At 47.3% G+C, this 57,671-nt stretch carries 51 protein-coding genes and 1 riboswitch (1 of these 52 running past the window's edge); of the genes, 38 read left to right on the top strand and 13 right to left on the bottom strand.

The window, feature by feature from the left end; all coding sequences use genetic code 11:
- Positions 1-114: 114 nt before the first annotated feature.
- Both ACWGXJ_RS23905 and ACWGXJ_RS23900 read right to left on the bottom strand, forming a co-directional pair.
- Complete coding sequence (locus ACWGXJ_RS23905; protein WP_250260144.1) at positions 115-1,314, bottom strand: glycoside hydrolase family 130 protein; 1,200 nt, start codon at positions 1,312-1,314, stop codon at positions 115-117.
- Positions 1,311-2,486, bottom strand: coding sequence for an AGE family epimerase/isomerase (locus tag ACWGXJ_RS23900; protein WP_452567721.1), 1,176 nt, complete (start codon positions 2,484-2,486; stop codon positions 1,311-1,313). The genes ACWGXJ_RS23905 and ACWGXJ_RS23900 overlap by 4 nt, the downstream gene beginning before the upstream one ends.
- Before the next feature lie 235 nt (positions 2,487-2,721).
- On the opposite strand from ACWGXJ_RS23900, the gene ACWGXJ_RS23895 reads away from it, so the two are divergent.
- The 18 genes from ACWGXJ_RS23895 (at position 2,722) to ACWGXJ_RS23810 (ending at position 24,559) form a co-directional block, all read left to right on the top strand.
- Positions 2,722-4,041 carry an ABC transporter substrate-binding protein gene (locus tag ACWGXJ_RS23895; RefSeq protein WP_452567720.1) on the top strand — a complete coding sequence of 440 codons (1,320 nt, stop codon included), beginning with the start codon at positions 2,722-2,724 and terminating at the stop codon, positions 4,039-4,041.
- A 67-nt stretch (positions 4,042-4,108) separates the two neighbouring features.
- On the top strand, positions 4,109-4,993 hold the full coding sequence (locus tag ACWGXJ_RS23890) for a carbohydrate ABC transporter permease (protein WP_061829466.1): 885 nt from the start codon (positions 4,109-4,111) through the stop codon (positions 4,991-4,993).
- A 2-nt stretch (positions 4,994-4,995) separates the two neighbouring features.
- Positions 4,996-5,829, top strand: coding sequence for a carbohydrate ABC transporter permease (locus ACWGXJ_RS23885; protein ID WP_025721962.1), 834 nt, complete (start codon positions 4,996-4,998; stop codon positions 5,827-5,829).
- A 60-nt stretch (positions 5,830-5,889) separates the two neighbouring features.
- A complete protein-coding gene (locus tag ACWGXJ_RS23880) occupies positions 5,890-6,939 on the top strand; it encodes a glycoside hydrolase family 130 protein (protein ID WP_452567719.1) in 1,050 nt (349 codons plus the stop codon).
- A gap of 11 nt (positions 6,940-6,950) precedes the next feature.
- The gene (locus ACWGXJ_RS23875; protein ID WP_452567718.1) at positions 6,951-7,910 is read left to right on the top strand and encodes an acetylxylan esterase; all 960 of its coding nucleotides are present in this window, start codon (positions 6,951-6,953) and stop codon (positions 7,908-7,910) included.
- 57 nt (positions 7,911-7,967) lie between these two features.
- A riboswitch (purine riboswitch) is annotated at positions 7,968-8,067 on the top strand.
- A gap of 69 nt (positions 8,068-8,136) precedes the next feature.
- On the top strand, positions 8,137-9,315 hold the full coding sequence (locus ACWGXJ_RS23870; protein WP_235306641.1) for an MFS transporter: 1,179 nt from the start codon (positions 8,137-8,139) through the stop codon (positions 9,313-9,315).
- An 80-nt stretch (positions 9,316-9,395) separates the two neighbouring features.
- Complete coding sequence (locus ACWGXJ_RS23865; protein ID WP_016822706.1) at positions 9,396-9,539, top strand: RAxF-45 family protein; 144 nt, start codon at positions 9,396-9,398, stop codon at positions 9,537-9,539.
- 103 nt (positions 9,540-9,642) lie between these two features.
- Complete coding sequence (gene abc-f / locus ACWGXJ_RS23860) at positions 9,643-11,718, top strand: ribosomal protection-like ABC-F family protein (protein ID WP_452567717.1); 2,076 nt, start codon at positions 9,643-9,645, stop codon at positions 11,716-11,718.
- Between the two features lie 449 nt (positions 11,719-12,167).
- Positions 12,168-12,344, top strand: coding sequence for a gallidermin/nisin family lantibiotic (locus ACWGXJ_RS23855; RefSeq protein WP_155729784.1), 177 nt, complete (start codon positions 12,168-12,170; stop codon positions 12,342-12,344).
- A gap of 166 nt (positions 12,345-12,510) precedes the next feature.
- On the top strand, positions 12,511-13,239 hold the full coding sequence (locus tag ACWGXJ_RS23850; protein WP_061831969.1) for an ABC transporter ATP-binding protein: 729 nt from the start codon (positions 12,511-12,513) through the stop codon (positions 13,237-13,239).
- Positions 13,236-14,036, top strand: coding sequence for an ABC transporter permease (locus tag ACWGXJ_RS23845; RefSeq protein WP_061831968.1), 801 nt, complete (start codon positions 13,236-13,238; stop codon positions 14,034-14,036). Before ACWGXJ_RS23850 ends, ACWGXJ_RS23845 begins: the two co-directional genes overlap by 4 nt.
- A gap of 10 nt (positions 14,037-14,046) precedes the next feature.
- On the top strand, positions 14,047-14,814 hold the full coding sequence (locus ACWGXJ_RS23840; protein ID WP_061831967.1) for an ABC transporter permease: 768 nt from the start codon (positions 14,047-14,049) through the stop codon (positions 14,812-14,814).
- 27 nt (positions 14,815-14,841) lie between these two features.
- Positions 14,842-18,030 carry a lantibiotic dehydratase gene (locus ACWGXJ_RS23835; RefSeq protein WP_452567716.1) on the top strand — a complete coding sequence of 1,063 codons (3,189 nt, stop codon included), beginning with the start codon at positions 14,842-14,844 and terminating at the stop codon, positions 18,028-18,030.
- The gene (locus ACWGXJ_RS23830) at positions 18,027-19,910 is read left to right on the top strand and encodes an ABC transporter ATP-binding protein (protein ID WP_452567715.1); all 1,884 of its coding nucleotides are present in this window, start codon (positions 18,027-18,029) and stop codon (positions 19,908-19,910) included. Before ACWGXJ_RS23835 ends, ACWGXJ_RS23830 begins: the two co-directional genes overlap by 4 nt.
- The gene (locus ACWGXJ_RS23825; RefSeq protein WP_061831964.1) at positions 19,907-21,289 is read left to right on the top strand and encodes a lanthionine synthetase C family protein; all 1,383 of its coding nucleotides are present in this window, start codon (positions 19,907-19,909) and stop codon (positions 21,287-21,289) included. The genes ACWGXJ_RS23830 and ACWGXJ_RS23825 overlap by 4 nt, the downstream gene beginning before the upstream one ends.
- Positions 21,290-21,619: 330 nt before the next feature.
- Positions 21,620-22,852, top strand: coding sequence for an ABC transporter substrate-binding protein (locus ACWGXJ_RS23820; RefSeq protein WP_452567947.1), 1,233 nt, complete (start codon positions 21,620-21,622; stop codon positions 22,850-22,852).
- 16 nt (positions 22,853-22,868) lie between these two features.
- A complete protein-coding gene (locus ACWGXJ_RS23815; RefSeq protein ID WP_069290633.1) occupies positions 22,869-23,735 on the top strand; it encodes a carbohydrate ABC transporter permease in 867 nt (288 codons plus the stop codon).
- A complete protein-coding gene (locus ACWGXJ_RS23810) occupies positions 23,735-24,559 on the top strand; it encodes a carbohydrate ABC transporter permease (RefSeq protein ID WP_023990874.1) in 825 nt (274 codons plus the stop codon). The genes ACWGXJ_RS23815 and ACWGXJ_RS23810 overlap by 1 nt, the downstream gene beginning before the upstream one ends.
- A 108-nt stretch (positions 24,560-24,667) precedes the next feature.
- Here the strand turns inward: ACWGXJ_RS23810 and ACWGXJ_RS23805 are convergent, their stop codons facing one another.
- The 3 genes from ACWGXJ_RS23805 to ACWGXJ_RS23795 form a co-directional block, all read right to left on the bottom strand.
- Entirely contained in the window at positions 24,668-26,353 is a 1,686-nt protein-coding gene (locus tag ACWGXJ_RS23805; RefSeq protein ID WP_452567714.1) for a DUF4179 domain-containing protein, read from the bottom strand.
- Positions 26,313-26,873 carry an RNA polymerase sigma factor gene (locus ACWGXJ_RS23800; RefSeq protein WP_322158930.1) on the bottom strand — a complete coding sequence of 187 codons (561 nt, stop codon included), beginning with the start codon at positions 26,871-26,873 and terminating at the stop codon, positions 26,313-26,315. Before ACWGXJ_RS23800 ends, ACWGXJ_RS23805 begins: the two co-directional genes overlap by 41 nt.
- 234 nt (positions 26,874-27,107) lie before the next feature.
- On the bottom strand, positions 27,108-28,115 hold the full coding sequence (locus tag ACWGXJ_RS23795) for an acrylyl-CoA reductase family protein (RefSeq protein WP_254349923.1): 1,008 nt from the start codon (positions 28,113-28,115) through the stop codon (positions 27,108-27,110).
- 358 nt (positions 28,116-28,473) lie between these two features.
- On the opposite strand from ACWGXJ_RS23795, the gene ACWGXJ_RS23790 reads away from it, so the two are divergent.
- The 3 genes from ACWGXJ_RS23790 to ACWGXJ_RS23780 all read left to right on the top strand — a co-directional run bounded on the left by ACWGXJ_RS23790 (position 28,474) and on the right by ACWGXJ_RS23780 (position 31,340).
- Positions 28,474-29,883: an MATE family efflux transporter gene (locus ACWGXJ_RS23790; protein WP_023990870.1), complete on the top strand. Its 1,410-nt coding sequence runs from the start codon at positions 28,474-28,476 to the stop codon at positions 29,881-29,883.
- A gap of 257 nt (positions 29,884-30,140) precedes the next feature.
- Positions 30,141-31,154 carry a LacI family DNA-binding transcriptional regulator gene (locus tag ACWGXJ_RS23785; RefSeq protein WP_452567713.1) on the top strand — a complete coding sequence of 338 codons (1,014 nt, stop codon included), beginning with the start codon at positions 30,141-30,143 and terminating at the stop codon, positions 31,152-31,154.
- A gap of 9 nt (positions 31,155-31,163) precedes the next feature.
- Positions 31,164-31,340 carry a hypothetical protein gene (locus ACWGXJ_RS23780; protein ID WP_155765236.1) on the top strand — a complete coding sequence of 59 codons (177 nt, stop codon included), beginning with the start codon at positions 31,164-31,166 and terminating at the stop codon, positions 31,338-31,340.
- Here ACWGXJ_RS23780 and ACWGXJ_RS23775 read toward each other — a convergent pair.
- On the bottom strand, positions 31,337-32,293 hold the full coding sequence (locus ACWGXJ_RS23775) for a sugar kinase (protein WP_134904688.1): 957 nt from the start codon (positions 32,291-32,293) through the stop codon (positions 31,337-31,339). The two genes, ACWGXJ_RS23780 and ACWGXJ_RS23775, sit on opposite strands and share 4 nt — an antisense overlap.
- A gap of 340 nt (positions 32,294-32,633) precedes the next feature.
- Between ACWGXJ_RS23775 and kduI the strand changes: the two genes are divergently transcribed.
- The 8 genes from kduI (at position 32,634) to ACWGXJ_RS23735 (ending at position 41,242) form a co-directional block, all read left to right on the top strand.
- Complete coding sequence (gene kduI, locus ACWGXJ_RS23770) at positions 32,634-33,464, top strand: 5-dehydro-4-deoxy-D-glucuronate isomerase (RefSeq protein ID WP_061831956.1); 831 nt, start codon at positions 32,634-32,636, stop codon at positions 33,462-33,464.
- A 79-nt stretch (positions 33,465-33,543) separates the two neighbouring features.
- The gene (locus ACWGXJ_RS23765) at positions 33,544-34,188 is read left to right on the top strand and encodes a bifunctional 2-keto-4-hydroxyglutarate aldolase/2-keto-3-deoxy-6-phosphogluconate aldolase (RefSeq protein ID WP_452567712.1); all 645 of its coding nucleotides are present in this window, start codon (positions 33,544-33,546) and stop codon (positions 34,186-34,188) included.
- A gap of 49 nt (positions 34,189-34,237) precedes the next feature.
- The gene (gene kduD / locus ACWGXJ_RS23760; RefSeq protein ID WP_061831955.1) at positions 34,238-35,014 is read left to right on the top strand and encodes a 2-dehydro-3-deoxy-D-gluconate 5-dehydrogenase KduD; all 777 of its coding nucleotides are present in this window, start codon (positions 34,238-34,240) and stop codon (positions 35,012-35,014) included.
- Positions 35,015-35,260: 246 nt separating this feature from the next.
- The gene (locus ACWGXJ_RS23755) at positions 35,261-36,499 is read left to right on the top strand and encodes a CynX/NimT family MFS transporter (RefSeq protein WP_336076640.1); all 1,239 of its coding nucleotides are present in this window, start codon (positions 35,261-35,263) and stop codon (positions 36,497-36,499) included.
- Positions 36,480-37,631 (top strand): winged helix-turn-helix domain-containing protein, encoded by a 1,152-nt coding sequence (locus tag ACWGXJ_RS23750; RefSeq protein WP_452567711.1) that lies wholly within the window; start codon positions 36,480-36,482, stop codon positions 37,629-37,631. Before ACWGXJ_RS23755 ends, ACWGXJ_RS23750 begins: the two co-directional genes overlap by 20 nt.
- Positions 37,632-37,724: 93 nt before the next feature.
- Positions 37,725-39,086, top strand: coding sequence for an MFS transporter (locus ACWGXJ_RS23745; RefSeq protein ID WP_452567710.1), 1,362 nt, complete (start codon positions 37,725-37,727; stop codon positions 39,084-39,086).
- Between the two features lie 65 nt (positions 39,087-39,151).
- Positions 39,152-39,739, top strand: coding sequence for a GNAT family N-acetyltransferase (locus tag ACWGXJ_RS23740; protein ID WP_452567709.1), 588 nt, complete (start codon positions 39,152-39,154; stop codon positions 39,737-39,739).
- Positions 39,740-40,054: 315 nt separating this feature from the next.
- Positions 40,055-41,242 (top strand): cation:proton antiporter, encoded by a 1,188-nt coding sequence (locus ACWGXJ_RS23735; RefSeq protein ID WP_039271763.1) that lies wholly within the window; start codon positions 40,055-40,057, stop codon positions 41,240-41,242.
- A 119-nt stretch (positions 41,243-41,361) separates the two neighbouring features.
- Here ACWGXJ_RS23735 and ACWGXJ_RS23730 read toward each other — a convergent pair whose 3' ends face one another.
- Complete coding sequence (locus ACWGXJ_RS23730; RefSeq protein WP_039271761.1) at positions 41,362-41,997, bottom strand: NAD(P)-dependent oxidoreductase; 636 nt, start codon at positions 41,995-41,997, stop codon at positions 41,362-41,364.
- 267 nt (positions 41,998-42,264) lie between these two features.
- Between ACWGXJ_RS23730 and ACWGXJ_RS23725 the strand changes: the two genes are divergently transcribed.
- The 4 genes from ACWGXJ_RS23725 (at position 42,265) to ACWGXJ_RS23710 (ending at position 47,461) form a co-directional block, all read left to right on the top strand.
- Positions 42,265-43,218 (top strand): alpha/beta hydrolase, encoded by a 954-nt coding sequence (locus ACWGXJ_RS23725; RefSeq protein ID WP_452567708.1) that lies wholly within the window; start codon positions 42,265-42,267, stop codon positions 43,216-43,218.
- Positions 43,219-43,424: 206 nt separating this feature from the next.
- Complete coding sequence (locus tag ACWGXJ_RS23720; protein ID WP_023990856.1) at positions 43,425-43,982, top strand: glycerol-3-phosphate responsive antiterminator; 558 nt, start codon at positions 43,425-43,427, stop codon at positions 43,980-43,982.
- A gap of 57 nt (positions 43,983-44,039) precedes the next feature.
- Positions 44,040-45,530, top strand: a complete 1,491-nt coding sequence (glpK, locus tag ACWGXJ_RS23715) for a glycerol kinase GlpK (protein WP_165177952.1) — start codon at positions 44,040-44,042, stop codon at positions 45,528-45,530.
- Positions 45,531-45,757: 227 nt separating this feature from the next.
- Positions 45,758-47,461 (top strand): glycerol-3-phosphate dehydrogenase/oxidase, encoded by a 1,704-nt coding sequence (locus ACWGXJ_RS23710; RefSeq protein WP_452567946.1) that lies wholly within the window; start codon positions 45,758-45,760, stop codon positions 47,459-47,461.
- A 117-nt stretch (positions 47,462-47,578) separates the two neighbouring features.
- Here the strand turns inward: ACWGXJ_RS23710 and ACWGXJ_RS23705 are convergent, their stop codons facing one another.
- A complete protein-coding gene (locus ACWGXJ_RS23705) occupies positions 47,579-48,256 on the bottom strand; it encodes a CidB/LrgB family autolysis modulator (RefSeq protein ID WP_013312486.1) in 678 nt (225 codons plus the stop codon).
- The gene (locus ACWGXJ_RS23700) at positions 48,253-48,624 is read right to left on the bottom strand and encodes a CidA/LrgA family protein (RefSeq protein WP_013312485.1); all 372 of its coding nucleotides are present in this window, start codon (positions 48,622-48,624) and stop codon (positions 48,253-48,255) included. Before ACWGXJ_RS23700 ends, ACWGXJ_RS23705 begins: the two co-directional genes overlap by 4 nt.
- A 131-nt stretch (positions 48,625-48,755) precedes the next feature.
- Between ACWGXJ_RS23700 and cidR the strand changes: the two genes are divergently transcribed.
- Positions 48,756-49,655, top strand: coding sequence for a cidABC operon transcriptional activator CidR (gene cidR / locus ACWGXJ_RS23695; RefSeq protein ID WP_023990853.1), 900 nt, complete (start codon positions 48,756-48,758; stop codon positions 49,653-49,655).
- 105 nt (positions 49,656-49,760) lie between these two features.
- Here the strand turns inward: cidR and ACWGXJ_RS23690 are convergent, their stop codons facing one another.
- Both ACWGXJ_RS23690 and ACWGXJ_RS23685 read right to left on the bottom strand, forming a co-directional pair.
- Complete coding sequence (locus tag ACWGXJ_RS23690) at positions 49,761-49,934, bottom strand: aspartyl-phosphate phosphatase Spo0E family protein (protein ID WP_013312483.1); 174 nt, start codon at positions 49,932-49,934, stop codon at positions 49,761-49,763.
- Positions 49,935-50,069: 135 nt separating this feature from the next.
- Positions 50,070-51,146 (bottom strand): GGDEF domain-containing protein, encoded by a 1,077-nt coding sequence (locus ACWGXJ_RS23685; RefSeq protein WP_039271752.1) that lies wholly within the window; start codon positions 51,144-51,146, stop codon positions 50,070-50,072.
- Positions 51,147-51,314: 168 nt separating this feature from the next.
- On the opposite strand from ACWGXJ_RS23685, the gene ACWGXJ_RS23680 reads away from it, so the two are divergent.
- Genes ACWGXJ_RS23680 through ACWGXJ_RS23670 form a run of 3 tightly spaced genes read left to right on the top strand, consistent with a single transcriptional unit; the run spans position 51,315 to position 54,832 of the window.
- Positions 51,315-53,687, top strand: coding sequence for an ATP-dependent DNA helicase (locus ACWGXJ_RS23680; RefSeq protein WP_452567707.1), 2,373 nt, complete (start codon positions 51,315-51,317; stop codon positions 53,685-53,687).
- Positions 53,677-54,186, top strand: a complete 510-nt coding sequence (locus ACWGXJ_RS23675) for a MarR family winged helix-turn-helix transcriptional regulator (RefSeq protein ID WP_013312480.1) — start codon at positions 53,677-53,679, stop codon at positions 54,184-54,186. The genes ACWGXJ_RS23680 and ACWGXJ_RS23675 overlap by 11 nt, the downstream gene beginning before the upstream one ends.
- A gap of 37 nt (positions 54,187-54,223) precedes the next feature.
- A complete protein-coding gene (locus ACWGXJ_RS23670) occupies positions 54,224-54,832 on the top strand; it encodes a pentapeptide repeat-containing protein (RefSeq protein WP_028540785.1) in 609 nt (202 codons plus the stop codon).
- Positions 54,833-54,912: 80 nt separating this feature from the next.
- Here ACWGXJ_RS23670 and ACWGXJ_RS23665 read toward each other — a convergent pair whose 3' ends face one another.
- Positions 54,913-55,506 (bottom strand): hypothetical protein, encoded by a 594-nt coding sequence (locus ACWGXJ_RS23665; protein WP_250260169.1) that lies wholly within the window; start codon positions 55,504-55,506, stop codon positions 54,913-54,915.
- Positions 55,507-55,717: 211 nt separating this feature from the next.
- Between ACWGXJ_RS23665 and ACWGXJ_RS23660 the strand changes: the two genes are divergently transcribed.
- Entirely contained in the window at positions 55,718-56,674 is a 957-nt protein-coding gene (locus ACWGXJ_RS23660; RefSeq protein ID WP_039271744.1) for a nucleoside hydrolase, read from the top strand.
- Positions 56,675-56,815: 141 nt separating this feature from the next.
- Here the strand turns inward: ACWGXJ_RS23660 and ACWGXJ_RS23655 are convergent, their stop codons facing one another.
- A protein-coding gene (locus ACWGXJ_RS23655; protein WP_452567706.1) for an ATP-binding protein crosses the window boundary here: on the bottom strand, positions 56,816-57,671 show its 3' portion. Its footprint extends 329 nt past the window's final position; the window shows 856 of its 1,185 coding nt (coding positions 330-1,185); its start codon lies off the right edge, out of view — the gene reads right to left on this strand; the stop codon is at positions 56,816-56,818.

Below are 57,671 nucleotides of genomic sequence, written 5' to 3'. Positions count from 1 at the left end.
TAAAATCCAAAAAACTTAGCAGCATGGCTGCCCATAGAACAACTGTTAGCCTGCGGGTAACAGTTGTTCTATGGATAGTATACATGGTTCCGCAAGTAGGATAAAGCCTGCGGCTTATGTCCGCTGGGAAGGACGGGAGTGTGCTTGCAATAGCGCTTCATTGTGATGAATTAACTCGCGGCGAACAGCGGCGCTGCCGAGAGAGCGCAAGGGATCGGATGGTGTATTGAAGGTGTAGTCCTCCAGTCGAGCGATGGTGGTCGTCGCTACGTGAATACGGGTATCGCTGGACGCGTAGTAAATAAAGACTTCATCTTGCTCGTTAACAACAGCCCCGTTGCAAAAAATAACATTCGAAACGTCGCCCACGCGTTCCTCATCATAAGGAGCCAGAAAGTGCCCGCCGGGCTTAGCAATGACGCGCGTAGGGTCTTCCAGACTGGTGGCAAAGGTATACAGCACATACCGCAGCCCGGCGGCTGTATTGCGTACCCCGTGAGCGATATGAATCCAGCCGCGACTGGTCTTGATCGGGGCAGGCCCCTGTCCGTTCTTGGCTTCGTACACCGTATGATAACAACGCTCATCAATGACGGTTTCGTGTTCAATCACGGGTTGTGTAATATCTTTGCACAGGCCGAAGGCGATGCCTCCGCCTGAACCGGTGGAAATAAACCCGTCCTGGGGACGAGTATAGAAGGCATATTGACCGTCCACAAATTCAGGGTGCAGGACAACGTTGCGCTGCTGTGGGGACTGGGTAGTGATGTTGGGAAGCCGGGTCCATGTACGAAGGTCACGAGTGCGGACCAGTCCGGCCTGAGCGACAGCACTGGAGGTATCGTGGGGTGGTGCGTCAGGGTCCTTTTTTTCCGAGCAATAAATACCGTAAATCCAGCCGTCCTCATGCTTTACCAATCGCATATCGTACATATTTGTTTCTTCCGGGTCGATATCCTCCCATACGAGGGGAGCGTCAATGAATCGAAATTGATCAATGCCGTTATCGCTCTCTGCCAAAGCAAAAAATGACTTTCGATCCAGTCCCTCTGTGCGCGAAACAAGAATGTATTTTCCTTCATGATAGATCGCCCCTGGATTCAATGCCGCATTTACACCCAGCCGCTCCATGAAAAAGGGATTGGTTTGCGCATCCAGATCAAACCGCCAGTGAAGTGGAACATGATGGCGTGTGAGCACTGGGTAGATGTAGCGTTCGTAGATACCATTATAAAAGGTAGTTTTAACCTCATTGGGGCGTGTAATCAGTTCCTCTTGCTGCAACCGCAGCTCATTATATTTGCTATGGATCATTGGTTTTCCATCCTTTCTAGCATTTCTATGCAAAATCGGCTGTTGTGATAAGGGCACTTCCAGGGTCCTGCAATCTCTCTCGCATCAGGCTTACCATCCGCTTGAACTGACCAGAACCATTCGCCTCCGGGGCGCGGATCGATGATATGTTGCCGGGTATAGGACCATAGATTTTTCACAATTTGCAAAAAACGTTCGTCTTTTGTACGTTGAAACGCATTATAAAAACCAACCATTCCCTCGGCCTGTACCCACCAGATACGTGAGGTGTCTACCCGCTCTCCTTCCCGCTCATTGATGAGCGATCCGTCTGGCTGAACAGCTCGCTCTGCTACCGCATTGGCAATATCCATTACCATATCCACGTATTCTGACGGGTAATAACCCAGCACATTCATAGCGTCCTCAATCAACCAGCTGGCTTCGATGTCGTGACCATATGAGGTCAGGTCAAGCAGAGAGCGCCATTCACGGTCGAAAAATACCCCCAGTCGTCGGGCAGAGGCATCGTAAACACGATGATATAAAATATCCAGTACGTTCGTCAGTGCATCTCGAACCTCTTCATTTGGCCAGACGCGCAGCAATTGGGTGTACGCCTCCAAAACATGAATATGCGTATTCATGGTGATATGCGCGGTAACCCCATTTTCGCTGAGTAGCTCATTAGGCTGCATGTTCCACGAGCGGTCATATTGTTCGCCGTATGCCTGCCGGGTGGGATCATATCCTTTTTGCTCCAGTAGGTGGAACAGCTCCATAGCTAGTGGTAATGCATTCGGGTCGTCTGTGGCACGTGCATACTCTGCTATCGCATAGATCGCGAATGCCTGCGCGTATACATGCTTGCACGTGTCCACGGGTTGCCCGGTGTAGTCCACCATCCAGTACATTCCTCCATGTAATGGATCAAGCAGGTGATCCCGCAGGAATGTGAATGCATGTCGTGCGGCTTCTGCATAGGTATCTTCCCCTGTTACACGGGCAGCCGCCGAGAATGACCAGAGTAGCCGTGCAGTGGCAATCCCGCCTTTATTGGCTTGGTTATGAATGTGCAGATCCATGTCCACCTCGCCGTAAAACCCACCGTGTGTCTCATCCTTCAGTCCGAGCCAGAATGGGAGTATGTGTTCCTTCCATTCCTGTCTAATTTCGTCCAGTAATGTTTCCAAGAGACAAAGCCTCCTTCGGAAAATGAATTATTAGGTTATCGTTAACTTTACAGGATTATCATATCTAGCTGTTTGTAAACTGTCAACCATGCTAAATTGGTGTTTTTTCATAAGATGTGACCCATTCTGCTTTACAAAAAGAATATTGCAATTGACATAGTAAGCGCTAACATAATAAAATGATTTTGTTACTTTAACGATAACCTTATTCGAAAACAACAGGAGGAGTCGTCTCATGAAGTTGTCCAAGGTTTTGATGTCATTACTATCCGTGGTTTTGTTAGCGGGGCTGTTTACTGGCTGTACCTCAAAGAAGGATGAGCCAGCTGCCAGCTCTGATCCGAAGGGTGTGGAAGGTGAAATTACGGTTATCACACAGCGGACTGATATTGTGGATACCGTATTTCAGGATTACGCCAAGGAATTTAACAAACTTTATCCGAACGTGAAGGTCAATTTTCAGGCATTGGCCGATTATGAGGGCCAAATTAAAATCCGGATGGGGACCAGGGATTATGGAGATGTTTTGCTGATTCCTGGCAGTATTCCAGTTGAAGAGCTGCCCAACTTTTTCGAGCCGCTGGGTACTTATGAGGAGATGAAAAACAAGTATACCGGCCTTGAAGAACGTACGGTGGATCATAACAGCTACGGTATTCCGATTGCGATGGTTTACTCTGGTGTGATTTATAACAAAAAGGTGTTCAAGGACGCAGGAATCACGCAGCTTCCCAAAACACCGGACCAATTCCTGACAGCGTTACAGCAGATTAAGGACAAAACCAAGGCAGTGCCGCTGTTTACGAACTATGCCTCTGGTTGGGCACTGACCCAGTGGGAGTCTAGTCTGGCAACATTGGCGGGTACGAAGGAATATGTGAATGTCACACAACCGAATACAGATGACAATTTCACGAAGGGCCAGCCCCACTATGAACTGTATAAGGTCCTGTACGATGCGGCTAAAAAAGGCCTGATTGAAAAAGATCCAACGACTACAGATTGGGAGACCTCCAAGGCGGATCTCGCTCAAGGCAAAATCGGTACGATGGTACTTGGCTCTTGGGCGATTGACCAGATCAAAAGCACAGCTTCTAACAAGGATGATATCGGTTTTATGCCTTTCCCGACGAATGCCTCCAAGGTACTTGTGCCTCTGGCTGGTGATTTTAACCTCGGTATTAACGTAAACAGTGAAAATAAATCAGCGGCCCGTGCCTGGGTGGATTGGTTTACCGAAAAGTCCAACTATGCCGTAGAGCAGGCAGGTAGCATTAGTCCGCTGAAGGGTGCCCCAATGCCTAGCATTTTGAAGCAATACGAAGATCAGGGAGTCGTTTTTGAAACGCTTACTCCATCTCCAAAAGGACAGGAAGGGATTGTCGATAAAATCGACAAAAAGGGAGAAATCGGCTTGTGGCAGCCTGACTTCAAAAAACGCATTATTGAGGCAGCAGTCGGTAACCGCCCGGAATCGTATGACACCATTATGAAGGATCTGAACGACGCATGGGTGAAGGCGCGTGCTGAAGTGGCTGCAAAGGAAGCAAAATAGCCATCTGAACTGACGAAAAGAAAGGATCGACGTAGCAGTCGATGGACGGATAGCCAGGAGGTGCAGCATGTTAAAATTTTCGAATCTCAGCTACTCCAAACAAAGATTGGCGATTATTGTTGCCTTTTCAATTATTCCGCTAGCGCTGCTGATCACTTTTGCGTACTTGCCAGTGATCAATATGTTTAAGTACAGCTTTTCGGACTGGAACGGCTATAGTAAGCGTCTGGAATATGTGGGCTTTGAAAACTATATCAAAATCTTTACCGACCCCGAGTATTTCTCGGTGTTTAAAGTCAGTCTGTATTACTTTGTAGCCACCTTTGTACAGATGGGGCTGGCCCTTTATTTTGCAACCATTCTCAGCTTTCAAACCTGGTTTAAAAATTTCTTTAAAGGCGTTTTGTTTTTTCCTTCCCTGATGAACGGGGTAGCTATTGGTTTTATTTTTCTATTCTTTTTTAAGCCAGACGGTACCCTTGATACACTGCTTCAGGCGATGGGGCTGGGTTCGTATGTCAAGCTGTGGCTGGGCAACCCAGAGATTATCAATATTTCGCTGGCCGGCACGTCGATCTGGAGATACATGGGCTTTAACTTTATCGTGTTTCTCGGTGCGATTTCCTCCATATCCAGTGATCTGTATGAAGCGTCTGATATAGACGGGGCTAACCGCTGGCATCAGTTCCGCTCTATTATTTTGCCGAGTATCAAGCGGATTTTGCAGTTGAATCTCATCTTGGCGATTAGCGGGGCGATCAGTGCGTTCGACATCCCGTATATTATGACCGGTGGCTCTAACGGCAGTGAAACATTCGTCATTCAGACGCTTGATGTGGCATTCAAATACAGCAAGGTCGGTTTGGCCTCAGCGATGGCGGTCGTTCTGCTGCTGATCGTGATTGCTGTTACGCTGCTTCAACGGTTGCTAATTCGGGGAGAGGAGGACTAAACATGTATAAGCTGAAAAGAATACTGGGTAGCAGCATCAAGTATGCCGCGCTACTACTAGGTGCGTTCATTGCACTGCTGCCGATTGTCGTAATTTTGTTTGCATCTTTGAAGACGAAGGCTGAATATGCGGCAACCAGTCCTCTGACTCCCCCCGTAAACTGGCTGAATTGGGCTAACTATACCAAAGCCTTTATCAACGGAAATATGCTGACCGGATTTGTGAACACAGCTTTTATCCTGTTGATTTCGATCATCGGAGCTACGTTGACCGGTTCCATGATCGCGTATATTTTGAACCGTTTTAAATTTAAGGGCAAAAGTCTCATGCTGGGTGCGTTCTTGCTCGCCACGCTCATTCCGGGGGTGACGACACAGGTGTCGACATTCCAAATAATCAACAAGCTGGAGCTGTTTAACACGCCTTGGGCGGCGATCTTGCTGTATTTGGGAACGGATATTATTGCGGTGTATATTTTTCTGCAATTTCTGGATTCCATCGCGGTGGCGCTGGATGAATCGGCCATGCTGGATGGGGCCTCCTATCTGACGATCTACTGGCGCATTATCTTGCCCCTGCTGAAGCCTGCCATTGTGACGGTGATCATTATCAAGGGCGTTAATATTTACAACGACTTTTACACCCCGTTCCTGTATATGCCCAAAACAAGCCTTCAGGTCATATCGACGGCGCTGTTCAAGTTTAAAGGGCCATATGGCTCGCAATGGGAAGTCATTAGCGCGGGCATAATCATTGCCATTATTCCGACGCTGATTGCGTTTTTATCATTACAAAAATATATCTATAACGGTTTCGCGCAGGGTTCGGTGAAATAGAATAATGGCGAAATAGAAAATTTGGTGAATCAAATATCTCGGTGAGAGGGGAATACACGTATGAATAAATTGAATGTGGATTTGGGAGTAGATAGCGTACGAATTGTGGGAGGTAGTCTGCCGGAAATGCCGTGGCAGGATAAGCCTGAAGGCAGTGAGGCTCCGGTATGGAGATATAGTGAGAATCCGGTCATTGGACGGAATCCGGTACCGGGCATTGCCCGTATTTTCAACAGTGCAGTAGCTCCATATGAGGGACGGTTTGTAGGAGTATTTCGGGCTGAAACGATTAATGGACGTCCGCATTTGCACCTAGGCTGGAGTGACGACGGGTTGGCTTGGGACATTGAGACAGAACGTTTGCATTTGGTTGATGAGGAAGGGAACGATTATCAGCCAAATTATGCTTACGATCCGCGTCTGGTTCGCGTGGAGGACACGTATTATATCATCTGGTGTACAGATTTTTACGGTGCAGCATTGGGGATAGCACAAACGAAGGATTTTAAAAGCTTTGTACGATTGGAAAATCCGTTCCTGCCGTTTAATCGTAATGGTGTGCTGTTGCCCCGCAAGCTAAACGGAAACTTTATGTTGCTATCCCGTCCGAGCGACAGCGGACATACACCATTTGGCGACATTTTTCTGAGTGAAAGTCCTGACTTGGTCTATTGGGGCAAGCACCGTCATGTCATGAGCAAGGGCGGACAGGGCTGGTGGCAATCGGTAAAGATTGGCGGCGGACCGGCTCCGATTGAGACGACAGAGGGCTGGCTGATGTTCTACCACGGGGTGACAGGCACGTGCAATGGGCTGGTATACAGTATGGGCGTAGCCGTTCTTGACCTGGATGATCCGTCTAAAGTTAAATATCGTTCCTCGAATTTCGTGCTGACCCCGGAGGAATGGTACGAAGAACGGGGTTTTGTGCCGAATGTGGTGTTCCCGTGTGCTACGCTGCATGATGCGGACACGGGCCGGATTGCGATTTATTATGGAGCCGCTGACACGTATGTAGGTATTGCATACACGACAGTGTCTGACATTATGAAGTATGTCATCGCAACGGATGAAGTGGTCGCAGACGACCGTGAGTCAGGTCGGATGTAGGAGGAACTTGAATGCCGGAGGATATGTCTTTACAGCAATTGCAGTCATATATGGGGAGTAACCCGAAGCCGCCGGATTTTGACGCATACTGGGAACGGGCATTACAGGAGCTGGAGCGGCAGCCGCTTGATTATACACTGGAGCCTGCTGATTTTGTCTCTCCGATGGTGGAGTGTTACCATCTATATTTTACTGGAGTGGGCGGAGCAAAGGTTCATGGGAAGCTGGCTCGTCCCAAGCACCTTACGGAACAAGGGCCAGCTTTGGCCATGTTTCATGGATATTCCTGCGACAGTGGCGACTGGTTCGACAAGGTAAGCTATGCGGCACATGGATTCACTGTGCTGGCCATGGATTGCCGGGGGCAAGGTGGGCTGTCCGAGGACAATTTGCAGGTTCAGGGAACGACGGTACGCGGCCATATCATCCGAGGGATTGACGACCCGGACCCGGATCGGTTGTATTACCGCAATGTATTTTTGGATACCGTGCAGACGGTGCGCATTCTGATGTCTATGGAGCAGGTCGACCCTGAACGGATCGGCGCATTTGGCTGCTCCCAGGGAGGGGCCCTGACGGTTGCCTGCGCTGCATTGGAGCCGCGTGTCCGTATGGCAGTTCCGGTATATCCGTTTCTGTCGGACTATAAAAGAGCCTGGATGCTGGATGCCACTACATCTGCATATGAAGAACTGGTTTATTATTTTCGTTGGTTTGATCCGAACCATCTGCGCGAGGAGGAGCTCTTTCACCGACTAGGCTACATTGATATTCAACATTTGGCAGATCGTATTCGTGGTCGTGTGTTGTTTGTGACAGGGCTGTCGGACACCATCTGTCCACCCTCCACGCAGTTTGCGGTGTACAATAAAATTGTATCAGACAAGGAAATACTCCTGTATCACGAATACGGTCATGAGTACCTACCTTATCTGTCGGATCGTGCTATGAGCGAATTTTTGCGGCTGTAGGGGGTTGAACTTAGCCGCAGGCTCCTTTATAGTAATAGCTATAACCTTCGTGAATGCGTAATAAATGAATGCCCCATTTGTATAACCTCAATAATATGGTTTGAGGGTCTCTACCAGGAACCGATAAATCCTGATTACAAAAAGTGTACGTCTTGTACATTTCTTGTGGTCAGGATTTTTTTGCGTAATACGAGGGAATTTACATGACAGCAAAGGAGCTAATGTAATGAACTTCAAAGTAGTTATTTTAACGATTGCGACCTTTACGGTGGGGCTGGTGGAGCTGATTATCGGTGGCGTGCTACCCCAAATTGCACAGGATTTGAATGTCTCCGTAAGCACGGCAGGACAGCTTATCATGATCTATGCGCTCGTGTATGCTATTGCTGGGCCAACTCTGTTGGCGTTAACCGCCAAAATTGAACGAAAACGACTGTACCTGTGGTCGATGTTTATTTTTATTCTGGGAAGTCTGCTGGCCTTCTGGAGTCCGAATTATGCAGTCTTGTTTGTATCCCGTATCATTACCGCTGCAAGCGGGTCGCTGATCGTGACATTGTCACTGACCATTGCAGTCAAAGTGGTGTCCAAGGCTTATCAGGCCCGTGTCCTCGGTGTCATCTCCATGGGGGTTAGCTCCTCCATCGTTCTAGGTATTCCAGCCGGGGTGCTGATTGGAAATGCATTTGGCTGGCGGGTGCTTTTCCTGATCATTGCTTTGTTGACGGTCGTTGCTATGATCGTTATCAACTTGTTTATGGAGCGGATTCCGACAGAACATGTTGTACCTATGCGTGATCAGTTGAAATCCTTAAAAAATGTTAAAGTCATCAGTGCTCATTTGGTGACCACGCTGACACTGGCGGGCCATTACACGTTATATGCGTATTTCACTCCGTTTTTAGAAAATATGATGGGCTTGAACGCTTCATGGGTTAGTGTGGCCTATTTTGTCTTTGGGCTGGCGGCAGTGAGCGGTGGTTTTATTGGCGGCTCTTTGGCAGATCGGTTCGGCACGGCGAAAAGTATTCTAGTCGTCGTAGGCGTGTTTATCGCCGTGATGTTCTTGCTGCCATTCTCAATTCACTCGATTTATGTATTTGCGCCACTACTGATTATCTGGGGCATACTGAGTTGGGCCTTGTCGCCCCCGATGCAAAGTTATCTTATTGAAAATGCACCCGAATCGGGTAGTATTCAGCAAAGCTTTAATTTCTCCGCGCTCCAGGTCGGGATCGCTCTCGGTTCTGCCTTGGGAGGAGTAGTGATTGAGAATAGTGAATCTGTTGCCACGAACGCTTGGGTAGGTGGGGCATTTGTGATTGTTGCTTTTGTCTGCGGCGTATTTTCGATTACCAGAGCCGGGACTTCGCAGGCTGTCAGAGGACACCACTCTGTTTCATAGTTCGATGGACTATCGTCCTCTTTCATAATACGAGCAAACATGTTATACTACACACAATTATGAAGAAGGAGGTGAGGTAGGTGAATCACGAGATGCTGAACAACCGTATTAGCCAGCTGCCGATTGCTATGGCTGGCATTGTTCATGCTTTTCCATACAACGGGAGAAGTCTGTCCAATTTTAATCATACGGTTGTAAACATCGCGAGAAGACGCCTACCTTAACTCGAACGGATTGCTGTATCTTCCGAAGAGTCGCGGGGTTGCTCCTGCGGCTCTTTTTGTGTTACCCGGGTAAGGGTCTTCCTAAATAAAGGAGAGCCTGAACATGTATATAGTAAACGGTCAACAATTGAAAAAATACCACGCTGCCAATCTGATTTTGGATGGTGCATCGTTTGATATCCATACGGGAGAAAAGGTGGGACTCATCGGCCGCAACGGAAGCGGTAAAACCACCCTATTACGCCTAATCGCACGTTTGTCCCGCCCAGATGAAGGGCAGCTCGTCATCGCCAAGGATACGAAAATTGGCTATTTGCCGCAAATTCCGGCGGAGTTTGAGAGCTTCACCGTGTACGAAACGCTGGCTTACGCCTATCGTGAGCTGAAGGATTGCCGCAATCAGATGAGCACACTGGAACGGGAAATGTCAGATCCGGTTGTGGCAGCGGATGCGAGCCTTCTGGAGAAGCTACTGCAATCGTATGCTGCCTTGCAGGAACGGTTTGAACGCAATGGCGGCTATGAAATGGATGCAAACATTGACCAGGTAGCGGATGGGCTGCGTATTCCCAAAGGTATGTATACGCGCAGCTTCGGCTCGCTGTCGGGTGGAGAGAAAACAAAAATAGCGCTGGCATCACAGCTCATCGGACGACCGGATTTGCTGCTGCTGGATGAGCCGACCAACCATCTGGATTTGAAAGGGCTGGAATGGCTGGAGCAATTTTTGCAGGGCTATACAGGTGCGTGTGTGGTTGTATCTCATGATCGTTATTTTCTGGATCGGGTCGCCGTTAAAATGATTGAGCTCGAGGATGGCGAGGCGTTTACGTATTATACGAACTACAGCGGCTATGTTAAGGAAAAGGAAGAACGATTGCTACTACAATTTGAAGATTATAAGGAACAGCAAAAGCGGATCAAAAAGATGAAAGAGGCCATTCGGCGTTTTGAAGAGTGGGGTCGCAATGGCGATAACGAAAAGTTTTTCAAAAAAGCAGCATCCATTCGTAAGGCGTTGGAGCGCATGGAACTGGTGAAGCGGCCTGTATTGGACCCGCAGGGGGCGGAATTTCACCTAAAGCTGGAGGATCGTTCCGGTCGCCGGGTACTGCAGTTTGAAGAAATTGTTAAAGCCTATGGAGAGCGACAGATATTAAACGGGGCAACGGGCAGTCTGGAATTCGGCGAAAAGGTGGCCTTGCTGGGTGATAATGGGTCAGGCAAAACGACGTTGCTCAAGCTTCTGCTAGGTCAGGAAAGCGCAGATGCAGGCACGGTCCAGTGGGGTGCGCGCGTGGAGTACGGATATTTGGCGCAGCAAGAAAGAGAACGGAATAGCCGGGCAACTGTGCTTGCTTACTTCAAGGAGGAAGCAGGGGTTGAAGAAGGCGAGGCACGCGGGTTGCTAGCGAAGTATTTATTTTACGGTGCCGATGTGTTTAAGCCCGTGAGCATGCTGTCCGGTGGCGAATGGTCCCGCTTACGGCTGGCGTTGCTGGTCATGAAAAAGCCAAATTTGTTGGTGCTGGATGAGCCGACGAACCACCTGGATATTGACTCACGCGAGGCACTGGAGGAAGCGCTGGATACCTACACGGGAACGGTGCTGGCGATTTCACATGACCGCTACTTTGTGAACAAGCTGGCAGGGCGCGTGTGGGAGCTGGAGGCTGGAAAGCTGACCTTTTATCTAGGCAGCTTTGATGAGTACCGAGCGAAGAAGCGGGAGCTGGAGAACGCTCGTCTACAGAGCGAGGGGGATACCGGGACACGCCCGACATCTGCAAGCAGAGCCGCATCGGGTGGCGGCTCAGGCTCGGGCACAGCTGTACATTCCAGTGTAGCGAGCAATGGCATGGGGGCGGCTGCGCATACGGGAGCGACTACGGAAGACGATGCGAGCCGTACACGCTCAGGTCGCTTGGGCTCGCCCGCTGCCGGGTCTGGGGCACGCGAAACGAAGGCCGCGAAGCCATCACGCACGCCCGCTGCATCCAGCGAGCGGTTGGAGCGGGCCATCGCCGCCAAAGAAGAAGAATTGGTGGCGGCGGATGCCGAGCTGGAGCTGCTCGGCACAAGCGACGACACGATACACATGGCGGAGCTGTGGGACGCGCGTGAGCGACTGCAAGCGGAGCTGGATGTATTGCTTGGCGAGTGGGTTGAACTGGAGTAGGTACAGGCTAGTAGTTACTGGATAGAAAACAGCTTATTCTATATAGAGGGTAGCCCTGAGGTAGAACGTTTACTGAAGGGCTATTTTATTTTGTTAATGAGAATGGAAGTGGGAATATAATAACCATATATTAAAACTAATACATTATAATGATTTCTTATCATTTAGTTTTACATATAAAGTAATAGATTTACATTTTGCAACACGTGATATTATTTCATTTGTAAGGGCGACACTAATCACTGTTAGATGAAGTTTGTATTGTCAACGAAGATTATACATAAGATTTCCCACATGGTCATATATGACAATATTTCGAATGGATGACGATCTGGTCGGGATTTTGTTCATATAAATCCTTCTATCCTACTGGAGAAGGGGAGTATTTCGACGGGACATGAATCTCGTTGAAGGCTGATGGTGTATCTAAACGAAAGGGGGGGGATGCAATGGCTGAAAACTTATTTGATCTGGACGTTCAAGTAAACAAATCTCAAGGTTCTGTAGAGCCTCAGGTTCTGAGCATTGTGGCATGTTCTAGTGGATGTGGTAGCGGCAAAACTGCTGCCAGTTGTGTTGAAACCTGTGGCAACAGATGTTTTACAAACGTTGGTTCACTCTGCTAATCCCGATTGTTGCTTTTTTAAATAATGATTTTTATTGTACTCCATAAAAGAAAAACAAGAAGGAGGGACCTTAAAGTCCCTTCTTCTTGTTTGATAAGTATTTATTTTTTAACTATAAAATATTTAAAGATATTTGGATATTGTGTTTGGTAATGGAGGGAAAAGTATGACCGATTTCTTATTAGAAGTAAAGCAGGTAAACAAAAATGTGGGCAAAAGAAGCTTGTTAAATAATATTTCCTTTGAGCTTGAAAAAGGGAAGATTTATGGATTCATTGGCCCGAACGGAGCTGGGAAAACGACGATGATGCGAATCATGACGGGGCTGATGCAGCCCACTAGTGGTTCTGTAAGGATAGCTTCATATGATGTACAGACGGATCGGGAAAAGGCGCTGTCCAAAGTGGGCGCTATCATTGAATCTCCGGTCTTTTTTGATTATATGACAGGCAGACAGGTGCTGCGTAATTTGTCCCGATTGCACTCGGGAGTTGTATCCTCTGATCGAGAAAGCCATATTAAAGAATTGTTGGAACGGGTGGGTCTGGAAAATCGTGGGGATGATAAGGTCAAAACCTATTCGCTGGGAATGAAACAACGGCTTGGTATAGCCCAATCTATGTTGGGTAACCCTGAGCTATTGTTGCTTGATGAGCCTTCCAATGGTCTCGATCCTATGGGGATGCGTGAGCTAAGAGATATAATTCTTCGTTTGCGTGATTCAGACAATTATGCCTTTTTTGTCTCCAGCCATCTGTTAGATGAATTGCAGCAAATGTGTGACGAACTGATTGTCATCAAAGAAGGGACGCTTATTTGGAAGGGAGGCGCCGATCAACTTGTCAAGGAGGGTCAACGGTTAGAGGATGCTTTTATGGGGCTGATGGGACTATGAAGACACTCATTTATAGCGAGTTTGAGAGATTGTGGAAAAGAAAATGGTTCTGGTTACTAATTATATGTACCCCTGTATTGGTCTATTCGACAGGGATATATATATTGCATACGTTAAGGGTTCCTGTGGAGGTTTTATCCAGAAATTTCATTGTTGCAGGCTTGCGTGAAAATCTATATTTAATATGCAATTTTGCTGTGGCTACCTTGGTGGCTGCTGTATTTACGGAGGAGTTTAGGAGCGGACAGCTGAGATTGTTATTTATGCGTCGTTTTACCCGTGGTCAGATTTTCTGGAGTAAGCTATTAGTTGTGAACACTTCTATTTTACTTCTTCTGATCGTATATGCTATATCCTCGCAAGTAATCGTTGTTGTCTGGAGGTTCTCACATAATATAAACGGTATGGGTATTTTCGGGCAAATATGGCTCCAAGCGTTTGAATACTATGGGTGGGCATTTGCCTCTTTATTAGCTATCAGTTCCCTCTATTCTTTTATTGCTATGTGCAGTAAAAGTGTAACGTATGCAATTGGTATTTGTATGACGTACAATCTGGGTGTTTTGTTATTTGATCCGTTGTACTTGAAGTTGGCTGCTGTATTCTCTTCTATTCCACTCTTAAAGAATCTGGTTACTTTTTTATTAATTCCATATTTACAATACAAGGGGCTGGATCAATCGCTGATATGGAATTGGTCCGTTAATGGTGCGATTGTGATTGCCGTCTTGTTCCACCTGATTTTTTTTACAGGGTGGGCTTACCGTCGTTTTACAGCTGATGATTATTTGTATTAGGAGGATCTGTATGTCTGGAATCTGGTTGAGTGAATTAGAGCGAATTTGGAATCGTAAATCTACTTTTTTATTATATATAGCAATGCTTCTTATTGTTTTTGTGAATATATGGAGTCTCAAGACGAATGGTACAATGCGATTTCGGTTTGGTGAAGGGACGGTAATTGTTAATAATTTGAATCTGCCTTGGCTTATGATGAGCGAGATTTCTCTATTTTTAATCTTAGCCATGTTGCCTATTCTGTATGTCGATCAGTTAAGTGGCGATCTTCATACCGGAGCATATCGGCTTTATGTATTGAGACCGTATCGTCGTTTTCAATTCTGGCTTGGCAAGCTACTCGCTTTATCGGTTACAACAGTCGTCTTTACAGGGACGGCCCTAGTGATAGGTATAGTAGCTGGCTGGTTGCTTTTTCCTCATACTTCCACCTTTTTTAAATATGGTTCAGGAACAGCGTCTCCCTCATCGGATGCAATCCCATATACACTTGCATTCTATTTAGTTTTAACACTGGCCTGTGTGGCAAAGTTGTTGTTGAGTAGTGCTGTATGCTTGTTTATTTCAAGACCCTTGTTTGCTTTTATTGCTATTTTTGTTTTATCCGCCGCTCTTTATCAGGTGGTTAGACCGCTTGTCTTGCTAATGGATCCCTTTCAACAAATTGTGCTTGCTTTAAGGGTGGAAGGTTCCTTTAATTTTTGGATGTGCTTAATCGCTATTACATTGATCGGCTCAGTTATCAGCTTTGTACGTTGGCAAAAAAAAATAATTTAAAAGTTTGTTTTAGAACGGAGGTTCCTCATGAAGACAACAGAAAATCTGTACAAAACGTTAGATTTTTTCATGCTTCGTACTCCTGTATTACCCGTCCAAGAGTTTTCTAAATGCTTTCCGGTCAGTATTAAAGAGGGGGAAGATGCCAGGGAGATTGCATTAGAGCGTCTATTGGAATTGTCCCGCGATCCGTTCATTCGTGAAGCGCTAGCGGCTTCCAGTCCCACTTTGCTTGAATCTTTAGTACATATCAGTAATCAAGACAATCAGCGCAAACAAGGACAAGTAATCAAAGCATTTATGCGTTATATCATTAGAATGATTACACGGCCAACACCGTTTGGTTTACTATCTGGTATCACATATGGGCGATTCGGGGAACAATCGCATCTTTTTTTACAAGAAACGAACACGTTTAAAAAACGTGCAAGACCCGACATGGAATGGCTAATGAAAGCAGTTGAGATGGTCGAAAGCCGTAGAGAGATTGTGCGTCAGCTGCAGATTCGGAGTAATACATTAATTTATCGTCAGGGTAACCGAGCTAAAATTCCTTATACGACAAGGCATGGCAGTATGGTTGATGGCGAAGATCAGAGTGTGTCTGTTCGTATAACTCAGGTATTTGATTGTGTGATGGATGCAAGCTCAACCTTCATACCATATCTAGATTTAGTCGATCATCTTAACAAAACATTTGAGGGTGCTAATGTTGAGGTGATTGAACGTTATGTGTGGCAACTTTTCGAGCAAGAATTTCTGATTTCCGAACTTATTCCACCTACGACGACTACTGAACCGCTAAATCATATACGATCTGTTCTGAGCCCAGTAACAGGTATTGAAGAGTTAAAAGAGGATCTTGATAACATCGCAGATACTTCTGCTAAATATAATCTTCTTCCTATAGGTCAAGGGGAACAGTTGCTAGAGAGCTTAAGACAAAAAATGAACAAAATGTTCAGTGCGAAATCAAGCTTGCAAATCGACCTCTCTCTGGAAGATCAAGGTATCATTCTTCCGCACTCCATACGTAAGGATATTGAGTGTGTTGCTGAATTATTGACCAAACTTTCAACGCGTGAGAACAGACCTTTGAATGAGTTTTGTGTGGAATTTTTGGAGAAATACGGACCATATCGGGAAGTGCCTTTGCTGGATTTGCTGGATGAGGACACAGGGCTAGGGACTCCGGCAGGCTATAAACACCCCACGAGCCGTCGAGTACGGTTACAGAACATGTCTCCATCCAAGTCGAGATCGCATCAGGAGAAGCTTTTGTTTCAATGGTTTGTATCTGCTATTCATGAAGGAAAGTATGAAATTGTATTGACAGATGGCATGGTAGACGAATTGATAAAGGGTCAGGAAGAGGAGAAATGGCTAGCAGCACCTTCCATGGAATTATTTTTTCAGCTAATCGCTTCCGACCAGCAGGCTTTGGATCAAGGCCAATATACACTGCTCCTAGCACCTAATCAGGGGTCTGATGCAGCAGGAAAGACGTTTGGTAGATTTTTGGACCTGTTCGGGGAGTCTTTTAACGATATCTTCTCTAGTATCCAGTTGGAAGAGCAGCGTTTGCAACCCGAAAAGCTGCTGGCTGGAATATCTTACTTGCCGAGCTCGGGAAGATCGGCAAATGTAGTGTTAACGAAACAAACCCGACCTTATGAGATCGCAATAGGGACTAATCATACAATGCCGGAAGATCGACAAATTCATATTTCCGATCTAGTCGTTGGTGTGCGGAACGATCACTTTTATTTGAAATCAAAGAGCCGCAATAGAGAGGTCATTGCTAGTCCGGGACACATGCTTAATGCGGAGTTGACTCCCAATATATACCGTTTTCTCGTGGAGGTTAGCGATAATGGCTATCGCCATTGGTCACCTATGGAGTGGGGGTTTGTGGCTCAGGCCCCTTTTACTCCACGCCTCAGGTACAAGCATATTATTCTCTATCCGGGAACGTGGAGAATTGCAAGTAAGACAGCAAGTAGCCCGTCGAAGAACATGGTGGACTTCGTCAAGGAGATAGGTTCATTTCAGGAGAAATGGAACATACCACGTTATGTTTATATGATTGAATCAGATAATCGTATTTTACTGGATATGGATCATCCGCTGCATATCGAACAATTATGCAGGGATCTCCAGTCTAAAGGAAAGGTTACCTTGATAGAGCACATTGGTGGTCTTGACAATTCACCTGTCTCCTGTGGAAAAGGACATTTAACGGCTGAGTTTGTTTGTCCGCTCGTTCGAAATCAGACTGTGGATACGCAACGTTTTATGGAAGAGACTGCAGCTTCTCTTGAATTGGTTGCAAGAGAGAGTGAGCAACAACTGAGAAACACAGTCCATGCTTATCTGCCTGGAGAATCTTGGTTCTACGCGAAGCTATACGGTATGAACAGCCGGCAAAATGAGTTTATAGGTGGGTATTGGGAAGAATTTGTGCGGGAGCATCAGGACTGTGGTACCATCCTTCAGGCATATTTTATCCGATATGCCGATCCGGACAAGCACCTGCGTGTCCGATTTGAGCTTTCGAAGAATAGGACAGTAGATGAGTTTCTCTCTACGTTTCATAAATGGACAGAGATGCTCCTGCATGAAGGGATGATAGCCAGAGTGGTCATCGACACGTATGAGCCCGAAATAGAGCGATACGGTGGGAGTAAACTCATGATCTGGGCGGAAAGAATGTTTTCTTGTGACAGTGAGGTAACAGCTAAGCTTGTACACCTCATTCGATTTAACCAAGTTTCCTTAGAAGCGGATATTATAGCCACTTTAAGTGTTATCAATCTCCTTTATCAGTTTGGTTACCATGAGAAGGCTGCGTTTAAATTACTAAATCGATATTTCGATGTCAAAGAGTATTTGGAGGATTTTCGCAAAGAAAGGAAGTTTTTTTTACAATGGATGGCATCTGATCTGGAAACTTCAGACTCCATACAATCCAACCTCCAGGCTATAGAGAGTATTTTCAACATAAGAAAAGGAGCAGTAGAGCAGTATATCCATGTACTCTATGAGCATGAAGTGGAAGGGGTATCCACTAACACGAGAGAAGATATTGTATTAAGTGTGATTCATATGCATTTGAACCGACTGCTCGGGATAGACAGGGATCGAGAACGGAAGATCATGATTATGGCCAGACATGCTTTGAACAGTTTAGTTCAATATCGGGGGAATCGACAATGACCGATATTCAAGCGAATACCAATCTTGAGTCTTCTACTATCTGGAGGTCTGTACGACAGGGATTAAAGCTGTTTTCGTTGGTATTTGGTATGAATAAGACGTATATGGTATCCAGCATTTTTTTGCATATTGTTCAGGGCTTGATGCCTGTTTTGACACTGATAATTATGCAAAACCTGCTTAACAGCATTGTTTCCTCTGGCACTCAAGGCATCTCCCTGATTATGTTACAGTTTGGTCTGTTCATAGCGATTCACGTACTGAAAAGTGTAGTTACCATGAGCCAAACGTTTGTTGAAGGCACACTGGAAGCGGTGCTGTCCAAGTCCTTAAATATGATGATCGGGGAAAAATCGAGCTCTCTAGGATTAGCCGATTATGAAAATTCGGAAATTAACGATCAATTAAAGCGCGCCTCCCAGGAGGCCTCTTATCGGCCGTATCAACTGTATACGCAAATGGCGGGCATTTTATCCAGCTTGGTCACCATGGTGTCTTCCGCAACCTTGATTTTTCTGTGGAAATGGTGGGTGGTCATCATTCTATTTGTGATCTCTCTGGTGTCTGTATACTCTATTTTTAAGCTAAACAAAGAACAATTTGAAATCTACATGAATCGAACTCCGTTATATCGAGAATCTTGGTATATGACCTACCTGTTGACCAATGATCGTGCAGTCAAGGAGGTCAAAATTTTTAATATGAGTTCTTATTTGCTCAAGAGATATGGGGATTTGCTGCAGAGATTTTTTGTAGAGGACCGACGAATTCTAGGTAAACGGGTCACAATTACTTTTATGTACAGTCTGTTGGAGCTTGCTGTGTTGTTGGGAGTAGTGTGGGTGGCTATTAGGGAGACCTTTGAGAAGAAAATTTTAATAGGTAGCTTATATGGCTATATTCAAGCAATTATGCTGACGCAAAGCCAGATGCAGGCATTGATTCAGGGAATTGTACAATTTTCTCAAAATAATTTGTATATGGAGCAGCTATTTTTATTTTTACAGCTCCCCACATCAGACCCGGTCCGGCAGCAAAAGGAACAAGCGCTACCGACTGCTCGAGATAGAAACGGAAATTTGTGTATTGAGCAAATATCTATAGAAGGTGTTTCTTTTACTTACTCGGGTAAAACGGTTCCCTCTATACGTGATATTCATTTAACCATGAGTAAAGGACAAACCATAGCCATTGTAGGAAAGAACGGTTCAGGTAAATCAACGCTTATGAAAGTACTGATGCAGCTTTACTCTAATTATGAAGGTGTGTTTAAGATTAATGGCCTTCCGGTTCAGGGTTATGATCTGCAGCAAGTTCAGGATAAAATAGGAGTCGTGTTCCAGGACTTTATGCATTATGAAATGTCAGCACGTCATAATATCGGGTTTGGATCGCTAGAGCGTTTGGAGGAGGACAAGGAGCTCATCCGTGCGGCTCAATATGCGGCTATAGACCAAATTATAACCGAGCTTCCGGAAGGATTAGACACGCAACTCGGAAAATGGTTCGAGGGTGGCTTCCAGCTTTCGGGAGGACAATGGCAGAGAATCGCAATTGCTCGGGCTTTCTTGCGCCAGGCAGATGTATATATTTTGGATGAGCCGAGTTCCTTCTTGGACCCAGTAGCAGAAAGGGATTTGCTGGAGTTATTTCTAGAGTTAATGAAGGGTAGCATCGGAATTTTTATAACACATCGAACTTCTTCGGCACGTTTGGCGCATAAAATCGTGGTCATGGATAATGGGACAATTGTTGAGCAGGGAACCCATAGGGAGCTGATGCTACTAGATGGATTATATGCAGAGATGTACAACATTCAAGCTAGTTCATTCAATGAAGAAGAAGCTTTGGTCCAAACCGGAGGGAGAGTATCAGGATGACGACGACTTCATATACATGCGACAACTGGATACCCGTCAAGGGAGAAATGAAGGATAAGATATCCGCAGTATTGCAGGAAATTACTGAACGCTATAGAGACCCGGATCAGGTGCGTTTATGGATGAAAAAGATACCTCCAATAGAAACCGACGGAATGAAGATAGAACGTTGGTCAGATGAAAGTTTGGGCAGTGGATTTACGGGAATATGTTTACTTATGGGTCAGCTGGATTATCTGTATCCCGAGGATGATTGGGATCTTGTAGGACATCAATATTTAGAGCGAATTCGTATGATGGTGGAGCAAAGAGGTGTTCACGACTTATCCCTGTATAGTGGATTAGCAGGTATTTTGTTGGCCATTTACTCCTTATCTAGGAATGGCACACGTTATCAAGGCATGCTGGATACGCTTGCTTCATGGTTTGAAGAAGCTGCTTTACATAGTCTATCCCTACATCAAGTGGAATGGGAAAAGGGGCAGTTACAGATGAGTCAATATGACACCATCTCTGGCTTTACGGGGGTGGGGCGTATTGCTATGCTGTTCCAAAACCGTCCAGCTATGCGAATGGTATGGGAAAAGACAATGGATTTGTTCCATGTCATGTGCGGTGAGAAAAATATAAATGGTCACACTGTACCCTCTTGGCACATTTCCTCGGAATATCAGTTTCAGGAGAATGAAAAGCTACAATATCCTCAGGGGAATTTTAATTTAGGGCTTTCGCATGGTATTTCAGGTCCCTTATGTTTCCTGAGTTTGTCTGCCCTTCATGGTGTGGACTCTCCTCTTTTAATAAACGATATACATAGACTGGCAAAGTTTATACATCATTGGCGTGTTCAGGATGTGGAGGGTATGATTTGGCCTGGTCGAGTTTCTTTTGAGGAGTGGCTGGAAGACCAACCATCTCCAGGCAGTACTCAAAATCATCGTGATTCCTGGTGTTACGGTGTACCAGGTATTGCACGTTCTATCTGGCTGGCAGGACAAGCTGCTCGCAATGAAGAATGGATCGAAACGGGGCTACGCGCATATTTGGATATTGAAAAAAGGCTTTACCGCAAAGGTGGATTATCTTCTTCTACATTGTGTCATGGTATTGGGGGATTATTGCATCTGGTTCAACGCATGTACTCAGATACTGCCCACGAGCAGTTAGGGATGATGCGGGACAGATTACTGGAAGATGTATTAGATATGTTCGATACTAATTCGTTGTTTGGCTTCTATGATCATAGCCTATTGGATGGAAAGCTGGCAGAAGTGGATGAGGCTGGTCTTCTGAATGGAAGTGCGGGAGTAGCTCTCGCGTTAGCTTCCTTAATTGGAAATAAAAATCCAGATTGGGATGCTGCTTTTCTAATTCACTGAGATATACCACGTTTTTTATCTAGCCTGAACATTATAAAAGCGAAAAAGATCCAATCGACTCTTGTGGTCATTAGGATCTTTTTTAACATTAATTCCTCCTGATATTATTTCTCAGTATACCGGAGCAGTCTTTGAGCCCAGATAGCCGATGCCTTTTTCTTGGGACTGCTTCATGACCTGCCATTGTTGTAGTTGTAAGTTGGCGTACATATGAACGAAAAATAAGAGATTTTGGTTCATGCTGTAACAGTATCGTTTCTTTTCCATAAGGGACGGGTATTAATTGTCTAGTCTCGCATAGATTGACATAGGGGAAGAGGAGGTATGAGTATGTGGTGTTGGGTCAAAAAGCTGTCTACACTGGCGGCGATCCTTTTATTGGCTTTTTTTGTAAGCGCATGCAACAAGGACGATGCTTCGGGTAAGGTGAAAATTGAGTTTTTTCAAAACAAGCCGGAGGCCAAGGGTTCATTCGATAAGCTAATCTCTCAATTCAATCAGGAACATCCCGGTATTGAAGTGACACAGGTCAATCCGCCAGAGGCAGAGACTGTGTTATTGACCCGGGTTGTCAAAAACGATGTACCTGACATTGTAGGGCTTGGGGCCACCGATACCTACTCCATTTTGGCGCAAAGTGGTATTTTTACGGACCTGTCGAATACAGAATTGCCACGTACGATTGATCCGATTTACCTCAAAATGCTTAAGGATGTAACCGGGGTCGATCCCGTGTATGGAATTCCTTATGCTGCGAATGCGAATGGTGTGATGTATAACAAAACGCTTTTTAAGGAAATGGGATTACGGGTGCCCAAAACGTGGGATGAGCTGATTGCAACGGCGCAAAAGATCAAGGCTGCTGGAAAAATCCCGTTCTATTTTACATATAAAGATGATTGGCAAACGAACCTCCCCTTTAATGCGCTGGGCCCGAATCTGGTGGGCATTGATTTTTTCCTGCAACGGCGTGAAAATCAGGTCACTTTTCAGGACAAGTACCGCGAGGTTGCGGAAAAGCAGCTGGAGCTATTGAAATACGGACATGGTGATAATTTTGGCAAAAACTATGCCGACGGTAACCGTGCCTTCGCTAACGGGCAGGGATTGATGTACATTCAGGGCTCGTGGGCCATATCTGAAATTCGCAAAGCCAATCCGAAAGTGGAGCTTGGATTTTTCCCATTACCGACAGGGAATGACGAAAAGGCAGTCAAGCTGGTGTCCGGTATAGATACGCTATTAGCCGTATCGGAGAGCACTCCGCATAAAAAGGAAGCCGAGGAGTTCATTGCCTTCTTGTTGAAGCCGGAGAACAGCAAGCAATACATTACAGAGCAAACGCTGTTTTCGGCGGTGAAGGGAGTCACGCAGGATGATCCGAGTGTGGCAGAGCTGTTGCCGTATTTTAAATCGGGCCGCGTCGTTGATTTTGCCGATCACTATATTCCCAAGGCGGTCCAATTGAATTCGATTGTGCAGGCCTTCCTGCAAAACAGAGACATCGACGCTTATCTGGCCAAGCTGGACCGAGAATGGGATAAGGTAGCTAACCGCCGATAGGAGAGGAGGAGGAGACATGAATAAGCGACTAACGACTTTTTACTGGATGACGGTGCCAGCGGTGCTATTGTTTTTTGTATTTTTGACCTTGCCTGCCTTGCAGGGCTTTTATTATTCGCTTACGAACTGGAACGGCTTTGGTCATCAGTATCACTTTGTCGGGTTTAAGAACTATATTAATTTGTTTCAGGACGACAATGTGGGGAACGCATACTGGTTTACTTTCAAATTTGCGATTGTGGTTACCATTGCGACTAATATCCTTAGTTTGCTGATTGCGCTAGGGCTGAATGCTAAAATACGGTTTCGTAACTTTTTCCGCGGTATTTATTTTCTGCCTAATATTTTGAGCGTGCTAATCGTGGGTTACATATTCAATTATTTGTTCTCGAACGTATTTACGATTTGGGGGCAAAATTTAGGTATTACCTCATTGTCGACGAACATTTTGGGCAGCGAACAACTGGCTTGGGTGGGGGTTGTCATCGTAGCTGTATGGCAGGGGATTGCCTTTAATACGATTCTCTATCTGGCCGGGCTGCAAACCATTCCGACAAGTCTGTATGAGGCGTCCAACCTGGACGGCGCGGGTAAATGGCGCGAATTCTGGAGCATTACCTTTCCGTTAATTGCACCGTTTTTCACGATTAATATGGTATTGGCGATGAAAAATTCCCTGATGGTGTTCGATCAGATCGTGGCTTTGACGAATGGCGGGCCGGGACGAGCCACCCAGTCGATTTCCCACCTGATATACACAGGGGGATTTAAAGGCGGAGAATTTGCTTATCAGTCGGCTAACTCTGTTATTTACTTTATTGTGATCGCGATCATTTCCATCTTACAGCTGCGATTCCTCCAGAGAAGGGAGATGGATAACTGATGAAAACAAGCAGACGTACCAACTGGCCTGTGCTGCTTCTGGTAGCGTTGGGGACAATATTTATCCTGTTTCCCCTCTATATGACGGTAACGATAGCACTTAAAAATCCCGAACAGATGGCGCATTCCGCCTTTGCCTTTCCGACCGAGCTGCATTGGGAAAATTTTAGTCGTGCCGTAGAAATGACCAACTTCTTCAGCGCTTTTCAGAACAGTGTGATGGTCACGACATCGACGGTCATATTAACTTTGCTAACCAATTCGATGGTCGCTTATGCGATTGCCCGTAATATGCAGCGACGCTTTTTTAAGGGATTATATTTTTACTTTGTGAGCGCCATGTTTATACCGTTCCCGATCATCATGCTGCCGATTGTAAAACTGGCCTCGGGCCTTCATATGACTAATCTGTTGGGTCTCATTATGCTGCATACGGTGTATGGTTTGGCGTTTAATGTTTTCGTGTATGTCGGTTATATTCGCTCCATTCCGGTGGCATTGGAAGAGGCAGCCACGGTAGATGGTGCGACGACATGGGGTACTTTTTGGCGCATTATATTCCCGCTGATGGCTCCGATTAGTGCTACGGTGGGAATTCTCACTTGTCTGTCCACATATAACGACTTCCTGCTGCCGCTCATTATTATCAGCGATGCGGAGCAATATACGCTACCGCTCGTCCAGTATGTATTTCAGGGGCAGTTCAATACCGACTTTAATTTGGCCTTTGCCTCGTATCTAATGGCCTTGCTACCAATGATTATTGTCTATCTGATTGCACAAAAATGGATTATCAATGGCGTTACGCAAGGTTCTGTAAAGTAGGACGGGAGTCAACCGTTCCAGGCAGACTGTGCCTTCATAGGAAAATAAAAAGGGGTCCCCTATACCACGGTTCACACAGGTATAGAGGACCCTCTTTTTATAGCATTACTATTTAGATGCTTCGCTGTTGCTTGTCAGAGGCTGTAAGGGTACGGTTGTCTCTGCTTCCGGGTCGTCCGTTGTATAGTAGAACATATAGATAAAAGCTTCCTTCTTTTTGAAGTTCTTGTAGACATCCACTGCCTTGTTATTGCCGTCTCCAGTGAAATTGGCTGTGATCGGCTTGCCGATAATCCGTTCTTTACCCAGGCCAATATGCGTCTGGTTAATCCCTCCAAAGTGAGCGTCCTCGCTTTCGGTTTCTACGAATAAGTCTGATCCCTGTTTATAGTAGGTCCACTTCACAGGATAGCCACCGACTTGCGTCGTTAGTGTCTGCTTTTGCTCAGAAATATCAGTTAAACGCTGTGGCGTTTTGTCATCCGAATGGGTCGTAACCTTGTATTTACCTGTAAAAGTAATAGGACTGTCCTTGGTAATCACAAGATTGGACGGCCTTTCAAAACGGATTGTGTTCAGATCGTGTTCCTGATCAGGTGATGACCAACGACTACCCTCTAACGTTGTGCCGTTCACAGAGAGAAAGTACTTTTGATAAGGTAACATGGCGAATTTCTCCTTGCTTCTGATCGTGACACGGATTTGCGTAGGTGTGACAATCATTTGTTCTAGCAAAACATTTGGATTGCCTTTCTCCAGTGGGATATTCAGCACACTTTTAATCGTCCCGCTTTCCATCTTCTTCTTGCTTAGCTGCAGGTCAAATTTTATAGGTTCATTTATACTTTTCTCGGTTTGCGCATATTGAAGTTTGAAGGTAGTCTGTCCTTCCGGCATATCCGCTTTGGAAAAATATTGCTGTGCTGTATACTCCCCGTTATCACCGGGTTTGCCAAAAGTTCCTCCCGGCTGCGACATCACAGGGATTCCGCCCTTGTAGGCCATGATCTGCGGATTATCCCATCTCTTGGGTATCGACGAATCGAAGGTAATTGCCGAGGACAGCATCAGCTTATCCTTCCCTTGTTCAAATACCTGCACTTTCATATCTTGTAAGCCATTACGATCCAGCTTGAACGTCTGCATCTGAGACGATGTGATATCGAGCGGCAATCCCAGTTCTTGAACGCTGGTGAGCTCAATATGATCTACGTTCAGCCGCACGTTCTCTGTTTCTTGCTGCGGTGTCCAGTCACTTTCAAAGTACCCGTTGTACCGTTGATTTTTCGGGTCCCATTGCTGAAAGTTATATTCCCCTGCACTGCTTTCCCCCGCGGCACTTTTTAGCGATACGCCTTTGACATTCCAAAACTCGTTTTCTGCTCGTTTTCCGACCTCCAAGCTGTACAGAATCACGGTCCGGTTCTCATCGACAATAGCTGTATGCAGCGTTAGCTTCACTCCGTCTCTGGTCACGGACTGCTCCAACGGTTGCCCGAGGTTTTGCTTTAATGCTGTCTGGATGCCACTTCTTCCGCGTAGCAGATTGTCCCAGTTGTAGTGGATGGCGGCATAGACAGGAACTGCAACCAGAAGTGCGCTTAGAGAGGCGGCAATAGCTATTTTGCGCCAGTTTCTGTGTCGGTGGGGAGTGAATGAATCGGAAGTGTCGGTTAGCGTAGGGGCAGTATGCCCTGTCTGTTCCATCCGGTTCCACATCTCACCGAAGTCAGGATAGGCCATTTCCGAATCATCATTTAACTTGCGCTTCAATGCCTTTTCTATGTTGTTCATAGTTCTCTCCTTCCATCTCGGGAATTTGTACCCCTGCATCCCGCAATATTTGCTCCAATAACTTTAGTCCTTTGTGAGTCCTCGATTTGACGGTTCCCAGCGGAATTTCTAGCAGTTTGGATATTTCCGCCAGCGTGAAATCATGCATATAGCGGAGTGTCAGCACAGCGCGGATTTTGGCCGGAAGGCGATTCATATAAACGGCCCATTCCTCTGCCGATTCGCGTTCTTCCACCAGCCTGTCTACAGGTTTACCTTCCGCCCCGCTAAATAGATAGGGATTAGCCGATACCTTCAAATGCAGGCTTTTCTGGCGTTTAAGGTAATTCAGACAATGATTGACCGTAATCTTCATAATCCAGGCTTTTAGTCGTTCGATCTGTTCACGATTGCTGCGAAACAGGATGATAAACACTTCCTGCGTTAAATCCTCTGCATCCGATGCATTATGTACCATGTAGTAGCAGGTTCGGTATACATCTCGTTGATACAAATCAAACAACTCTCGATTGCTCTCCAATGATGTGCTCTCCTTTCTCGTGCAGTTTATCTATATAACAACTGGGGTCCTCAAAAGGTTCATTTGGTTGCGAAAAGTAAACCGTCTGCTTCAAATGTACCACACGAAAAAAGAAGCCTGTAAATCTCAAAATAGCAGATTTACAGGCTTCTTACATGTTCCTAAGCTAGACCCTAAGGGATGACACTTCTTCACGCGAAAACACGTCAATGGATAGCTTGCGGACTACTCCGCTTAGTCAACCAGCCGTACTAGCGTTCTTCCTTGCGAGCGGGCTGCAAGTATGTCTTCGAGCGCGCTTGGCAGGTCGGCCAATCCGACTTCGCGCTCAACGAGCTGCTCCAGCTGTTCCGGCTTCCATTCGCTGCCGAGCCGCTTCCAGATTGCTACGCGAGTGTCGTATGGGCAGAAGACAGAGTCTATGCCCAGCAGACTTACGCCGCGCAAAATAAACGGCAGCACCGTCGTAGGCAGCTTGGTGCCTGCCGTCAGGCCGCTCACGGCAACGGAGCCGTTGTAGGCGATCTGGCTGAGCAGCGAAGCGAGCGGCTTTCCGCCTACAGGATCAACAGCTGCTTGCCAAAGCTGCTTGCCCAGCGGGCGGATGCTCTCCGCACCGTCGTAGACCTCCTCGCGGGAAATAACCTCGGCTGCTCCGAGCGCCTTGAGGTAATCGAGCGCATCGGCCTTGCCACTGCTGGCTACGACATGGTAGCCTCTCTTGTTCAGCAAGGCAATGGCTGCCCCGCCCACACCGCCCGTCGCTCCGGTGACGAGTACCTTGCCCTGCTCCGGAGTAACGCCGTTTTGCTCCAGTCGATATAACGACAGGGCTGCGGTGAATCCGGCTGTCCCGAAAATCATTGCCTCTCTCGGCGTGAGTCCGTTCGGAAGTGGAACCACCCAGTCCGCAGGCACGCGTGCATATTGGCTGAATCCTCCGAATTGAGACACACCCAGCCCGTATCCGGTAACGAGCACCGCTTGTCCTTCGCTAAAGCGGCTATCCTCCGAAGAGACGACGGTTCCCGAGCAATCTATGCCTGGTACGAACGGATAGGCTTTGACAATATTGCCATCCTTGCGGGCAGCAAGCCCATCTTTATAATTGATGCTGGAATAAGCGACACGAATCAATACTTCTCCAGCAGGTAAACTGCTAGCTTCCAGAGAACGTACCTCTGCTTGGACTTCACCGTCCTGTGTCTGATCGACGACAAGAGCTTGAAATGATTGAGTCATCTGTAAAAGCCTCCTTTATTACCTTTTAACCCTATGAATGTCCTATATATTCCATTATTAATTTCACAAATTATGCTTAGGAAGCATACAACAATCTTCACAACCTGTCAGCGGCAATGCTCACAGGCTCGTATTCTATTATACTCTTTAGCTCATAATTGCGTCGAAAAGACCAGACTACTGATATATTCTTGCAATATCCTGTTTCAATAAAGTTCGATAATCAATTATAAAGAGGGTGATAAATGAATTCTTACGCATTTTGCAAATCATTTTACGTAAACGGGATGTATTTTCAGAATGACTGTGCTAACATACCTTTTGATCGTTAAATAAATCTATGAAGAAAGGTGAATGAATGACAACCAGAGCACTAAAAAAAGGTTCGGTATTGTCCGAAGCTAAGGAACTGAATTTGTTCCGTTTAACATGGCCTATTTTCCTTGAATTGTTTCTGTTTATGCTAATGGGGAGCGTCGACACATTCATGATCAGTTCTGTATCTGATAATGCGGTGTCGGGTGTGGGCGCGTCCAATCAAATTATTTCAATTGCTATCCTTGTACTGGAGGTTATCGGCAACGGCGCTGCTATCGTCGTAGCTCAATATATCGGTTCTAAGAAACTAGTCGAAGCGGCCCAGGTTACAGGTACGGCCATTACGTTGAATTTGATGGTAGGTCTTTTGCTTAGCGTAATTTTTCTCGTATTTGGTACGCACATGTTGCAATGGCTGAATGTCCAGGGTGAGATTCTGGCTTACGCGGAGTCTTATATGAGCATCGTCGGAGGTGCCATTTTTCTTCAAGCATTGATTAATGCGCTGGCGGCGACTATTCGTACACATGGTTTTACCAAAGAAACAATGTATGTCTCGGTTTTTATGAACGTGATCCACGTGGTCGGCAACTATGTTTTGATTTTTGGGCATTGGGGAATGCCTGCACTTGGAGTAGAAGGTGCTGCTATTTCTACAGTAGGTAGCCGCTTTATTTGTCTCCTGATCTTCTTCTGGCTGATGTACCGGGTCACTGAGGTTCGTGTCGAGTGGAAATATTACGTCCAATTGTCCAAAAAGTTCATCTCTAAAATATTGCGCATTGGTGTACCATCCGCGCTGGAGTCCATTATGTATCAGTCGTGTCAGCTCATCTTCACACTGTACGTGACTTATCTGGGCGCAGAAGCAATGGCGACACGTCAATATGCGAATAATATTTCAAGCTATATTTACTTGTTCAGTATGGCAGTCGGTATGGGTACGGCTATTGTGGTAGGAAGGCTCGTGGGAGCCAGACAGAAGGATACTGCCTATAAACGTGTATTGACCAGTGTGAAATGGGCGTTGCTCGTGACCGTGATTATTGATGCGGTGGTCATCTTTTTCCGTGTTCCCTTGCTTGGTTTGTTCACGGAAAACCCTGAAATTATTCGTTTGGGAGCACAGGTCATTTTACTTAGCATTCTGCTAGAAACTGGCCGGACCACGAATATCGTCATTATTAACTCGTTGCGTGCTGCTGGAGATGCGAAGTTCCCGGTCTTTATGGGTCTGATCTCCATGGTTTGCATGAGCTTGCCGCTTGGTTATCTGCTTGTGTTCAAGCTGGATATGGGACTCGCGGGTGTGTGGCTGGCGATTGCTGCTGATGAATGGACTCGTGCTGTCATCATGTATGCCCGCTGGAAAAGCCGTTTATGGGAAAAGCATGCGCTGGTCGAGCACGATACACCAGATCAGTCTGCAACGCCCGTTCCGGCACATTGATGTCGAGCAGCATTTAGGGCCAGCTGGAACCTAGCTTTTCGATAGAGTTGTGTACGCGGAGGCAGTTCAAGAGAACATCTTGAACTGCCTCTTTTTGCTGCTGGAGAACCATACTTCTACACGGTGGCACGATAGGCAACTTTGAAGTTCGACTTATATCATAATGGCATCCATAAATAGAAGTATGGTAAATTTACTAAAAAAAAGATATACTTTTGTTGCACTAACGCAGTACATGAAAGACAAGGAGTGTACCGATGAAGAAGCCGACGATTGAAGATGTTGCCCAGAAGGCAGGAGTGTCTAAAAGCACTGTCTCGCAATTTCTGAACAAACGATATAAATATATGAGCGACCAGACCAGAGACCGGATTGCCGAGGTTATTCAAGAGCTGAACTATCAGCCTAACGGGCTGGCCCGCAGCTTGAAGCAAAACCGGACGTTTATGGTGGGGGTCATTGTAGCCAACATTGACTATACCCTTTCGATCCAGTCTATCCGTGCGATTGAGGAGGAATTGCAGCGTTTTGGCATTCAGGTGATCATTTGCAACGCCGATGAAAATCCAGACAAGGAGAGCCAGTATATTGAGATGCTCAAGGCTCGGCAGGTGGACGGCCTGATCATCTTCCCGACAGGCAAGCATGCAGATATTTACAACCAACTCATTCGTGAAAAGTATCCGTTAGTGTTTTTGGACCGTTTGGTAGATGGGGTAAATACGCGCAGCCTGTTACTGGATAACGAAATGGCGATTAAGCTGGCGATTCAGGAACTTGTGGCTCATAAACATGAGCGAATTGCGCTGATTACTTTGCCCCTTGGCTTGAATCGGATTACTCCACGAGTGGAACGGCTCAGCGGATACAAAAAGGCGCTGGAGGAGCATGGCTTGCCATCTCGTGAAGAATATATGCACAGTGTGCCGAGAGAAGAAATCCAGCGGACGCTGAAGGAGCTGTTCCAACTGCCGGAGCCGCCGACTGCGCTGTTGGCCGGGAATGATATCGTGTTGGCTGAGGTGTTGAAGTATGTGAATGCCCGCCGTATACGTATTCCGGCAGAGCTGTCCATTATTGGGATTGACGATGCGGAGTTTGCCCATATTTACAATCCGCCGATTACGACCATTACACAACCGATTGCGGATATGGGGAAGCAGGCAGCAAAAACACTGCTGTCCAGCATTGAGGAAGGCGGCGAATCAGTCCCGATTATTTACCGATTTGTGCCGGATATCAATCGGGGAGAATCCGTCAAAACGCTGTAGACGAGCAATGTGTCATATATTATAAAAATAGCCCGTATTCCTTTGTACGATCTGAGTATGCGTATGCTGCTCAGATCGTACAAACGCGAATACGGGCTATTGGAAGTTAAGGCTGACTTTGGATTCGGCCTTGTTGAGCTTGCGCTTATAGCGGTGAAGGTTATGCGGGGAATAAACCCGGACTAATTTGTGCTGGCGCTGAGCAAAAAGGATTCCAGTTCGGCTCGCGTCGGATAGCCATCCATATCTCCGGCTGACATGACAGCCAGCGCACCAAGTGCATTCCCGCGCTTGACCGCTTCAGCCAGGGGTAAGCCCTCCAGCAGCGCACTAATCACACCTGCGGCAAAGCCGTCACCTGCGCCGACGGTATCTACGACATGCTCTACGCGGAAGCGTTTGACATATCCCTCCGCATCTGCGGATTTGTAATATGCGCCTTCGGTTCCCAGCTTGATGATGACCAGCGAGGTACCTCGGTCAAGATAGAAGGAAGCGATATCCTCCGGTGAGGTGTAGCCTGTCAATATTTTACCTTCATGAATGCCGGGTAGAAGCCAGTCACACCCCTCAGATGCCTCATTAATCGCCTCCACCATCGTTTGCGTGTCAGGCCATAATTTCGGTCTGAGGTTCGGATCAAAGGATACGGTTTTGCCAGCCTTTTTCATAAATTGCCGCGCATGACGTGCGAAATCACGGCACTCAGGGGAGAGGGCGACAGAAATACCTGTAAAATGCAGATGGCGAGCTCCGGAAAAATAAGCCTCGTTAAAATCAGCGATGCTTAATGTAGAAGCGGCGGAATGTTTTCGGAAATATTCCACCTCGGGGTCCCCACTTGTAACTTTGGATTTAATCAGCATTCCGGTAGAGTGGTCTTTGGTAAACATGACGTTCTGTGTGTCGATCCCTTCCTCACGTAGCGCACTGGCAATGAACTTGCCGAACGTATCCTCGCCGAGTTTGGTCACGAGTCCCGCCCGTAGACCCAAACGCGCCAAACCGGCTGAAACATTCGTCTCTGCCCCGGCCAACGCTTTGGTGAATGAACGCACCTCATCCAGAGAGCCTGCTTCATTGGCATAAAACATGGCCATCGGTTCTCCGAAGGTAACAGCATCCAATGTTGCGGTCATTTGTATTCCTCCTTATGTTTAGTAAACTTAATCTGTAAGCGCATGCACTAACTGAATAAATTGAAATTATCACATAAATCGGTTTTTCACAATGATGAAGTTGATATATTGGCTAAAAACTTTTTAGGTAATACAGATAAAAAAATGTGGTTTTGTTTATCAAAAGGTAAAAAGCGTGTAAAACTTCGTATGTACTAAGGGTTTTTCTAGGAATAGTGAAGTTTTGGGTTGACACCCTCTTAGATAATTATTACAATTCTAGCTAAGAAGTAGAGTTAGAAACCGCTTTTATAACAATTCCGTTGATAAAAAAGTTTATCTAAACAGGAGGAATGTTTTTATGGAAATGCGTTATTCAACTCATCCCGAACATGCCAAGCATTTTACGACTGAAGAGTTGCGTCAGCACTATTTGATCCAGGAACTGTTTGTACCTGAGGAGGTAAAGCTGGTCTATACGCATGAAGATCGTGTCATTATCGGGGGCATTTATCCCGTGAATAAATCTGTTGCACTGGAAGGTAACGATCAAATCAAAGCGGAAACTTTCCTGGAGCGCCGCGAACTGGGCATTTTTAATGTCGGCGGCAGCGGTACGGTCAAGGTGGACGGTGAAACTTACGAGCTGGCCACAAAAGACTGTCTCTATGTAGGCAGAGGGGGCAAGGAGTTGATCTTTGAAAGCGATTCCAGTGAAAAGCCTGCGAAATTTTATATCGTTTCGGCCCTGGCTCATACCACGTATCCGACGACGAAGCAGTCTTTTGCCGATGTACCGTCTGAAAGTCTGGGTTCGCAGGAAACAGCTAACAACCGTACGTTGCGTCGCTTTATCCATGATGAAGGCATTCAAAGTTGCCAATTGGTTATGGGGATGACGACGTTGGAGAACGGCAGTGTGTGGAACTCCATGCCGACACATGTTCATGACCGTCGGATGGAAGTGTATTTCTACTTTGAACTGGATGAGAATGCGAGAATGTTCCACCTGATGGGTGAACCGAACGAAACGCGCCATCTGGTGATGAAAAATGATGAAGCCGTTATTTCTCCACCTTGGTCTATCCACTGCGGTGCGGCTACGGGCAGCTATACCTTCATTTGGGGCATGGCCGGTGAAAATAAAACATATAAAGACATGGATCAGGTTGCCATGAGCGAGTTGCGTTAATCCAATCAGTGTATTGGAGCGTGAACCTGCAAGTGGCTGAGGGTACATGGTCATCCCATTCGTGGAAAGGATCAGGAACATGACGAAAAAGAAAGTTTTGGAACATATCACTTCAGTAGGTGTCGTCGCAGTCATTCGGGGAAACACGGCGGAGGAAGCATATCTAATGTCTAAAGCCTGCATTGAAGGCGGCTTGGATAATATTGAGCTTACATTTACGACGCCGGATGCGGATCAGGTCATTCGAAGATTGAGAGACGAATTTAAGGATCGGGCAGTGATTGGTGCAGGAACGGTACTGGAGTCACTGACGGCAAGAATTGCTATTCTAGCCGGAGCAGAGTTTGTCGTGAGTCCTTCTTTTGAAGAAGAAACAGCGAAGATATGCAATTTGTACGCGATTCCTTATATGCCCGGCTGTATGACGCTGAATGAGATTAAGGAAGCCATGAAATTGGGTAGCGATGTCGTGAAGTTGTTCCCAGGCAGTGCGATGGGGGCGGACTTTGTTAAGGCTGTCAGAGGTCCAATGCCTCATGTACAGATTATGCCAACTGGTGGCGTTGATCTGGACAATATGGAAACCTGGCTGCGTAACGGATGTGTAGCCGTGGGAATTGGGGGTAATTTGACGGCTCCAGCCAAGGAAGGTCGCTACGACTTGATCACAGAAAATGCAGCACGTTATGTAGCTAAATATAAGGAAGTACGCGCAGCGCTATAGGCTTCAGGAATTATAGGTTTTTATACTAATTTGTGATGGAGGCGTAGGCATGGGTCTGGACAATTTTTCATTGGATTTTTTCAGTCTAAAAGGTAAAACGGCGATTGTAACAGGAGGCAACACTGGTTTGGGTCAAGGATATTCCGTAGCTTTGGCCAAAGCAGGTGCAAATCTGTTCATTGTAGCTAACAATGATGAATATGAAGAAACAAGACGTTTGCTGGAGCCAACGGGTGTGAAGGTTGCCTTTTATCAGGCTGATCTGACAGAGAAAGAATCCATTAAGAAAATTGTAGAAGAATGCGTCAATGAATTCGGTAAAATTGATATCCTTGTAAACAATGCAGGTACGATTCGTCGCGCCCCTCTGCTGGAGTATAAAGATGAGGATTGGGACGCTGTTATGGAGATTAACCTGAATGCCGTATATCACCTGAGCCAGGAAGTGGCAAAGGTGATGGTAGAGCAAAAAAGCGGGAAGATTATCAATGTCGCTTCTATGCTTGCTTTTCAGGGTGGCAAGTTCGTTCCGCCGTATACAGCGAGCAAGCATGCGGTAGCTGGTTTGACCAAGGCATTTGCGAATGAGCTGGCGGTTCATAACGTTCAGATTAATGCGATTGCGCCGGGTTATATTGCTACGGCAAATACAGCTCCAATCCGTGCGGATGAAAGTCGCAATCAAGAAATCTTGTCGCGTATTCCTGCGGGTCGTTGGGGCGATCCGTCTGATTTGATGGGAGTTGTGGTTTTCCTCGCTAGTCAGGGTTCCGACTACATGAACGGTCATATCTTGGCGGTGGACGGCGGCTGGCTGGTACGTTAAGCAGCGCTGGTCGCATCGAAGTTTATGAACTGAAAGCTGCCTCAAAAGGAAACTATCCTTTCAGGCAGCTTTTATTTTTTAATGAAGCTATATGCTGAACTTGAAGACTTGGAGCGCTGTTTCGATCCGTCCTATGCATATGGCACGAATGCCTTTATAATTTAATGAGATAAAAATTGCTAGGCTCCAGCCGTACACTTGGTTGGAGCCTTTGAGCATAACACAGATAGATAGGAGAATGGAGAGATGAGTTCACAGCAACACCAACGAGCTTTGGTATACAAATCTTTGTGGCATGCCGGTCCTTGGGTGCTTGCCATAGGGATCATTCTGGTAGGTGCCAATCTGCGCGCCTCGATTACCTCGGTAGGACCTCTTATCGGTTTGATTAAGGATTCTTTGCATATTTCGAATACACTGAGTGGCCTATTAACGACATTGCCGTTGCTGGCTTTTGCCCTGTTGTCGCCTTTTGTAGCCAAACTGTCGCGCCGCTTCGGGTCATCTCTTATTATTTTTGCAGCCTTGCTGCTGTTGACCGCAGGTATTGTGGTGCGCTCAACGCTGGGGGTGACCGCATTATTTGTCGGGACTGCCATGCTGGGACTGGCTATAGCCGTGTGTAATGTGTTGCTGCCCAGTCTGATCAAAGAGGAGTTTCCTCGCAACAGCGGACTGATGACCGGCGTATACTCAGTATCCATGAATGTGGTTGCTGCAACAGCATCCGGGCTGAGCATACCGCTGGCTCTGAACGGAGGTATGGGCTGGCGCGGTGCTTTGGGAATATGGGCAATTGTGGGTGTCGTAGGTATTTTACTCTGGGTGCCCCAACTCCTTAAGGCCCGCAAAACAGCCAATAAAGCGGCAGTGTCTGCCCGAACTGTGAATGTGTATACATCGTCTTTGGCTTGGAAGGTGACGCTGTTTATGGGGCTGCAATCTGCCCTGTTCTATGTTCCTGCCGCTTGGTTTCCCGAAATGATGAGCGGACAGGGGATGGATTCAGAGACTGCGGGATGGATGCTGTCCGTGCTGCAGTTTTCACAAATGCCATTTACTTTTATTGTGCCTATTTGGGCAGCGCGGGTGAAGGATCAGCGGATATTGGTTCTGATTATGGCTGCGCTGTATTTTATCGGTCTGGGTGGATTTCTGCTTGGGGCTACACAGTGGAGTGTGATTTGGGTCATTTGTATCGGTATAGCGGGTGGTTTTGCTTTCCCGTTAGTGATGATGTTCTTTAATTTGCGGACGCGGACACCGCAGCAGGCAGCAGAGCTGTCTGGTATGGCACAATCCTTTGGTTATTTGCTAGCAGCAACAGGACCGACGCTGTTCGGTTATCTGCATGATGCGACGCAAGGCTGGACAATCCCGCTGCTGCTGCTCTTGTGTCTGAGTGTGTTGCTTATGTTTATAGGGCTAGGTGCAGCTAAGAAACGATATATCGGAGGCGAGGTGGATGATCAGGCTACAATTTGATGCAGATGGCTACAGTGTGGTCTGTAATGCAGATCGTGTTATGTTGTTGGCTAAAGAATTTGCGCTGTTGCGCTTTCTGTATGATAACCGGAATCAGGTGTTCACCCGGGAACAACTGCTGGATCGTGTGTGGCCGCTGGAGTATCCGGTGGAGCGTACGGTGGATGATCATATCTACAGATTGCGCAAAAAACTGAAGTCATGGGATGGGCTCCGTATTCATACGGTTAGAGGGTATGGCTACAGCTTGACCTTGACTGACGTGCAGCCACAGAATCATCCGTCCTTGCTCGATCAGGAGGTGCAGGACGCCGTACATGGACTTTTCCGGAAATACCAGCTGTTGGGGCAGGGAAATTCCATCGTAGCGCTGGCTGCCCAGCAGGAGCAGATGGGTTTTCAAATGTCCGCCTTTTATCAAATGTATACCCGTTTTGTACAGGCGGATGTGTCCTGGTTCTTGAAGCGGGAGGATTTTGCCCCTGTAGACCGATTGTATTGGATATTGCTGCTATTTACGGGCACAGCAGGGGTAACGGATGAGGGGATTGCTCTATGTGAGTGTGCGCTTTCCAGCAGGCTGCTGTCCAGTGAACAGGAACGGGAATTACGCATTCTCAACATCTTGGAGGCTTATGTGGAAAATGGAGAACCTGAACGCGCACAGGAAGGTCTACCACTAACCTTGAGGGTAATGGAACGGGATAATCTCGATAAATTTGTGATGCCTGTTGCACTGATGGAGATGTACATGCATCTGGTTTCCGATCATATGGAAAAGGCTGCCGAACTGTCTAATCGTCTGGAAGGCATGCTGTCGGAGGCTCCGTATTTACGCGAACTGGGCCGTTATCGCATGATGCGCGGACTTATGCTTTTGCGTACTGGAGATGTGAACAACGCCGAGCGGCTTATGGATGAAGGGCTGGATACCCTTGATATGGCTAAACAGGAATTGCTAAAAATCAAAGCGGTCTGCCAAATCCGCGGTTTTTTGAAGCTCTGTGGCACCTATCCCACGCTGGAAGAGAAATATGCGGCTCAATATGATCGGCTTGACCGGGACAACAGTTTAACACTGCATCGTCAGGCGCTAAGGCACTGGTTGGAGCAAACACTTTCTGTGGTCTGATGTTTTTAGCTGTCTGATTTTCCTCTGATATAGACCCGCTAGAATGTTCTTATAGCTAAAAGAAGCTGAAAATGAGAGCAGGGTGAGTAGATAATGAAGGAAAAGAAAGAACTGCAATCCACGCCTAGCATTTGGCGCAATGGCCGTTTTCGGCGGATGTTTGCGGCGCACACGGCTGCCTCCTTTGGCGATTGGTTTGATGCTATCGCCATTCAGGTGCTTGTTGCCTATCGCTGGGAAGCCGACCCTATGATGATTGCGCTGATTCCGGTAGTGATGGCCCTACCGGGTCTGCTGCTGGGTTCCATCGCGGGCACGTTAGCCGACCGGGTACACAAGGCCCGGCTGATGATCGTCTGCGATGCAGCTATCGCCTTATTGACGCTGGCGATCCTCGCCGTCCCGGGCCCGGCGTGGCTGCTGCCTTTGCTCGGTCTGCGCGCGGCGGCTGGCGTATTCCAAATGCCTTCACAGCAAGGCTTAACCCGCGCGGTAGTCGCCAGCGACGACCTGTTTCGGGCGACCTCGCTGAATGGGTTGGTCAATCAGGCCTCCAAAGTGGCAGGGCCATTACTGGGCGCTATGACCTTGACTGTGTTGTCCCCTCAGGCATGCATTATTCTCAATGCATTGCTGCGTCTCTGTTCCGGCCTGTTGCTGTGGCCGCTGCGCGGAGTCGGTCCGGCGCTGGTCAGCACAGACCAACAAGCTGTTGCAGCCGGGCAGCAAGGAAAGTCGGCTGCGCATACAGCGCCTGAGGCTGATGAAGACAAAATGCAGGAGGAGCATGTCCGCGCATCTCGTTTTTTCAACCAATGGCGTGAGGGCTGGGCGTTCTTATGGCGCAGTCGAATGCTTTTGCATACGCTCATATTCGGACTTTTCGGTTTGATAGCCATTCTCATGATCGACTACCAGTTCCCTACATTGCTGCGAGTGCTCGCTCCGGGTAATGAATCACTGCTTGGCTGGCTGGTTTCAGCCATTGGTGCTGGCGCCGTCGGCTGCATGCTTGTGCTTAATCGCTTGAATCGCATAAGCGCAGGCTGGGGGCTCGGTGGTGGATATGTGCTGGTTGGCGGAGCTATTGCTGCTTTAGGCTGGGCACAACCCGGAACAGGATTGCCCGGACTGCTTATGATCGGGGCCGTGCTGGGCGTGGGCAACGGCCTGTACATTATCACCCAGAATTATATATTACAAGCCAAAACCCCTGCTGATATGGTGGGGCGCGTCTTTGGTATCCAAAGTACCGTGATTGGAGCAATCATGGTCGTTTGCCCGCTTGCAGGGGGAGTATTAATCCGAATAGCAGGGGCGGGAACGGCTTTTGTCTGGATCGGGATGACTGTTGGAATCTTGGGTTTGGCAGGCCTGCTGCTTCAATCCGTAATTTGGCGCGAGTCCCTCGCTGATTCTAGCCTGACTACGGAGCAAAATGCAGACCTTGCGTAGTCAAACTTGCGCAATAATTTGCTTTGATTTTCGTCATTTATATTATTAGCATGGGAGAGATCATAATGACTCAACAAACTTCAGCCTCAGAGCCTGTGGCACGGTTACTTGAAGGATCACGGGTGTACTTGCGTCCCGTTAACGTAGAGGACACCGAGCTATACTATAATACATTGTTCCATCAGGATGTGCGGAGGCTGACAGGCACACAACGCAGCTTTACCAAGGATCAAATTGCCCGTTATATTGAAGCTAAAGGACAGGACACCTCAAGCCTGTTGCTGTTGATTGCGCTTATCGAAGATGATCGTGTCATTGGGGATATAGCCCTGCAGGATATGGACAGCCTAAACCGCAGTGCCAACATCCGTATTGCGATCAATGAGCAGGGAAATCAGGGGAAAGGCTACGGCACCGAAGCGCTTGTACTCATGCTGGGTTACGGATTCGGTATCTGTAATCTGCATCGGATTGAGCTGAATGTATTTGATTTTAATGAACGCGCCATTCGTTGCTATGAAAAAGTAGGCTTTCAGCGCGAAGGTATGCAGCGGGATGCTTTATTCTACAATTATGAATACCATGATTCGATTCTGATGAGTATGCTGGACCACGAATACCGCGACCGCTATGTGAAAAAAGCAGAAAATTGATTCAACACGTTTACACGGGTTTGCAGAAGAGATATAATTAAAAGATAAAATTGCTCGTTTGCGCAAGTATGACCGACAACATTAAAAGAATATATGAATTTACCGGAGGAGCCTGTCACCAAGGCTCCTTTATGTCTTTTTTAGGGGAACCTGTGCTGTATTTCGGGTTTCCCTTTTTATTTTGCGAGCCGTTTGTTTCAGGTCAGACACATATTTTGCACGTTTGTTTAGCATTTTATGATTATCAGTATCTTCAATATTGTGGGTTATGCGCAAATGAGTTCAAGGATTAAATAAAAAGGAGGTTATCAGCCTATGCAATTTATACTATATCTTCTGCTGATTCTACTGTTCACAAAAGTCGCGGGTCATTTGTCCGTCAAGCTCGGTCAACCAGCGGTGTTGGGAAAGCTGATCGCAGGAATTGTCCTGGGCCCAGCCGTATTGGGATGGGTTCAGAATGATTCGCTGATTCATGATATGTCTGAAATCGGCGTGCTGCTGCTGATGTTCATTGCTGGACTGGAGACGGATCTGGATCAACTTCGACGTAACTGGAAGCCTGCGGTAGCTGTGGCGGTTGGAGGTATTATTTTACCGTTAATTTGCGGTTTTGGTGTAGGGGAAGCCTTTGGATTCTCGGTGCATGAAGGCTGGTTTCTAGGAATTATTCTAAGTGCTACCTCGGTAAGCATTACGGTACAGGTACTCAAGGATATGAATAAGCTGAATACCCGGGAAGGCTCAACCATTTTGGGTGCGGCAGTGCTGGATGATGTGCTTGTCGTGGTGCTGCTAGCGGTAGTAATGAGTATATTCGGTATGGGTGGAGAAACTTCGCTGGGACTTCTTGTTGGCAAAAAGCTAGTTTTCTTCGTCGTAGCTATTCTGGGGGGCTGGTTCGTTGTTCCATGGATTATGAAAATACTTGCTCCGCTCAAGGTGACTGAAGCGGTCATCACGACTGCGTTGATTATTTGCTTTGGATTTGCGTATTTTGCGGATATGTTGGGGATGGCAGGGATTATCGGAGCCTTTGCGGCCGGGATTGCCATTGCACAAACCAGCTTTAAGCACGTCGTAGAAGAAAAGGTGGAACCCATCGCTTATTCCATTTTTGTTCCTGTATTTTTTGTCAGCATCGGATTAAATGTTTCCTTTGAGGGAGTAGGGCAGCAGCTCGGATTTGTTGTTGTTTTGACACTGATTGCGCTGGTGACAAAGCTAATCGGGGGAGGACTCGGGGCGAGGCTGACGGGCTTCGATAACCGTTCTGCCCTTGCGATCGGCTCCGGGATGATATCTCGCGGCGAGGTTGCACTTATTATCGCAGCTACCGGTCTACAGTCGGGTCTGTTGGCACAGCAATATTTTACATCGGTGATCATTGCCATCATTCTGACGACTTTGGCTTCGCCTCCGATCCTCAAGCTGTGTTTTAGCGATAAGAGGGAGACTTCCGCTCACGATACAGAAAAGAAGGTCAGCACGGACAAGTCATAACGAGAGTATCAACAGGTCATAACAAAAAGACCCTTCGGGTTCAATTTCTCATAGCGTGCAGCATGAGAGAATGGGCGAAGGGTCTTTTTTATGCTAAATGTGCTGCGAGAATACAGTAATTAGGACTCAGATACGACAGTGAAACGTTGGTTCAGATGTTGTGGTTTTTCGATTTCGTCCACTACGGCAACCGCATAATCTTCGTAGCTGACATAGCTTGCACCTTTGGAATTAACCAACAGTGTGTCTTTTCCCACTTGGTAAGAGCCTGTGCGTTTACCCAGAGCAAATTCCGCAGAAGGACTAATGAAAGTCCAGTTCAGGTCGCTGGTACCACGCAAAATTTCCAGGTTTTTTCCTTGGTTATTTGCTGTTGGATATACGAAATCAGGGAAGCCGGGAGCATCTTTTACCAAAAGTGTTTGGGATTCGTCAGTGAACAAGCTGCCTGCACCACCTACGACAATCAGGCGAGTACCGGATACATTACGCAGGCCTTCAATTAGTACGTTACCTGCATCGACATGCAGATGCTCTTGTCCGAGTGGAGCGGCAAATGCATTAACGACTACGTCAAAGCCTTTCAGATCATCTGTTTTCAGATCAAAAACGTCTTTTTGTACTACAGTAGCACGACTTTCTGTTACTTTAGCCGAGTCACGGACGATGGCGGTTACTTCATGCCCTCTGTCTAATGCTTCTTTTACGATATTACTTCCTGCTTTACCGGTTGCACCAATAACTGCAATTTTCATAATAGATAGCCTCCTATAGATATGATGTGGATGATGGATGATTCATTCGTTTGATCGTAAGTGTACCCAGTGCATTTACAAACTTTAATATGTAACTATTATAGTTACAATACAAAATAAAAGTCAAGCTCTTCTGTTGGGCAAACTAAAGTCCTCCGATTGGAAAGAGAGGAACTCGTTTAAATATATAAGGTGAAACTGAATGAGCAAACTTAAGCCTATTGGATATATGTAGACCACAGAATAAGAAGGGAAGAGTGAACCGATATGAGTAAAAAAGTACAGCTTGAACCCGCAGCACAGAAATTTGCAGACGATAATGCCAAACCTCCGTTTCTATATGATTTGGGTCCTGAAAAAGGACGTGAAACGGTCAATGAGGTTCAATCCGGTCCAGCAGACAAACCTGCCGCAGATGTAGAAGATCTAACTATTCCAGGTGGGCCTGGCGGTGAGGTAAAGGTCAGAATTGTTCGTCCACAACAAGTGACAAGTGATCTGCCGGTCATTGTATATATTCACGGAGCAGGTTGGGTATTCGGTAATGCCCACACGCATGATCGTCTGATTCGTGAATTGGCAGTCGGCTCACAGGCAGCCGTTGTATTCCCGGAATACAGCTTGTCACCTGAAGCTAAATATCCGACGGCGATTGAGGAAATTTACGCGGTTGTTCAATGGGTGGCGCAACATGGGCGCGAGCATGGACTGAAGCCCGATACGCTGACGATAGCCGGAGACAGTGTCGGCGGTAACATGACCGCGGCCGTAACGTTGCTGGCCAAAGAACGCAGTGGTCCTGCCATCCGGCAGCAGTTGTTATTTTATCCGGTGACGGACGCTTCCTTTGACACGGAATCCTACCAGGAGTTCGCCACAGGATATTTCCTGAGCCGCGAAGGAATGCAATGGTTTTGGGATCAATATACGACAGATCCCAATGAACGAGCGCAGATTACGGCGTCCCCGTTACGTGCCACCACAGAACAGCTCAATGGGCTACCGCGTGCGCTGGTCATTACTGGCGAGGCAGATGTGCTGCGCGATGAAGGTGAGGCCTATGCGAACAAGCTGCGTGAAGCAGGGGTAGAGGTAACCGCTGCACGCTTTCAGGGCATCATCCACGACTTTGTGATGCTGAACCCATTGTCGGAAACCGCGGCCAAGCGCGGTGCGATCACGCTCGCTACCTCATGGCTGCGCCAAGGATTTGAGGGCTAGTACACTATAGAGCATTTTAAGGGTGCCGTCGTGTGATTTGATCCAGTTCCTTTGAACGATTAGGCTGTCTTCTTCCTGCTGACATCTATTGCAGGGAAGGCAGCCTTTATACATATCTGCAATGAAACCGCTTCACGTTCGTCGAACAGAGTGATAATATAAAATTTGAACGAGTTTGACCGACATTCAGCCTAAGGGGGATATCCATGCCATTTCAGGGACAACGCATTTTACCTGCAGCTAAGCATATGAAGCAGCTGGAGGGTATTTTGGACAGTTCTTATGAGTATGCTGTTTTTCTGGATACGCATGTAGCGCAGCTGCGCAACCTGTACCAGATGGCTAGGAGTCGCAGCAAGCAAATGCTCCTGCATGCCGACCTGGTGCAAGGCTTGAAGAATGACGAGTATGCGGCTGAATATTTGTGTCAGGAAATTAAGCCATTTGGGATCATTTCGACCCGGTCCGGGGTGATCGCAACCGCTAAAAAGAAGGGGATTCTTGCTGTACAGCGGGTGTTCCTACTCGATACAATTGCGCTAGAAAAAAGCTACGCGCTGGTGGAAAAAACACGACCTGATTATATTGAGGTACTGCCTGGTGTTGTCCCACCGATGATTAAGGAAGTCAGCGAACGCACGGGCATTCCTATTTTGGCGGGCGGACTTATTCGCACCCCTGAGGATGTGGAAGCGGCGTTGGCTGCGGGAGCTACAGCAGTTACGACCTCCAATAAACAACTGTTCGAGCATTATAAGCAATAGCCTTTACTTGAATCAAGTGGGCAACAATACATAAATATGCAAGGAGGCTGGAAAACGATGGAGCAATACATCCTTGCCTTGGATCAGGGCACAACCAGTTCGCGGGCCATCTTGTTTGATCGGCAGGGAAAAGTGGTATACAAGGCACAACGGGAGTTCCCACAGTATTTTCCCCAGCCGGGGTGGGTAGAGCAAAACGCAAATGAAATATGGAGCTCTATTTTGGCCGTCATCGCCTCCTGCTTGTCGGAATCAGGTGTGAAAGCCAGCCAAATTGCCGGGATTGGTATTACGAATCAACGGGAAACCGTAGTGGTGTGGGATAAACATACGGGTCTGCCTGTATATCATGCACTGGTATGGCAGTCACGGCAAACAGCCGGGATCTGCGAGGAATTGAAAAGCCGTGGATTTGATCATATTTTTCATAGCAAAACGGGACTACTCATTGATCCCTACTTTTCTGGCACCAAGGTCAAATGGATACTCGACAACGTCGAAGGGGCACGAGCTCAAGCGGAGCGCGGGGATTTGCTGTTGGGTACGATTGATACCTGGCTAATCTGGAGATTGTCCGGTGGTAAAGCACATGTAACGGACTACTCCAATGCGGCCCGCACACTCATGTACAACATTTATGAGCTAAAATGGGATGAGGAGCTGCTGGATATTCTCGGCGTTCCTGCGTCTATGCTACCAGAGGTGAAATCATCTTCTGAGATATATGCGCATACGGTGGATTATCACTTTTTTGGACAGGAAATTCCTATTGCCGGAGCGGCGGGCGATCAGCAAGCAGCTCTGTTCGGTCAGGGATGCTTTGACAAGGGCATGATTAAAAATACTTACGGTACGGGATGCTTTATGCTGATGAATACCGGAGATGAACCCTGTGACTCGGAACATGGACTGATTACGACCATTGCATGGGGGCTGAATGGTCAGGTGAAGTATGCACTGGAGGGCAGCATTTTTGTAGCCGGATCTGCTATCCAGTGGCTACGTGATGGGTTGCGTATGTTTCGCGAAGCCAAAGATAGTGAAGCGTATGCGGCGCGTGTGACCTCGACGGAAGGGGTATATTTTGTCCCAGCCTTTGTGGGTCTGGGCAGCCCGTATTGGGACAGTGACGTGCGCGGCGCGACATTTGGTTTGACGCGGGGAACGACCAAGGAGCACTTTATACGAGCGGTACTGGAATCGCTGGCCTACCAGACTAAGGATGTCCTAACTGCCATGGCTAGCGATTCGGGTGTACCTGTGCGTTCAATGCGTGTAGATGGAGGTGCAGTGATGAACGAGTTCCTGATGCAGTTCCAGAGCGATATTCTCGATCTGCCTGTAGAACGACCTGCTGTGAACGAGACAACTGCACTCGGTGCGGCGTATTTAGCGGGACTGGCAGTTGGGTTTTGGAGCAGTCTGGATGAAGTCCGGGGATATGCGCAAAGTGATCATACCTTTACTCCGTCCATGAGTGAGGACGTGCGGACTGGGCTTTATGGTGGCTGGAAAAAGGCAGTTCATGCCGCAATGGCATTCAAGTAGAGACGGTATTGCATAGAAGGCAGCCATCTGGCAACAGGCAGAATTCCCTTTTCATAGCGTATCGTGTGTGCTACGATATAGATAAGTTAATACTCGTCAGGAGACTTGGAGAGACCATGAACCGCTCGGCATCCGCCGCAGCGATGTTCGTGGTCTTTTTTTGTACCTTATGATGATTCGGTTGGCAGTTTGCATCGTGAATATATACAAAGCTGGAGGGATACATGATGGGAGAACAGGGATTTGCTGCGCAGGAGAGAACCGCTGTTTTGGAACGTATGGGAGATGAGCATTTTGATATTTTAATTATTGGCGGCGGCATTACAGGGGCGGGGATTGCGCTGGATGCGGCGGATCGTGGTTTGAAGACAGCACTGGTGGAGATGCAGGATTTTGCAGCAGGTACGTCCAGCCGCTCGACCAAGCTAGTGCATGGTGGTCTTCGTTATTTGAAGCAGTTTGAAGTTAAGATGGTAGCCGAGGTTGGGAAGGAGCGGGCCATCGTATTCGAAAATGGCCCACATGTGACCATACCGGAGCGTATGCTGCTTCCTTTTCACAAGGGCGGCACGTTTAACGCATTTACCACCTCTGTCGGGCTACTAGTATATGATTTCCTTGCTGGCGTTAAGCGTAGTGAGCGCCGTCGTATGCTGGACATCCAGGCTACGCTAGAGCGCGAGCCTTTGCTGAAGCGTGATGGACTGAAGGGGAGCGGCAGCTATGTGGAGTACCGCACAGATGACGCTCGCCTGACGATTGAAGTCATGAAGGAAGCTGTTACACGAGGGGCGCTGGCGGTGAACTATGCCAAGGCTGACAAGCTGCTCTATGACGAAGGACGAATAAGCGGTGCAGGCGTAACGGACCGGTTAACGGGAAAGCCATACGAAATTCGAGCTTCGCTGGTTATTAATGCGGCCGGACCATGGGTAGATACGTTACGGGAAATGGATCGCTCCAAAGAGGGCAAGGTGCTACGCCTGACGAAAGGTGTTCACCTGGTGTTCGATGCTGAGCGCTTTCCACTCAAACAGGCAGTGTACTTCGATACGCCGGATGGACGCATGGTATTTGCCATCCCACGTGATGGAAAAACCTATGCAGGTACGACCGATACGGTGTATGAAGGGGATACGGCGCATCCTCGGATGACCGCCGAAGATCGGGCCTATGTGCTTCATGCGATCAACGGAATGTTCCCGGATGTGAAACTGACTGCTACGGATGTAGAATCCAGTTGGGCAGGGGTACGGCCGCTCATTTATGAAGACGGTAAAAGTCCTTCGGAAATTTCACGCAAGGACGAAATTTGGGAATCCCGTTCAGGTCTGATCACGATTGCAGGCGGCAAGCTGACGGGCTACCGGAAAATGTCCGAACTCGTCGTGGATCGTTCGGTACGGGAACTAGGACGCTTGCACGGGCAAAGCTTCCGGGCATGCCGCACCAGACATATCCCGATTTCGGGCGGCAGTGTAGGCGGCTCAGCGGGCTGGGACGCGTACGTAGGTAAGCAAACCGCAGCAGGTGTTGCGCTCGGCCTGACGCCGGACACGGCTAGAGCATGGGCTACCCGCTATGGCTCCAACACAGAGCGGCTGTTTGCCATAGCGGCACGGAGCATGAAGGAGGCTACCGAGCAGGAAGCGGCGCTGCCTGTGGAAGTGCGTGTCCCGCTCCTGTATGCGATGGAACAGGAAATGACGGTGACACCGTCTGATTTTTTCATACGCCGAACCGGGGCGCTGTTCTTCCAGATTGACGAGGTGAAGCGCTGGAAACAGCCCGCCATTGCATTAATGTCCGAACATGCAGGCTGGAGCGCCGCGCAAGAACGACAATATACGGCTGAGCTGGATGCTTACCTGTATGAAGCTGTAACGCCTGTAGAGGTAGAGGCGAAACCCGGCGACGTTAAAGCTATTTGAGGCAGCGAGGGGAGTTATATCCTTGAGCCGTCCATTGCTTTAAGACATGGACTGAAAGCAAAGAAGCAGCGATTCTTCAATAACAGGAGAATCGCTGCTTCTTTGTATACATATTGCTTACAGCATCAAGTGGAACAGGAACGGGGCGGCTGCCAAGGTAAAGAGAGCGGCGAGCACCATCGAGATGCTGGATATCGTCCCCGTCAGCGAACTGAACTCGAAGGCTTTGGAAGTGCCAGTACCATGAGCACCGGTACCGAGCAGCACCCCACGTGAGACTTCATTTTCAATACGGAACAGTTTTACAATCATCGGACCGATAATAAGACCGCTCAATCCGGTCAGAATAACGAATACAGCCGTGACCGTCGGATTGCCGCCAATCGTTTGCGATACATTCATCGCAATGGGTGTCGTAATGGAGCGAGGAATCAGGCTGCTCAGCAGCGAAGAATTCAGATGCATCCACTTGGCAAGCGCCATGGAGGACAACACGGCTACAACGGACCCAGACAGCACGCTAAGCACGATTTGGGTCGCATGTTTTTTTAACACAGGGAAATATCGGTACAAAGGGACAGCAAATGCAATCGTAGCTGGCTGTAGCAGCATGGACAGCAAATGGGCGCCCGAATTATAAGAACGGTAGTTCACACCCGTCAGCGTCAAAATCAAAATGATAACAATAGGTGTAATGAGCAATGGAGACAAATACACCTTGGGCAGTGTGCGGTACATGCGTTTGGCCATCCAGTAAATAGCGAGTGTCAATACAATACATAGAAGACCGGTCATGATGATTTATGCTCCTTTCGTTTACCAAGCAGACTGGCGACCATACCTGTGCAGGCCATCACCAGAAAGGTGCCGAGCAACACGACCAGCATGATGCTCATACCATCGTGTTCCAGCATCGGCCAATAATTCATAACGCCGACAGCGGAGGGGATAAAGAATAATAGCAGCTCGGCCAGCAACCAGTTTGCGCCAACTTCAATCCAGCTTAGCCGGACCAAGCCGGTTTGCAGCAGAATAAAAAGGATCAGCATACCAATGATACTACCGGGTACAGGCAGGTGGAGCCAGGAGACTACCGCGTTCAGGATGAGCGAAAAGGCCATCAGGACGGCGATCTGGAGGACACCGCGTATGAAGCTTTTCATATATAATGGCTCCTATCTTTGAGATCGGTTATTTTCAAACTGTAATGAAATTTTACATCACAAGCTTTCATGAGTAAAATGCATATAAAGAATGTAATCTATTCCGTTTGTCTATGGGAGAAGGTGTAGGTTTGGATATCCGACATTTACAATATTTTTTGGAAGTCGCGCGGTTGCGTAGCTTTACAAAGGCAGCCCAGAGCATGTTTATTACCCAGCCGACGATCAGTAAGACGATTAAAAGTCTGGAAGATGAACTGGGGGTCGCTTTGTTCGACCGAATTGGCAAAAGAATCGAACTGACGGACGCGGGCAAGGTAATTGAGCTTCAAGCACAAGCGATTGTAAAGTCCTTTCAGAGCCTGTCCTCGGAGCTGAGTGATTTGATGAACCTGAAAAAAGGACATATCCGTATTGGCTTGCCCCCTATGGTCGGATCGAGCTTTTTTCCGCGTGTCATTGGAGAATTTCATAAGGCATATCCTGATGTGACCATTCAATTATTTGAGGACGGGGCGAAGAAAGTGGAACAGGACGTAGAAGCCGGAGCGTTGGATATCGGGGTGATTGTGCTGCCTGCGGTTGGAGATATGTTTGAGACATTTCTGTTTGTGGAGGAAAAGCTGAATTTGCTCGTTCATCCTACGCATGCATTGGCAGAGTGCAAGGAGGTACCGTTATCTGCGCTGGCGGAGGAGGCGTTTGTACTGTTCCGTGAGGATTTTACGCTGCATGACCGTATCATTGCCGAATGTGTCCGTGCTGGCTTTCAGCCGCGTGTAGTCTACGAAAGCTCACAATGGGATCTGATTAGCGAAATGGTTGCTGCAAACCTGGGGGTAGCTCTGTTGCCGGAGGCTATATGCCGAGATCTGGATTCTGAGCGCTTGCGTGTTCTTCCATTGGTGGACCCCGTCATTCCTTGGCATTTAGGGATGATCTGGCGGAACGATCGTTATCTGTCCTTTGCCGCCAGAGAATGGATATCGTTTACACAGCAATTGTTGCGGACGGAATATGGCGGGAAGTAGTCAGTCCGCGAGAAGGTGAGTACGATGCAGATGTGTACCGAAGGAGGACGAATACTGCTTACATCATAAAAAAGCTGCCCTGAGGGGCAGCGATGTAGCTTGCTTCTATGAGTGTGTTTGGTTTATTGCACGCTTGGTGTGAAGGTACTTGTCCATAATACGGTCAAGTCTGGAGGATTTGTCCAATACACGTTCATCTTTTAATCCGTGTAAGTCAGCCATGCGATTCAGTTCACGGCGTTCTTTTTCCATGAGTTTTTCCAATTGTTCGAGGTTCACAAAGCCCACCCCCCATGTCGATTGTAAGGCATGTCTCCACTAGCGGCAGAAGTTTTTTTTGATAACGATGTTATTTCCATTTTACCACTTTTTATTAACAATAATCCAGCTTTCCTGACATTTAGCGACTAATATCTATGGTTTTGCCAGTTTCACCTGATTGCGTCCTGAACGCTTAGCTTCATATAATGCCTCATCTGACTTTTCCAGTAAGTGCCTCGATGCAATGACAGGTGAACTGCCTGCTCCGATGGATACGGTTAGCGAGATCGAGGTTCCGTCATTCAAAAGAAAACGTTCATTTTCCACAGCTTTCCGAATTTTTTCGGCAAAGCTTGCTGCTTTCTGACTATCACAATTTCCAATCAGAATGGCAAATTCCTCTCCGCCCTTACGGGAGGGGTACGCCCTCGTTGTAGATTCCCGGGTTAACAGCATTCCCAATTGGCTTAAGACGGTATCTCCGTTCAAATGACCATACGTATCATTAATATTTTTAAAGTGGTCAATATCCAGCATCACGAGTCCAAAGGGTTGTTTTGTAGTCTTGGAAGTATGAAAGACCTCTTCAAATAGCGCATCGAAAGCACGTGGACTGTAGAGTCCGGTTAAATGATCCCGATTTGCAGCTTCTTCCAGCAGATGAACAGCCCGTTCTGTTTTTTTGATATAGGACATCATAAAATAAGTGAACAGGCCGCCAAGCAACTTAACAGTTGTGATTATTATAATAGATTCATTATCAGGAGGGTTAACTACAAAGAAAGTAGATAACAACGACACTACAGCAGCTCCAAGTACGGCCGACATCCACTTGCGGAGTGTTAGGCTTTTTTCTCGAATAAAGATAAGTGAAATGCCCAATGTCATGAAACAATTGACGGTAGCAGTCAGAGAAACATCTGTCCAACCACCTGTGATGTAAATACGGTACAGGCTTATGATCAAGGTGGTCAGCAGACCGGATACCGATCCTCCCATATAAACAGATATGATAATCGCCAATTGGCGCAGATCGACCACAAAGTGCCCACGGACCCATAAACCGGTCATCATTAACAGAATGCCAAACAGACCCAGCATTAAACCGTTCATTACCCGATAAATGAATACATGTTTTTTTAGGTAACGTTCATATTTCCGGAAAAATAAATTTCCAAAGAATAAGAAGCTTGTTAATAACGCAAAATTGTTAATTAATTCTTTTAACATATCCCTATCCTTTATGCTGTATTGAGAGTTGTAGTATCGTGGGGAATAAAGCAAAAGGCCTCGTTTCTATATTTCGGTAAAAAGTAGGCATGAGTGAATACCAATTGAATACAAACGATTCTTATGTCCCTTACGTTTCGTTTATCTACGTGGTACAGTGAAAGGACTATGACCGGAACGGGTGATCGTATGAAGGAACCAATTCACATATCGGTGCGTCCACTTGTGGAATATGTGCATCGGAGCGGCAGCATTCATAGCGGCTTTCGATCGAATAGCAGTATGCTCGAAGGAACTCGCGTGCATCAGGTTATCCAGAAAGGTTACAAGGAGCATGACCGCAAAGAGGTACATTTACGTACAGAAATTCCGTATAAGGACGAATTGTTTATCATTGAAGGCCGTTGTGACGGACTGATTGAGCTGGATGGCGTATGGACGGTCGATGAAATTAAGTCGATCTCTTTGCCACTCGAAGATATTCAGGGTGACGGCCAACCTGTACACTGGGCACAAGCATTTCTGTATGCCTATATGATTGCTTGTGAGGAACAACATCATTCCATGCAGGTCCAGCTTACTTATGTACAGGCACACAGTGAAGACATTCGCCGATTCAGACGGGAACTATCCTTTACTGAGCTAGAAGCTTTCGCACAGGAGATGATTGCTGGTTATGCTCCGTATGCATTCCTGCTGAGAGCACATGCGGAAAAGCGGGATGCCAGTATTGCTATGTTGAACTTTCCCTTTGACACGTATCGTTCGGGTCAGCGAACGCTCGCGGGTTCGGTGTACAAGACGATTACCGAAGGGGTTAACTTGTTTGCCAAAGCACCTACAGGTATTGGTAAAACGGTATCCACCTTGTTTCCTGCGATTAAGGCGATCGGCGAAGGGTTGGTGAGACGAGTATATTATGTGACGGCTCGTACCACCACTCGGGCAGCAGCCGAAGAAGCTTATGCCAGAATGCAGGCCCAAGGGCTGCACATGCATGTGGTGACTTTGACTGCGAAGGATAAAATTTGCTTCAAGGATGAAAATGATTGTGATGCTGGATCATGCAGCATGTGTGAGGGCTATTACGACCGGATCAACGGTGCGGTTTCCGATATTTTGGCGAATGAGACGTTAATGACCCGGGCGGTGATTGAGCATTATGCGCGCAAGCATAAGGTATGTCCCTTTGAATTTTCGCTGGATGTGGCGTATGCCTCGGATGGTATAATCAGTGATTATAATTATGTTTTCGATCCACGGATTTCTTTGAAAAGATTGCTGGAGGAGCACAAGCGAAAAGGTGTCGTACTGGTGGATGAGGCGCATAATCTGGTAGAACGCGGCCGGGACATGTTTTCGGCGGAAATTTTGAAATCTTCTTTTTTGGAACTGAAACGAGAATTTAAGTTGCTAAGCCCAGAGATTGCTGCGGCTGCGAGTGCAGTGAACGCACATATGATTACGCTGCGCAAGCAATATGCAGATACAGGAAAAGCAGTGGAGACAGCAGCACCGCAAGAGGTGCTGGAGCTGTTGGTGCCTTTTGTGGAAGCAGCTGAACGTGAACTGGTAACGGGGGGCAGCACAAGCCATGCAAGCGGTGAGGGTACGGCTTATGCATTGCTTCTAGATACGTATTTTACCGCTCAGAATATGCTGCGAATTGCAGCTTTATATGATGAGCGGTACGTTACTTATGTGGAAGCAGGGCGCAGTGAAGTGAGGGTCAAGCTGTTCTGCCTCGATCCTTCTCACTTGTTGGGACAAGCTATTAAAGGCTACCGCTCAGCCATTTATTTTTCCGCGACGTTGACACCGCTTGCTTATTACCGGGACATGCTCGGAGCAAACGAGGAAGATTATACGTTACAGGTTCCTTCGCCCTTCCATCAGGAGCAGTGGGATGTACGTCTGCTGCCGCTCTCCATCCGTTATCGGGATCGTGAGCGATCCAAAGGGGCGATTGCGGATATGCTGGCTGCATTGGTTGTGGAACGGAAAGGAAATATCCTTGTATTTTTCCCGTCCTATCCATATCTGCGTGAGGTGTATGAGGAATTCATACTTCGGGACGTATCCGCAAATACGTTGGTACAAAGTCCGGGGATGACCGAACCAGAGCGGGATCAATTTCTAGAGGCCTTCCAGCCTGGGCAAGAGCACACCTTGCTTGGCTTTGCCGTATTGGGTGGTGTGTTTGCTGAAGGTGTCGATTTACCTGGGGATCGCTTAAATGGGGTAGTGGTCGTCGGCGTCGGCTTGCCGCAAATTGGAGCAGAGCGGGATGTGCTGCGGGATTATTTTTCGGAACAGGGACGGAATGGTTTCAACTATGCGTATGTATATCCGGGAATGAACAAGGTTCTTCAGGCAGGTGGCAGACTGATTCGCACAGAGCACGACGAAGGATTGCTGGTCCTGGTAGATGATCGTTTTGCCAAGGAACCGTATGCTTCTTTGCTGCCAGATGAATGGAAAAGCTACCGTCTGACGGAACAAGCGGGATTAAGGAAGGAATGGATAGACTATGAACTTTAATTTTCATAATGACTCCATACGCGGGGTGCTGCGTAGCTTTGGACATGAAGATGCCGAAGTGGATAATATAGAGACTTTTGTGACATTTGCGCGCTTGGCTAATGGTATTTTCAGAGAAATGGATACGGATTTTAGCAAGTTGGGGGCTTCTCAGGGTCGGATTATTGTTCTTAGCCTGTTGCATTGCCATTCGCCGCATCGCATGACACCATCAGAGTTGGCGGAAAAAGCTGATGTGACGCGTGGAACCATGACGGGGCTGATCGACGGATTAGAGCGAGATGGCATGATTGAACGTGTGGCTCATGAGAGTGACGGACGGATGGTGACTGTCGGATTAAAAGAGGCAGGACGAGAGCTGTTAAGTAAGATAGTCCCTTATTATACGAAGTTGATTCGGTCGTGTATGTCTGAGTTTACGCCGCAGGACCATAAGATGATGAAGGGTTTACTGGGAAAAATGAAGGGCGGTTTTGAGCGGTCCTTGCCGAAATGCTGAATTCCTAATATAGGGAGTAAGGAATAGGAGAGAGAACATGTTCTTTTATACAGATGAGGTCTATGAAGCCCGTGATTTTGGTTCAATGGATGCCAGAGAAGGCGAGTGGAGAAATTGTGAGTTTACCCGATGTCGCTTTCGGGGTGTGGAGATGAATGAGTCCCTCGTGGAAGGCTGTACTTTTGTGGACTGTGATTTTACCGGAGCCATTCTGAATGCATCTCACTACAAGGAGTCGGCTTTTACCAATTGTTTGTTCACCAGCGCCAATCTGTTTGTAGTTCGATTTGATAACTGCAAGCTGGTAGGTTCAGATTTTGCGGGGGCGAATATGGATGGTATCACAATTACGGGCGGAGACTGGTCTTATACGAATTTGCGTCATGCAGATTTAAGAAAACAAGATTTGCGAAAAATACGATTCAAGGAAGCCGACTTATCCGAATGCAATTTGGAAAAAGCAGATTTGCGGGAGGCGGATCTTACCCGGGTAAGACTGCACAAAGCCCATCTTCAAGGAACAGACCTGCGCGGTGCGAAGATGGATGGCGTGAATTTTAAAGATCTGGACATCACCGGAGCCAAGTTGGATATCGAGCAGGCAGTAGCGGTGGCCCGCTCCTATGGAGCCAAGGTGGAAGGCTAAAAAGCACGGGATACAGGACCCGTCTCGATCTGCGGTACCCCGTGCGGGTGAAATGGATGGTTGACTCGAATGTGAAGAACTTAATCTTTAGGGGGTGCCGGCAGTAGTGGAATCGCTGCTCCCGGGTCCCGGTTTGGCAAATGATCCACTCCCACAGGCTCTAGAGGCTGCTGTGGAACTGTCCAGTTGCGCGCGGTATCTGCGGCAGTTCGCTGCTCCAGCAAGCGTTTGGCTACTTCATAACATTGATCGACATGCCGATTACCAATGGTTCGCATGGCAGTAAAGCCAATTGCCGCGGCTAGCCCTTGCCCCAGAAGGGGGACAAACTTGCTAACCTGCTTGGTAGCGATACGAATGCCCATTTTTTGCAAAATCTGCACGATAACTTCACGGGTGATGAGTCGCCCGATCAGCTTGCTGCCAATTGAGGTGATAAAACCATACACCATGGATTTTGTTTCTGCGTCCAGACCTTCCAGCTGCTTCTCAGATAATCCGAATTTTCCATTAATGGCGGGCAGTAGCTGCATCAAAATGCCAACATCAGCAAGAACATCAGCCCCTGGAACTGGAACTAATACCGCTCCACCAGAAGCCGCAGCCCTTTTCGTCACCATGGATTTACACTCTCTACGGATCTGCTCCAACTCTTCTATTGTTCGGGCTGTCATATGCATCTCTCCTTCATACGCTTCCGATTAGGACCCATGATTCTACCCTGTTATTACACACATTTCTACCTATCTTAAGCATGGAGTAAGCAAAAAATCCCTGATCCACACACTATCGCACATTTACTCCTGTGAAGCGATCAGGCATAATGAAGGGTGGTTGCCGATAAGAACAAGCCTGTTTTACGGGGATAAAGGAAGGAAGAGACAGATGAGTCAGACAAACGTTTATTTTAATCATGATGGTGGAGTGGATGATCTAGTATCCCTGTTTATGTTGCTTCAGATGGAACAAATTCATTTGACCGGAGTATCGGTGATTCCAGCAGATGGGTATCTGGAGCCTGCAACGGATGCCAGCCGTAAAATTATTGATCGTTTTGGACAAAATAAAGGGCCTGTGGAAGTCGCAAAGTCTAATTCACGCGGTAAAAATCCGTTTCCTGCCGCTTGGCGTTTACATTCCTTCTATGTGGATGCATTACCGGTACTGAATGAATCGGGGCGAATGGAAGCACCGCTTTCATCCCTGCCAGCTCATCAGCATCTGATCGAAAAGGTACGCGGAGCTGAAGGTAAGACGCTGTTGCTATTCACTGGACCGCTAACCGATCTGGCGCGAGCGCTGGATGAAGCACCGGATATTGAAGCAAAGATCGAAAAGCTGGTATGGATGGGCGGCACCTTTGAAAAAGGGAATGTTGAGGAGCCGGAGCATGACGGCACAGCAGAGTGGAATGTGTTCTGGGACCCAGAAGCGGCATATCGGGTGTGGCAAAGCGGCATCACGATTGATCTGGTAGCGCTGGAAAGCACAAGCAAAGTGCCATTAACTCCAGCAGTACGCAATCGTTGGGCTGCCGAGCGCCGATATGAAGGCGTGGATTTCTTGGGTAATTGCTATGCAGGATGTCCTCCGCTCGTTTATAGCGAAACGAACTCAACCTACTACTTGTGGGATGTACTGACCACTGCATCCGTAGGACGCCCGGACATTGTCAAGAAAAAGACGGTGCATTGCAGCGTTATCGCAGAAGGTCCAAGTCAGGGCAGAACGGTGGAACAGGCAGAGGGACGTCCTGTGAACCTGGTATACGATACAGATCCAGAAGCCTTTTTTACGTATATGGCGGATTTGGCCAAGCTGGCTGCTCCCAAACGTTACTAAGTCTGACTATGCACAAACGTGCGGCATAGGGTGATAATATTGCCTAGTGACACGTACTCATAACATAAAGCCCGTGACGTTATGCGTCACGGGCTTCTATTACATGATGTGTCCTATAATTATCACAAGCTAGTTTCTATTTCATGCTGACTCCTGGTATGTTTTCAGAGTGAACTGGAGCGTTATTTCTGTCCCGCTACCAGGTTCACTGATCCCAGTCATTTTACCATTCATTCGTTTTAATAGATGTTTGGTAATCTGCCAACCCAATCCTGGATTGCCATATGAGGGAGAGTTCCCACGGTCATGCTCAAGCCACAATTTCAGTTTGTTAGGAGATATACCGATCCCAGTATCCTTCACCTTTAATTCCAGTTCAACCTCAGGTGCATCGGTCACGGATTGGGCGGTTGCAGATAAGATGACAGCTCCTGTGCTTGTAAACTTTACTGCATTATCTACCAAATTAATCAGCATACGGCGAATTTTAGCTTCATCCCCGATAAAAATAGGCGAGCTGGTGAGATTCCAGTCGAGCTTCAACTCTAGATTCCGCTGCGCGGCTACTTCTGCATACAGGCTCAACACATTTTCCATCATGGTTCTCAGATCAAATGGATCTTCAATATCATCAATCTGCCTGGATTCCATATGGCTGTAATCCAAAATATTACTCAATAACGTCATGAGCGAGCGACTGCTCGACTCCATGATGCTCATATATTGCTGTTGTTCCTCGGTTAACTCCGTCGTCAGCATGAGATCGGTGGCTCCCCATATTTCGGTCAGCGAAAACCGAATTTTATTACTCAGGGAAGATATCAAATCCAGCTTGCTCATGGAAGAGATTTCAGCATCGATCTTGCCTTTCTCCAGTTCAACTACATACCCCAGAAATACGGCCATAGCCTGTAGTGCCTTCAGTTCTGATTCTGTCAAATGTACAGATGGCGCGTCCAAGATACAAATGGTTCCATAAGCCTGACCATTTTTCATG

The sequence above is a fragment of the Paenibacillus sp. S33 genome, from assembly GCF_053615415.1.
Note: the sequence above shows the minus strand (reverse complement) of the source record. Positions and strands in the feature narration are given on the sequence as shown.

Excerpts from the sequence above, each read along its gene's own strand:
- ACWGXJ_RS23905 (WP_250260144.1), bottom strand. The coding sequence starts at position 1,314 with ATGATCCATAGCAAATATAATGAGCTGCGGTTGCAGCAAGAGGAACTG.
- ACWGXJ_RS23895 (WP_452567720.1), top strand. The coding sequence starts at position 2,722 with ATGAAGTTGTCCAAGGTTTTGATGTCATTACTATCCGTGGTTTTGTTA.
- ACWGXJ_RS23890 (WP_061829466.1), top strand. The coding sequence starts at position 4,109 with ATGTTAAAATTTTCGAATCTCAGCTACTCCAAACAAAGATTGGCGATT.
- ACWGXJ_RS23885 (WP_025721962.1), top strand. The coding sequence starts at position 4,996 with ATGTATAAGCTGAAAAGAATACTGGGTAGCAGCATCAAGTATGCCGCG.
- ACWGXJ_RS23880 (WP_452567719.1), top strand. The coding sequence starts at position 5,890 with ATGAATAAATTGAATGTGGATTTGGGAGTAGATAGCGTACGAATTGTG.
- ACWGXJ_RS23875 (WP_452567718.1), top strand. The coding sequence starts at position 6,951 with ATGCCGGAGGATATGTCTTTACAGCAATTGCAGTCATATATGGGGAGT.
- ACWGXJ_RS23870 (WP_235306641.1), top strand. The coding sequence starts at position 8,137 with ATGAACTTCAAAGTAGTTATTTTAACGATTGCGACCTTTACGGTGGGG.
- abc-f (WP_452567717.1), top strand. The coding sequence starts at position 9,643 with ATGTATATAGTAAACGGTCAACAATTGAAAAAATACCACGCTGCCAAT.
- ACWGXJ_RS23855 (WP_155729784.1), top strand. The coding sequence starts at position 12,168 with ATGGCTGAAAACTTATTTGATCTGGACGTTCAAGTAAACAAATCTCAA.
- ACWGXJ_RS23850 (WP_061831969.1), top strand. The coding sequence starts at position 12,511 with ATGACCGATTTCTTATTAGAAGTAAAGCAGGTAAACAAAAATGTGGGC.
- ACWGXJ_RS23845 (WP_061831968.1), top strand. The coding sequence starts at position 13,236 with ATGAAGACACTCATTTATAGCGAGTTTGAGAGATTGTGGAAAAGAAAA.
- ACWGXJ_RS23840 (WP_061831967.1), top strand. The coding sequence starts at position 14,047 with ATGTCTGGAATCTGGTTGAGTGAATTAGAGCGAATTTGGAATCGTAAA.
- ACWGXJ_RS23835 (WP_452567716.1), top strand. The coding sequence starts at position 14,842 with ATGAAGACAACAGAAAATCTGTACAAAACGTTAGATTTTTTCATGCTT.
- ACWGXJ_RS23830 (WP_452567715.1), top strand. The coding sequence starts at position 18,027 with ATGACCGATATTCAAGCGAATACCAATCTTGAGTCTTCTACTATCTGG.
- ACWGXJ_RS23825 (WP_061831964.1), top strand. The coding sequence starts at position 19,907 with ATGACGACGACTTCATATACATGCGACAACTGGATACCCGTCAAGGGA.
- ACWGXJ_RS23820 (WP_452567947.1), top strand. The coding sequence starts at position 21,620 with ATGTGGTGTTGGGTCAAAAAGCTGTCTACACTGGCGGCGATCCTTTTA.
- ACWGXJ_RS23815 (WP_069290633.1), top strand. The coding sequence starts at position 22,869 with ATGAATAAGCGACTAACGACTTTTTACTGGATGACGGTGCCAGCGGTG.
- ACWGXJ_RS23810 (WP_023990874.1), top strand. The coding sequence starts at position 23,735 with ATGAAAACAAGCAGACGTACCAACTGGCCTGTGCTGCTTCTGGTAGCG.
- ACWGXJ_RS23805 (WP_452567714.1), bottom strand. The coding sequence starts at position 26,353 with ATGAACAACATAGAAAAGGCATTGAAGCGCAAGTTAAATGATGATTCG.
- ACWGXJ_RS23795 (WP_254349923.1), bottom strand. The coding sequence starts at position 28,115 with ATGACTCAATCATTTCAAGCTCTTGTCGTCGATCAGACACAGGACGGT.
- ACWGXJ_RS23790 (WP_023990870.1), top strand. The coding sequence starts at position 28,474 with ATGACAACCAGAGCACTAAAAAAAGGTTCGGTATTGTCCGAAGCTAAG.
- ACWGXJ_RS23785 (WP_452567713.1), top strand. The coding sequence starts at position 30,141 with ATGAAGAAGCCGACGATTGAAGATGTTGCCCAGAAGGCAGGAGTGTCT.
- ACWGXJ_RS23775 (WP_134904688.1), bottom strand. The coding sequence starts at position 32,293 with ATGACCGCAACATTGGATGCTGTTACCTTCGGAGAACCGATGGCCATG.
- kduI (WP_061831956.1), top strand. The coding sequence starts at position 32,634 with ATGGAAATGCGTTATTCAACTCATCCCGAACATGCCAAGCATTTTACG.
- ACWGXJ_RS23765 (WP_452567712.1), top strand. The coding sequence starts at position 33,544 with ATGACGAAAAAGAAAGTTTTGGAACATATCACTTCAGTAGGTGTCGTC.
- kduD (WP_061831955.1), top strand. The coding sequence starts at position 34,238 with ATGGGTCTGGACAATTTTTCATTGGATTTTTTCAGTCTAAAAGGTAAA.
- ACWGXJ_RS23755 (WP_336076640.1), top strand. The coding sequence starts at position 35,261 with ATGAGTTCACAGCAACACCAACGAGCTTTGGTATACAAATCTTTGTGG.
- ACWGXJ_RS23750 (WP_452567711.1), top strand. The coding sequence starts at position 36,480 with ATGATCAGGCTACAATTTGATGCAGATGGCTACAGTGTGGTCTGTAAT.
- ACWGXJ_RS23745 (WP_452567710.1), top strand. The coding sequence starts at position 37,725 with ATGAAGGAAAAGAAAGAACTGCAATCCACGCCTAGCATTTGGCGCAAT.
- ACWGXJ_RS23740 (WP_452567709.1), top strand. The coding sequence starts at position 39,152 with ATGACTCAACAAACTTCAGCCTCAGAGCCTGTGGCACGGTTACTTGAA.
- ACWGXJ_RS23735 (WP_039271763.1), top strand. The coding sequence starts at position 40,055 with ATGCAATTTATACTATATCTTCTGCTGATTCTACTGTTCACAAAAGTC.
- ACWGXJ_RS23730 (WP_039271761.1), bottom strand. The coding sequence starts at position 41,997 with ATGAAAATTGCAGTTATTGGTGCAACCGGTAAAGCAGGAAGTAATATC.
- ACWGXJ_RS23725 (WP_452567708.1), top strand. The coding sequence starts at position 42,265 with ATGAGTAAAAAAGTACAGCTTGAACCCGCAGCACAGAAATTTGCAGAC.
- ACWGXJ_RS23720 (WP_023990856.1), top strand. The coding sequence starts at position 43,425 with ATGCCATTTCAGGGACAACGCATTTTACCTGCAGCTAAGCATATGAAG.
- glpK (WP_165177952.1), top strand. The coding sequence starts at position 44,040 with ATGGAGCAATACATCCTTGCCTTGGATCAGGGCACAACCAGTTCGCGG.
- ACWGXJ_RS23710 (WP_452567946.1), top strand. The coding sequence starts at position 45,758 with ATGGGAGAACAGGGATTTGCTGCGCAGGAGAGAACCGCTGTTTTGGAA.
- ACWGXJ_RS23705 (WP_013312486.1), bottom strand. The coding sequence starts at position 48,256 with ATGACCGGTCTTCTATGTATTGTATTGACACTCGCTATTTACTGGATG.
- ACWGXJ_RS23700 (WP_013312485.1), bottom strand. The coding sequence starts at position 48,624 with ATGAAAAGCTTCATACGCGGTGTCCTCCAGATCGCCGTCCTGATGGCC.
- ACWGXJ_RS23685 (WP_039271752.1), bottom strand. The coding sequence starts at position 51,146 with ATGTTAAAAGAATTAATTAACAATTTTGCGTTATTAACAAGCTTCTTA.
- ACWGXJ_RS23680 (WP_452567707.1), top strand. The coding sequence starts at position 51,315 with ATGACCGGAACGGGTGATCGTATGAAGGAACCAATTCACATATCGGTG.
- ACWGXJ_RS23675 (WP_013312480.1), top strand. The coding sequence starts at position 53,677 with ATGAACTTTAATTTTCATAATGACTCCATACGCGGGGTGCTGCGTAGC.
- ACWGXJ_RS23670 (WP_028540785.1), top strand. The coding sequence starts at position 54,224 with ATGTTCTTTTATACAGATGAGGTCTATGAAGCCCGTGATTTTGGTTCA.
- ACWGXJ_RS23665 (WP_250260169.1), bottom strand. The coding sequence starts at position 55,506 with ATGACAGCCCGAACAATAGAAGAGTTGGAGCAGATCCGTAGAGAGTGT.
- ACWGXJ_RS23660 (WP_039271744.1), top strand. The coding sequence starts at position 55,718 with ATGAGTCAGACAAACGTTTATTTTAATCATGATGGTGGAGTGGATGAT.